This window comes from Methylorubrum subtropicum (assembly GCF_038442325.1).
GTDB classification, from domain to species: Bacteria; Pseudomonadota; Alphaproteobacteria; order Rhizobiales; family Beijerinckiaceae; genus Methylobacterium; species Methylobacterium subtropicum.
Genome location: NZ_JBBXMW010000023.1, coordinates 1 through 56463, shown reverse-complemented (window position 1 = coordinate 56463; position 56463 = coordinate 1). Strand labels below are relative to the sequence as shown.

Annotated in this window: 48 protein-coding genes (1 of these 48 only partly in view); 22 read left to right on the top strand and 26 right to left on the bottom strand. The window is 71.1% G+C overall.

The window, feature by feature from the left end:
- From hemA to bchF, 14 genes are all read right to left on the bottom strand, one after another.
- Positions 1–953: the 5' portion of a 5-aminolevulinate synthase gene (gene hemA, locus AAHG03_RS23200; RefSeq protein ID WP_342153575.1), read on the bottom strand. Its footprint begins 265 nt before the window's first position; the window shows 953 of its 1218 coding nt (coding positions 1–953); the start codon lies at positions 951–953; its stop codon lies off the left edge, out of view.
- 52 nt (positions 954–1005) lie between these two features.
- The gene (gene puhE, locus AAHG03_RS23195) at positions 1006–1812 is read right to left on the bottom strand and encodes a putative photosynthetic complex assembly protein PuhE (protein ID WP_342153574.1); all 807 of its coding nucleotides are present in this window, start codon (positions 1810–1812) and stop codon (positions 1006–1008) included.
- Position 1813: 1 nt separating this feature from the next.
- The gene (acsF, locus tag AAHG03_RS23190) at positions 1814–2902 is read right to left on the bottom strand and encodes a magnesium-protoporphyrin IX monomethyl ester (oxidative) cyclase (protein ID WP_342153573.1); all 1089 of its coding nucleotides are present in this window, start codon (positions 2900–2902) and stop codon (positions 1814–1816) included.
- Complete coding sequence (locus AAHG03_RS23185; RefSeq protein WP_342153572.1) at positions 2899–3195, bottom strand: hypothetical protein; 297 nt, start codon at positions 3193–3195, stop codon at positions 2899–2901. The genes acsF and AAHG03_RS23185 overlap by 4 nt, the downstream gene beginning before the upstream one ends.
- 13 nt (positions 3196–3208) lie before the next feature.
- Positions 3209–3694, bottom strand: a complete 486-nt coding sequence (gene puhC / locus AAHG03_RS23180; RefSeq protein WP_342153571.1) for a photosynthetic complex assembly protein PuhC — start codon at positions 3692–3694, stop codon at positions 3209–3211.
- 76 nt (positions 3695–3770) lie between these two features.
- Positions 3771–4439 carry a photosynthetic complex putative assembly protein PuhB gene (gene puhB, locus AAHG03_RS23175; RefSeq protein ID WP_342153570.1) on the bottom strand — a complete coding sequence of 223 codons (669 nt, stop codon included), beginning with the start codon at positions 4437–4439 and terminating at the stop codon, positions 3771–3773.
- Positions 4436–5209 (bottom strand): photosynthetic reaction center subunit H, encoded by a 774-nt coding sequence (puhA, locus tag AAHG03_RS23170; protein WP_342153569.1) that lies wholly within the window; start codon positions 5207–5209, stop codon positions 4436–4438. The genes puhB and puhA overlap by 4 nt, the downstream gene beginning before the upstream one ends.
- 13 nt (positions 5210–5222) lie before the next feature.
- A complete protein-coding gene (locus AAHG03_RS23165; protein ID WP_342153568.1) occupies positions 5223–6668 on the bottom strand; it encodes a BCD family MFS transporter in 1446 nt (481 codons plus the stop codon).
- Entirely contained in the window at positions 6665–7531 is an 867-nt protein-coding gene (bchM, locus tag AAHG03_RS23160) for a magnesium protoporphyrin IX methyltransferase (protein ID WP_342153567.1), read from the bottom strand. Before bchM ends, AAHG03_RS23165 begins: the two co-directional genes overlap by 4 nt.
- A gap of 11 nt (positions 7532–7542) precedes the next feature.
- Positions 7543–8436 (bottom strand): ferredoxin:protochlorophyllide reductase (ATP-dependent) iron-sulfur ATP-binding protein, encoded by an 894-nt coding sequence (bchL, locus tag AAHG03_RS23155; protein ID WP_342153566.1) that lies wholly within the window; start codon positions 8434–8436, stop codon positions 7543–7545.
- On the bottom strand, positions 8433–12149 hold the full coding sequence (locus tag AAHG03_RS23150; protein WP_342153565.1) for a magnesium chelatase subunit H: 3717 nt from the start codon (positions 12147–12149) through the stop codon (positions 8433–8435). The genes bchL and AAHG03_RS23150 overlap by 4 nt, the downstream gene beginning before the upstream one ends.
- Positions 12124–13716, bottom strand: a complete 1593-nt coding sequence (gene bchB / locus AAHG03_RS23145; RefSeq protein WP_342153564.1) for a ferredoxin:protochlorophyllide reductase (ATP-dependent) subunit B — start codon at positions 13714–13716, stop codon at positions 12124–12126. Before bchB ends, AAHG03_RS23150 begins: the two co-directional genes overlap by 26 nt.
- 2 nt (positions 13717–13718) lie before the next feature.
- Positions 13719–14999 carry a ferredoxin:protochlorophyllide reductase (ATP-dependent) subunit N gene (locus tag AAHG03_RS23140; RefSeq protein WP_342153563.1) on the bottom strand — a complete coding sequence of 427 codons (1281 nt, stop codon included), beginning with the start codon at positions 14997–14999 and terminating at the stop codon, positions 13719–13721.
- On the bottom strand, positions 14996–15499 hold the full coding sequence (bchF, locus tag AAHG03_RS23135) for a 2-vinyl bacteriochlorophyllide hydratase (protein ID WP_342153562.1): 504 nt from the start codon (positions 15497–15499) through the stop codon (positions 14996–14998). The genes AAHG03_RS23140 and bchF overlap by 4 nt, the downstream gene beginning before the upstream one ends.
- Positions 15500–15754: 255 nt before the next feature.
- Here bchF and AAHG03_RS23130 point away from each other — a divergent pair, with 255 nt between their 5' ends.
- From AAHG03_RS23130 to AAHG03_RS23095, 8 genes are all read left to right on the top strand, one after another.
- The gene (locus AAHG03_RS23130) at positions 15755–16642 is read left to right on the top strand and encodes a cobalamin B12-binding domain-containing protein (protein ID WP_342153561.1); all 888 of its coding nucleotides are present in this window, start codon (positions 15755–15757) and stop codon (positions 16640–16642) included.
- A 27-nt stretch (positions 16643–16669) separates the two neighbouring features.
- Positions 16670–18136: a transcriptional regulator PpsR gene (ppsR, locus tag AAHG03_RS23125; RefSeq protein ID WP_342153560.1), complete on the top strand. Its 1467-nt coding sequence runs from the start codon at positions 16670–16672 to the stop codon at positions 18134–18136.
- A 115-nt stretch (positions 18137–18251) separates the two neighbouring features.
- The gene (gene chlG / locus AAHG03_RS23120; protein WP_342153558.1) at positions 18252–19142 is read left to right on the top strand and encodes a chlorophyll synthase ChlG; all 891 of its coding nucleotides are present in this window, start codon (positions 18252–18254) and stop codon (positions 19140–19142) included.
- Positions 19139–20494, top strand: coding sequence for a BCD family MFS transporter (locus AAHG03_RS23115; protein WP_342153556.1), 1356 nt, complete (start codon positions 19139–19141; stop codon positions 20492–20494). The genes chlG and AAHG03_RS23115 overlap by 4 nt, the downstream gene beginning before the upstream one ends.
- A 4-nt stretch (positions 20495–20498) precedes the next feature.
- Complete coding sequence (locus tag AAHG03_RS23110) at positions 20499–21692, top strand: geranylgeranyl diphosphate reductase (RefSeq protein ID WP_342153554.1); 1194 nt, start codon at positions 20499–20501, stop codon at positions 21690–21692.
- Positions 21689–22186, top strand: a complete 498-nt coding sequence (locus AAHG03_RS23105; RefSeq protein WP_342153552.1) for a TspO/MBR family protein — start codon at positions 21689–21691, stop codon at positions 22184–22186. The genes AAHG03_RS23110 and AAHG03_RS23105 overlap by 4 nt, the downstream gene beginning before the upstream one ends.
- Position 22187: 1 nt before the next feature.
- Complete coding sequence (locus AAHG03_RS23100; protein ID WP_342153550.1) at positions 22188–22451, top strand: hypothetical protein; 264 nt, start codon at positions 22188–22190, stop codon at positions 22449–22451.
- Between the two features lie 136 nt (positions 22452–22587).
- On the top strand, positions 22588–24186 hold the full coding sequence (locus tag AAHG03_RS23095) for a c-type cytochrome (RefSeq protein ID WP_342153548.1): 1599 nt from the start codon (positions 22588–22590) through the stop codon (positions 24184–24186).
- Positions 24187–24404: 218 nt separating this feature from the next.
- Here the strand turns inward: AAHG03_RS23095 and nfi are convergent, their stop codons facing one another.
- The 4 genes from nfi to AAHG03_RS23075 all read right to left on the bottom strand — a co-directional run bounded on the left by nfi (position 24405) and on the right by AAHG03_RS23075 (position 27692).
- Positions 24405–25067, bottom strand: coding sequence for a deoxyribonuclease V (gene nfi, locus AAHG03_RS23090; RefSeq protein ID WP_342153547.1), 663 nt, complete (start codon positions 25065–25067; stop codon positions 24405–24407).
- A gap of 7 nt (positions 25068–25074) precedes the next feature.
- Entirely contained in the window at positions 25075–26172 is a 1098-nt protein-coding gene (gene ychF, locus AAHG03_RS23085) for a redox-regulated ATPase YchF (protein WP_342153545.1), read from the bottom strand.
- A 79-nt stretch (positions 26173–26251) separates the two neighbouring features.
- Complete coding sequence (gene pth / locus AAHG03_RS23080) at positions 26252–26896, bottom strand: aminoacyl-tRNA hydrolase (RefSeq protein ID WP_342153544.1); 645 nt, start codon at positions 26894–26896, stop codon at positions 26252–26254.
- A gap of 91 nt (positions 26897–26987) precedes the next feature.
- The gene (locus AAHG03_RS23075) at positions 26988–27692 is read right to left on the bottom strand and encodes a 50S ribosomal protein L25/general stress protein Ctc (protein WP_342153542.1); all 705 of its coding nucleotides are present in this window, start codon (positions 27690–27692) and stop codon (positions 26988–26990) included.
- A 315-nt stretch (positions 27693–28007) separates the two neighbouring features.
- Between AAHG03_RS23075 and AAHG03_RS23070 the strand changes: the two genes are divergently transcribed.
- Positions 28008–28259 (top strand): hypothetical protein, encoded by a 252-nt coding sequence (locus AAHG03_RS23070; protein ID WP_342153540.1) that lies wholly within the window; start codon positions 28008–28010, stop codon positions 28257–28259.
- A gap of 242 nt (positions 28260–28501) precedes the next feature.
- Complete coding sequence (locus tag AAHG03_RS23065) at positions 28502–29512, top strand: SDR family oxidoreductase (protein ID WP_342153538.1); 1011 nt, start codon at positions 28502–28504, stop codon at positions 29510–29512.
- Between the two features lie 122 nt (positions 29513–29634).
- Here AAHG03_RS23065 and AAHG03_RS23060 read toward each other — a convergent pair whose 3' ends face one another.
- Entirely contained in the window at positions 29635–30024 is a 390-nt protein-coding gene (locus tag AAHG03_RS23060; protein ID WP_342153536.1) for a response regulator, read from the bottom strand.
- A 211-nt stretch (positions 30025–30235) separates the two neighbouring features.
- Between AAHG03_RS23060 and AAHG03_RS23055 the strand changes: the two genes are divergently transcribed.
- From AAHG03_RS23055 to AAHG03_RS23045, 3 genes are read left to right on the top strand one after another with little or no spacing between them, the layout of a single operon-like run.
- Entirely contained in the window at positions 30236–31213 is a 978-nt protein-coding gene (locus AAHG03_RS23055; protein WP_412759788.1) for a glycine betaine ABC transporter substrate-binding protein, read from the top strand.
- A complete protein-coding gene (locus tag AAHG03_RS23050) occupies positions 31183–32370 on the top strand; it encodes an ABC transporter permease subunit (RefSeq protein ID WP_342153532.1) in 1188 nt (395 codons plus the stop codon). The genes AAHG03_RS23055 and AAHG03_RS23050 overlap by 31 nt, the downstream gene beginning before the upstream one ends.
- Positions 32367–33074 carry an ABC transporter permease subunit gene (locus AAHG03_RS23045; protein ID WP_342153531.1) on the top strand — a complete coding sequence of 236 codons (708 nt, stop codon included), beginning with the start codon at positions 32367–32369 and terminating at the stop codon, positions 33072–33074. Before AAHG03_RS23050 ends, AAHG03_RS23045 begins: the two co-directional genes overlap by 4 nt.
- A gap of 263 nt (positions 33075–33337) precedes the next feature.
- On the opposite strand, the gene AAHG03_RS23040 is transcribed toward AAHG03_RS23045, so the two are convergent.
- A complete protein-coding gene (locus AAHG03_RS23040; RefSeq protein ID WP_342153530.1) occupies positions 33338–34432 on the bottom strand; it encodes a L,D-transpeptidase family protein in 1095 nt (364 codons plus the stop codon).
- Between the two features lie 81 nt (positions 34433–34513).
- Positions 34514–35404 carry an extensin-like domain-containing protein gene (locus AAHG03_RS23035; protein ID WP_342153529.1) on the bottom strand — a complete coding sequence of 297 codons (891 nt, stop codon included), beginning with the start codon at positions 35402–35404 and terminating at the stop codon, positions 34514–34516.
- A 200-nt stretch (positions 35405–35604) separates the two neighbouring features.
- On the opposite strand from AAHG03_RS23035, the gene AAHG03_RS23030 reads away from it, so the two are divergent.
- A complete protein-coding gene (locus AAHG03_RS23030) occupies positions 35605–37686 on the top strand; it encodes a M3 family metallopeptidase (RefSeq protein WP_342153528.1) in 2082 nt (693 codons plus the stop codon).
- A 19-nt stretch (positions 37687–37705) separates the two neighbouring features.
- Here AAHG03_RS23030 and AAHG03_RS23025 read toward each other — a convergent pair whose 3' ends face one another.
- Complete coding sequence (locus AAHG03_RS23025) at positions 37706–37963, bottom strand: hypothetical protein (protein ID WP_342153527.1); 258 nt, start codon at positions 37961–37963, stop codon at positions 37706–37708.
- 598 nt (positions 37964–38561) lie between these two features.
- Between AAHG03_RS23025 and AAHG03_RS23020 the strand changes: the two genes are divergently transcribed.
- The 4 genes from AAHG03_RS23020 to AAHG03_RS23005 are packed head-to-tail and all read left to right on the top strand — an operon-like array spanning position 38562 to position 43403.
- Entirely contained in the window at positions 38562–39656 is a 1095-nt protein-coding gene (locus tag AAHG03_RS23020) for a molybdopterin-binding protein (protein ID WP_342153526.1), read from the top strand.
- Positions 39653–41623, top strand: a complete 1971-nt coding sequence (locus AAHG03_RS23015) for a molybdopterin biosynthesis protein (RefSeq protein WP_412759787.1) — start codon at positions 39653–39655, stop codon at positions 41621–41623. Before AAHG03_RS23020 ends, AAHG03_RS23015 begins: the two co-directional genes overlap by 4 nt.
- A complete protein-coding gene (mobB, locus tag AAHG03_RS23010; protein WP_342153523.1) occupies positions 41620–42156 on the top strand; it encodes a molybdopterin-guanine dinucleotide biosynthesis protein B in 537 nt (178 codons plus the stop codon). The genes AAHG03_RS23015 and mobB overlap by 4 nt, the downstream gene beginning before the upstream one ends.
- Positions 42156–43403: a molybdopterin molybdotransferase MoeA gene (locus AAHG03_RS23005; protein ID WP_342153521.1), complete on the top strand. Its 1248-nt coding sequence runs from the start codon at positions 42156–42158 to the stop codon at positions 43401–43403. Before mobB ends, AAHG03_RS23005 begins: the two co-directional genes overlap by 1 nt.
- Here the strand turns inward: AAHG03_RS23005 and AAHG03_RS23000 are convergent.
- Positions 43379–44389 carry a substrate-binding domain-containing protein gene (locus AAHG03_RS23000; protein ID WP_342153520.1) on the bottom strand — a complete coding sequence of 337 codons (1011 nt, stop codon included), beginning with the start codon at positions 44387–44389 and terminating at the stop codon, positions 43379–43381. The two genes, AAHG03_RS23005 and AAHG03_RS23000, sit on opposite strands and share 25 nt — an antisense overlap.
- An 84-nt stretch (positions 44390–44473) precedes the next feature.
- Between AAHG03_RS23000 and AAHG03_RS22995 the strand changes: the two genes are divergently transcribed.
- From AAHG03_RS22995 to AAHG03_RS22985, 3 genes are read left to right on the top strand one after another with little or no spacing between them, the layout of a single operon-like run.
- Positions 44474–45169 carry an ABC transporter permease gene (locus AAHG03_RS22995; RefSeq protein WP_342153519.1) on the top strand — a complete coding sequence of 232 codons (696 nt, stop codon included), beginning with the start codon at positions 44474–44476 and terminating at the stop codon, positions 45167–45169.
- Positions 45166–45882: an ATP-binding cassette domain-containing protein gene (locus AAHG03_RS22990; protein ID WP_342153518.1), complete on the top strand. Its 717-nt coding sequence runs from the start codon at positions 45166–45168 to the stop codon at positions 45880–45882. Before AAHG03_RS22995 ends, AAHG03_RS22990 begins: the two co-directional genes overlap by 4 nt.
- Positions 45855–46688: an ABC transporter substrate-binding protein gene (locus tag AAHG03_RS22985; RefSeq protein ID WP_342153516.1), complete on the top strand. Its 834-nt coding sequence runs from the start codon at positions 45855–45857 to the stop codon at positions 46686–46688. The genes AAHG03_RS22990 and AAHG03_RS22985 overlap by 28 nt, the downstream gene beginning before the upstream one ends.
- A 53-nt stretch (positions 46689–46741) precedes the next feature.
- On the opposite strand, the gene AAHG03_RS22980 is transcribed toward AAHG03_RS22985, so the two are convergent.
- Positions 46742–53983 carry a hypothetical protein gene (locus AAHG03_RS22980; RefSeq protein ID WP_342153515.1) on the bottom strand — a complete coding sequence of 2414 codons (7242 nt, stop codon included), beginning with the start codon at positions 53981–53983 and terminating at the stop codon, positions 46742–46744.
- Positions 53984–54028: 45 nt separating this feature from the next.
- A complete protein-coding gene (locus AAHG03_RS22975; RefSeq protein WP_342153514.1) occupies positions 54029–54208 on the bottom strand; it encodes a hypothetical protein in 180 nt (59 codons plus the stop codon).
- Between the two features lie 111 nt (positions 54209–54319).
- On the opposite strand from AAHG03_RS22975, the gene AAHG03_RS22970 reads away from it, so the two are divergent.
- On the top strand, positions 54320–55384 hold the full coding sequence (locus tag AAHG03_RS22970; RefSeq protein WP_342153513.1) for a hypothetical protein: 1065 nt from the start codon (positions 54320–54322) through the stop codon (positions 55382–55384).
- Positions 55385–55388: 4 nt separating this feature from the next.
- On the opposite strand, the gene rlmB is transcribed toward AAHG03_RS22970, so the two are convergent.
- Positions 55389–56219: a 23S rRNA (guanosine(2251)-2'-O)-methyltransferase RlmB gene (gene rlmB / locus AAHG03_RS22965; protein WP_342153511.1), complete on the bottom strand. Its 831-nt coding sequence runs from the start codon at positions 56217–56219 to the stop codon at positions 55389–55391.
- Between the last annotated feature and the right edge of the window lie 244 nt (positions 56220–56463).

Here is a 56463-nt window from a genome sequence, read left to right as displayed (position 1 = left end):
GCGGCGTCCAGCGCCTGGCGCACCCGCGCGACCCGCTCCTGATGCCGGGCGCGCTCGACGCTGCTGCCCTTGAGGTGGCGGATGCTCGCCGCCGCGCCCGCCGCGACCGCGGGCGGCAGCGAGGTGGTGAAGATGAAGCCCGAGGCGAAGCTGCGCACGAAGTCGCACAGGCGCGACGAGCCGGTGATGTAGCCGCCATGGACCGCGAACGCCTTGCCGAGCGTACCCTCGATCACGTCGAGCCGGTGGGCGAGCCCCATCCGCTCGGAGATGCCGCCGCCGCGCGCCCCGTAGAGGCCGACGGCGTGGACCTCGTCGAGATAGGTGAGCGCGCCGTGCGCCTCGGCCACGTCGCAGATCTCGTCGATCGGGGCGATGTCGCCGTCCATCGAATAGACCGACTCGAAGGCGACGAGCTTGGCCCGGCCGGGCTCGATCAGAGACAGCTTGCGGTTCAGGTCCTCGGGATCGTTGTGGCGGAAGATCTGGCGCTCGGCGCGCGAGGAACGGATGCCCTCGATCATCGAGGCATGGTTGCCCTCGTCGGAGAAGATCACGCAGCCGGGCAGCTTCGCGCCGAGCGTGCCGAGCGCCGCCCAGTTCGAGACGTAGCCGGAGGAGAAGATCAGCGCCGCTTCCTTGCCGTGGAGGTCGGCCAGCTCCTGCTCCAGCAGCACGTGGTAGTGGTTGGTGCCGGAGATGTTGCGGGTGCCGCCCGCGCCCGCGCCGCAGCGCTCGATCGCCTCGTGCATGGCGCCGACCACGGCCGGGTGCTGGCCCATGCCGAGATAGTCGTTGGAGCACCACACCGTTACCTCGCGCTCGCCCGCGGGGCTGTGATGGGTGGCGTAGGGGAAGCGCCCGGCCTGCCGCTCCAGATCGGTGAAGACCCGGTAGCGGCCCTCCCGGTGCAGACCGGAGATCTCGCTGTCGAAGAAGGCTTCGTAGTCCATGGCCGTCCTCCCGTGCCCGCGGCTCTCGCGGCCGCCTGAAAACAAGACAAACTCAATCGCGGGGCGTGGCGCCGCCCTCCGGCGCGTCGGCGGCGGGCGCGGCCCGCCCCGGCAGGCTCCAGTTCCACAGGGCCGCCGAGGGCAGCGGCAGCATCAGGAACCAGTGCTCCAGGGTGGCGAGCGCCGCGAGCGTCGCCAGCAGGGTGAGGCCGGTGGCGGCGCCGGCGGCACTATCGGGCGCGAGCGCGCCCTGGATCAGCAGGGCGGTGATCGCGGTGCCGAGGGTCACGGAAACCGGGAACAGCGGGTTCATCGGCCGCCGCGACAGGTAGCAGGCGAGGTAGCCGAGATGGGCCGGCAGGAACTCGGCATGCAGGTTGCGCACGCCGAGGAACAGGTTGAGCCGCGCTGAGGCGTTCATCAGCGTCAGCAGCGCGTAGGTCCACAGCGCGATGCGGTTCTCCTGCCCCCAGGTGAGGCAGAGGATCGCCAAGCCCCCGGCAACAATCGCGAATTCGTGCCACAGGCTGGTGGCGAGCGCCGCGAAGAACCGGTCGAGTCCCCGCACCGAGGGGGCGCAGGCCACCGGGCGCGGGCCGGAGACGAAGCCCATATAATAGCTCATCTCCTGCCAGCCCCAGACGGCGATCGCCGCGCTGAAGCCGAGATAGGCGCCGGTCTCCGAGGGGTCGCCCGCGCTCGCCCGGATCGCCCAGAACGCGCCCGCCAGCCCGACGCTCGCCGCCAGCATCAGCCGGGCATGGTGCGGCCGCGGCCGGTGCTGGAGCACCAGCACCAGACCGGTGGCGGCCCACCACAGCAGGACGGCGAAGAGCGCCGGGGCGGCGAGGTCGCCCATGCTACCAGACCGGCTGGAGGCGGATGTCGGCGGGCATCGCGTGCTCCTTGACCGGCAGCAGGTAGAGCCGGGCGAAGATGCCGGCCGCCCGCAGGGACTGGACGCCGTGCTTCAACTTGCCCGCGACGCCGCCTTGCGCCTTCGCCTCCGAGATCTTCCGGGCGCAGTCGAGCAGCCGGTCGAGCCCGGCCTTGAAGCGCGGATCGTCGATGTCGAGGGTGATCGGGAAGGTCTGCTTCGAGATCTCCGAGGTGATGCGGAAGACCTTGAAGTCGTACTCGCTCGGATCGACGCCGAGCGCCTTGTGGAAGGCCGGGCGGCAATGGTCGCGCACGTACATCGTCGCGTAGACGGCGAGCAGGAAGAAGCGGATCCAGTAGCGGTTGACGCCCGAAGTCAGCTTCGGGTTGGCCCGCATGAGGAGCGCGAAGGCCTCGCCGTGGCGGAACTCGTCGTTGCACCACTTCTCGAACCATTTGAAGATCGGATGGATGCGCCGGTCGGGATTGCGCTCCAGCTCGCGGTAGATGGTGATGTAGCGTGCGTAGCCGATCTTTTCGGAGAGGTAGGTGGCGTAGAAGATGAACTTCGGTTTGAAGAAGGTGTACTTCTTGGCCTTCGTCAGGAATCCCAAGTCCACGCCGATGCCGAAGTCCTTGAGCGTGTCGTTGATGAAGCCGGCGTGGCGCGCCTCGTCGCGGCTCATGAAGCCGAACAGCTCCTTGATGTCCTTGTTCTTGGCGCGCTTCCGCATCTCGGCATAGAGCACGCAGCCCGAGAACTCGGCGGTGATCGAGGAGACGAGGAAGTCCAGGAACTCTTTCCGCAATTCGGGATCGAGATGCGACAGGTCGCAATCGAACTCCTCGTTGCGCGTGAAGTGGCGCTTGTTCGGGTCGGAGCGCAGCTCCTCGATCAGGATGTCCCACTCCTTGCGCACCGGCTCGACGTCGGTGCGGTCGAGTTCGACGAAATCCGTCGTGTAGAAGCGCGGGCTGAGGAAGGTGGTCTCCTGGGCGGCCTTGGTCGATTCGTTGACCGGGTGGCGCGGGACCGGGGTGCCCGCCGGGGGCTGGACGTTGGCGTTCACAGCGACCTCCGTTCGGAAAAGCTCACCTCGTAGAGCTCGGTCAGCTCGAGATGGGCGATCAGCTTGGTCCAGGCGCGCTCCAGGCGGCCGGCGCGGGTGACGGTGGCGGTGCGGCGCACGACGAGGCGCTCGCCGTAGGGCACCTCGGTGGGTGCGTCGTGGACCTGCACCTCGTCGCCGGGCTCGATGTCGAAGCCGGCATCCAGCGTGACGTGGGCGTGCAGGCTCTCGGGCGTCTGCTCGATCTCGACGGTGCAGGGCACCTCGACGATCCGTTTGCCGATCCATGTCATGGACGGCCCTCCCCTATTTCGTTTCATAGCCGGGCAGGAGGCGGGCGAAGGCGGCGGCGTTGGTGGCGCCGAAAGCCTCCAGCGCGACATGGCGCCCGGTGGCCGCATCCTCCAACGCCAGGGTGCCGTTGTCGAATCGTGTGAGCGTGAACGGCTGCTCCGGCCCCAGCCCCTCGCGCTGCCGGGCTTGCGCGAGGCCTCGCAATGTCCCGCGCATAAAACCGCCCTCGCCGGGATTGATGCGGGCGACGAGGCGGTTGTCCTCGGCGCCCATCAGCTCGACCGCGCCGTCCGGCCGGTCCTCGGCCCGGAAGCCGAGGCTCGCGACCGGGCGGCCGGGGGGCAGCTCAGTGAGGCCGACGCCCTCACGCCGCCCGACGAACACCGCGAGCAGCACGATCCCGAGCAGCACGCCCATGCCGATCACGGCGAGCGACTGGGGCGAGCGGCGCGGGGGCGGCGGGCTCGCGGGGCGGCGGACGGGGAGTTCGACCGGCATCGCTCACACTCCTCTAAGCTTCTGTGCCGCATCGGCTTTTTTCCGAAAGCCGGTTCCCACCTTTCGGGCCGATGCTCTAGCCGGCGGCGGCGAGGCGGCCCGGCCGGGATGCCGGGCGCGGACGCTCGGTCGGCGCGGCGGAAATACCTTCCGCGACGCGCGGCCCCTGGGCGGCCAGCGCCCCGGCCAGGATTTCGGCGACCGCGCGGGCGTCCGGCACCGATCGCATCATCGGCTCGGGACGGCTCACGCGCCAGGGCCGGGCATGCGGCCAAAGGTGCAGGTAGGCGATCCGCTCGCCCGGCGGCAGTTGCAGCGGGATGTCGCCGCTGCCGTCGGAGAACAGGTGCAGGCCCGCGCCCTCGGTGCGGGCGTGGGGGAGGTTGAGCGTGATCGGCAGGGCGATGCCGACATGCATGACCACGCGCCGGTCAGTGATGGTGTAGACGGTGGTGCGGTGGACGAGCCAGGCCAGCACGGTCAGCAGGGCGATGCCGCCCGCGCCGATCAGCAGCGTCGGCGCGACCACCGTGAGCGCGCTCACCATGCCGCCCTGCGCCGCGGCGGCGATGCCGAACAGCGTCGCGGTGCCGGCAAACCACGCCACGACGGGTCGGACGTGGAAGACCTGAGCCAGCACGCCGCGCCAGGTCGGGGCGCCGCGCCACAGGATGCGCTCGCCTTTGGGGAGCGGGCCGGGCATCCCGCGCAGGGTGCCCTCGGGGAGGAAATCCGACTCGCTCACAGCAGCGGCTCCGCGCGGGCCGGCGTGGCGTAGAGGGTGCCGGCGCCGAAATAGGCCATGATCCGCTCCTCTTCGAGCAGGGTCACCGAATCCGGGTCCTTGTGGCCGGGGATGTCGGCGAATTGCGCCGCCAGCAGCGCCTCGGTCGTGACCGTCTTGGTGAACAGGCTGGTCGAGCAGAAGGTCGAGGGCATCAGCACCCGGCGCCCGCCCGCGCCGAGTTCGACCTCGTAGTAGCGCACGAACGACTCGCCGCGATCGACCCAGAGGTCGGTGACGGTGCCGGCGACGTTGCGGTCGGCGCCCAGCACCGACATGCCGATCGGATTCGGGCCGGCCTCGTGCACGACGAAGGTGTCGGCGACGCGCAAGGGGACGATGCGGTAATGGCCCTCCCAGGTGCGGTCGTGCTCGTCGTGGCGCGGGGTCCACGAGCCGGGCCCGACCCCGGCCTGGAGCGACCGGTCGGTGCGGACATACGGGGCGCCGGGCCAGGGCTCGAGCTTGGCCGCCGGGATGCCGGTCTCGTAGGCGACGTTGGTCTGCGGCGCGTACTGGGTGTGGCCGCTCGACAGGTGGAACGCCTTCGGCGTCGGGATCAGCACCGGATCGTAGGCCTTGAGGCGGCCGGCGGCCTCGTTCTCGAGGGGATAGCCCTCGCGGCGATCCTCGCGGCGCAGGTAGAACACCAACCCAGCGAAGAAGAGGAAGAACGCGTAGAGCGTGACCTGCGCCACGTCGATGTAACCGGTGATCTCGCCTCTGGGCATGACGCGCCTCCGATCAGGTGGGACGGTTGACGAGGGGGTCGAAGGTGCGCGCGCGTCCCTCGTCAGGGCGCGCGGCCTCAGCCGAATCGAAGCGGACCAGCGGGCCGATCGCCACCAGGGTGGCGAAGAGCAGCGCGATCTCGACGTGGTAGACGATGAGGTAGCCGATGGCCGGCTCGTTCATGCCCTCGCCGAGCACGCCCGATTGCGCCACCGCGGCGCCGACATCGCGCAGGATGCCGCTCGCGGCGATGGCGAGGCCGGCCGCGGTCGCCTGCACGGCGCCCCAGGCGCCGAGCGCGAGGCCGGTGTCGTCCGGGCCGGCCTTGGCCATGGAGGCGGTGAGCGTGCCGTGGGCGAACAGGCCGCCGCCGATGCCGATCAGCGTCACGCCCGCGGCGAACAGCCGGGCGGATGCCAGGGGTGCTGCGAAGACCACCGCCGAGAAGGCGAGGATGCCGATGACCGAGCCCACCGCCGCGACGCGGTAGGGATCGCCGCCGCGGGCGAGCCAGCGCGCCGCCGCGACGAGCCCGAGCCCGCCGCCCGCCGCGAGCATCGCGGTGAGCGCCGTGGTCTGGCCGACGCTGAGGTTCAGGATCTGGCCGCCATAGGGTTCGAGCAGGATGTCCTGCATCGAGAAGCCCGCCGTGCCGAGCCCGATGGCGACGAGGCGCCGCCGCGCGGTCGGCTCGCCGGCATAGCCTTGCCAGGATTCGGCGAAGGTGGGGCGGGGGGCGTCGCGGGCGGTGCGGGCCGCGTTGCGCGGCTCCTGCTTCCACAGGGCGATGCCGTTGAGGACGATGGTGACGAGCGCCGCGCCCTGGATCACCTGGATCAGCCGGATGGCGGAGAAGTTGGCGAGCGCCAACCCGAACAGCAGCGCGCTGCCCATCATGCCCACCAGCAGCATGGCGCAGAGCAGCGCCACCACCTTCGGGCGGGCGTGCGCCGGGGCGAGATCCGTGGCGAGCGCGAGGCCGACGGTCTGCGTGGTGTGGAGGCCCGCACCCACGAGCAGGAAGGCCAGCGCGGCAGCGACATGCCCGACCCAGGCCGGGCCGGTGGTGTCACCCGACAGGATCAGCAGGGCGAACGGCATGATCGCCAGCCCGCCGAACTGCAGCAGCGTGCCGAACCAGATATAGGGCACGCGCCGCCAGCCCAGCACCGAGCGGTGCGTGTCGGAGCGGAAGCCCACGAGCGCGCGTAAGGGCGCGAACAGCAGCGGCAGAGACAGCATCACCGCCACGATCCAGGCCGGAACCTGCAGCTCGACGATCATGACGCGGTTGAGCGTGCCGATCAGCAGCACGGCGGCCATGCCGACCGTGACCTGAAACAGCGACAGCCGCATCAGCCGCCCGAGCGGCAGCTCCTTCGTCGCGGCATCGGCGAAGGGGAGGATCGCCGGGCCGAGCCGCAGGAGGGCCTGGGTGAGGGTGAGGCCGGTTTTCACGGTTTGAGCCCTCCCCCCTCTGCGGGGGAGGGTGGCCCCCGAAGGGGGTCGGGAGAGGGGAACGACGCTTCCGAGGATTTCGCGTCGGTGGCGGCCAAGCGGAAGCGTTGCTCCCCTCTCCCGCCCGCTCCGCGGGCACCCTCCCCCGCGGAGGGGGGAGGGTTTTGGGGGGCGCGCCTCAGCTCGATCGCGTTGGAGAGATAGAAGCCGCTGTTGATCCGCCGCGTCCGTCCGACCTTGAACCGCTCAAGCGCCGGCTCGCGACCGATCCGGCGACGCAGGCCAGATTCGGTGATCGGGACGATGGCGGGCGCCCGGTCGGCTTTCGGAAAGAACTTTCCGGCGGCGTGCATCAGCGTCAGCAGCGCGGTGCGGGGCGCCACGGTGAAGACGACGCTGCCGTCGGTGCGGGCGGAGAGTTCGGCCAAGGCGCGGACGATGTCGGCGGCTTGGTAGTGGATCAGCGAATCCATCGCGACGACGTGGTCGAAGCGGCCGAGGCGCGCGTCGAGCATGTCGCCGACCCGGAAATCGATGGAGCCGGGGCCGGCGATCTCCGGCAGGCGCTCGCGGGCGAGCCCGATGAGCGTCGGCGAGACGTCGATGGCCGTCACCGTGGCGCCGCGGCGGGCAGCTTCGACGGCGAGCGCGCCGGTGCCGCAGCCGGCGTCGAGCAGGCGAAGCCCCCTCATGTCGGCGGGAAGCCAATCGAGCAGGGTCGAGCGCATGGCGTCGCGCCCGGCCCGCACCGTGGCGCGAATCTTCGAGACCGGCGCGTCGGAGGTGAGGCGCGACCACGCCTCGACCGCAGTGCGATCGAAATAGGTCTCGAGCTGGGATCGGCGGGTGGCGTAGCTGCTCATCGCGGGACCGATCAATCGAAGCCGAGGAATTCGAACAGGTCGCGGTCCTTCATCGGCAACGCCTCGCAGGGGTCGGCGCCGGACCACAGCGTCTCGGCGAGCCGCATGTACTCGTCGGTGACGGCCCGCAGCTCCGGCGAGTCCTCCATCTCGAACAGCGTCGACTTCTTCAGGCGCGAGCGGCGCACCACGTCGAGATCGGGGAAGTGGGCGAGGCGGCGCAGGCCCACCGCATCGTTGAAGCGGTCGATCTCGTCGGTCTTGGCCGAGCGGTTGGCGATGACGCCCCCGAGGCGCACGCCGTAGTTCTTCGACTTCGCGTGGATCGCCGCGACGATGCGGTTCATCGCGAAGATCGAATCGAAGTCGTTGGCGGTGACGATCAGCGCGCGGTCGGCGTGCTGGAGCGGCGAGGCGAAGCCGCCGCAGACCACGTCGCCGAGCACGTCGAACACGACGACGTCGGTGTCCTCCAGCAGGTGGTGCTCCTTCAGGAGCTTCACCGTCTGGCCGACGACGTAGCCGCCGCAGCCGGTGCCGGCCGGCGGACCGCCGGCCTCGACGCACATCACGCCGTTGTAGCCCTCGACCACGTAATCCTCGGGCCGCAGTTCCTCGGAGTGGAAGTTCACCGATTCGAGCGCGTCGATGACGGTCGGCGCGAGGCGCTTCGTCAGGGTGAAGGTCGAATCGTGCTTCGGATCGCAGCCGATCTGCAGGACGCGCTTGCCCAGCTTCGAGAAGGCGACCGAGAGGTTCGACGAGGTCGTGGACTTGCCGATGCCGCCCTTGCCGTAGACGGCGAAGACCTTCGCGGTCTCGATCTTGTCGGTCGGGTCGAGGGCGACCTGGACGCTGCCCTCCTCGCGGCGCAGCGGCACAGGGTTCCGGATGGCGATGTTCATGCCGCGACTCCTGCGGTGATTCCGGGTGTCACGCCCTCGAGCCGGTCTTCCAGCTCCTCCTCGGCGCGGTCGAGCGCGTCGCGGGTGGCGGCGTCGGGGGTCCAGAAGCCCCGGCGATGGGCTTCGATCAGGCGGCTCGCGACCTTGGCGCAGGCCGTGGGATTCAGGGCCGCCATGCGCTCGCGCATGGCCGGGTCGAGCACGTAGGTCTCGGTGATGCGCTCGTAGATCCAGGGCTGGACCGCGCCGGCGGTGGCCGACCAGCCGACCGTGTTGGTCAGGGTCGCCTCGATCTGGCGCACGCCCTCGTAGCCGTGGCCGAGCAGGCCCTCGTACCATTTCGGGTTGAGCATGCGGGTGCGCGTTTCCAGCGCCACCTGCTCGTCGAGGGAGCGCACCCGGCCCTCGCCCCGCGTCTGGTCGCTAATATAGACCGGCACCGCCGTGCCGCGGGCGCGGGCCACCGCACGGCTGACGCCGCCGAGACCGTCGAAGTAGTGATCGACGCTCGTCACGCCGAGTTCGACCGAATCGAGGTTCTGGTAGGCGAGATCGACCTTGGCGAGGACCGCGCGCATCAGCTCGCGCTGCGGCGCCGGGCGGCCGTTGCGGCCGTAGGCGAAGGATTTGCGCTTCGAGAAGGTCTCGCACAGCTCGTCCGCATCGTCCCAGCGGCCCGACTCGACGAGGTGATTGACGTTGGCGCCGTAAGCGCCCTCGGCATTTGAGAACACGCGGAGCGCCGCCGTCTCCATGTCGCAGCCCTGCTCGGCCTGGATCGCCAGGGCGTGCTTGCGCACGAAGTTTTTGTCTTCCGGCTCGTCGGCCGTCGCCGCGAGATAGCTGGCCTCCGCGAGCAGCTTGGTCTGGAGCGGCAGCAGATCGCGAAAAATGCCGGACAGCGTCACCACCGCGTCGATGCGGGGGCGGCCGAGCGTTTCGAGCGGGATCAGCTCGGCACCGGCGAGCCGCCCGTAGCCGTCGAAGCGCGGGGCGGCACCGACCAGCGCGAGCGCCTGGGCGATCGGGCCGCCCTCGCTCTTGAGGTTGTCGGTACCCCACAGGACGATGGCGACGCTCTCCGGCAGGGGCTGCCCCTCGGAGGTGTAGCGCTCCAGCACGCGGGCGACCTGCCGGGCGCCGTCCGTCACCGCGAAGGCGGAGGGCAGGCGGTAGGGGTCGAAGCCGTGCAGGTTGCGCCCCGTCGGCAGGATCGCCGGGTTGCGCAGCAGGTCGCCGCCCGCCACCGGGGGCACGAAGCGGCCGTCGAGCGCGCGCAGCAGCGCCGGAATCTCGTGGTCGCGCGACAGCTCGCGGTCGATGCGGGCGAGGTCGGCGAAGGCGGAGCGGCCGGTCTCGTCGAGCGGCAGGCCGGCGGCGGTGAGCGCCTCGTTGAAGGCCGCGCCCGCGATCAGCCGCTCGATGCCGACGCGTGCGGGCTTGAGGCCGTGCGAGGCTTCCGCCAGGGCGGTAAGAAGATCGACGCGCTCTTGCGCCGGCATCGCCTCGCCGACGACGTGAAGGCCGTGCGGGATCAGGGTCTGTTCGAGTTCCGCGAGCGCGGCGGCGAGCGTCGCCACGCGGGCCGAAACGTCGCCGTGCCACGCCGGCTCGGCCGCGGTGAGGTCGAGGGCGGCGCCCTGCGACTGGATCACCTCGGCGAGCGTCGCCCGCTCGGCGACGGCCTCGGGCTCCAGGGCGCGCCAGCGCTCGACCGAGGCCTTGAGGTCGATCAGCCCGCGATAGAGGCCCGCGGCGGCGAGACTCGGTGTGAGGTAGCTCACCAGCGTCGCGGCGGAGCGGCGCTTGGCCAGCGTGCCCTCGGACGGGTTGTTGGCGGCGTAAAGGTAGACGTTCGGCATGGCGCCGATCAGCCGCTCGGGCCAGCAACGCTCGGACAGGCCGGTCTGCTTGCCGGGCATGAATTCGAGCGCGCCGTGGGTGCCGAAATGCAGCACCGCGTCGGCGCAAAAATCCTCGCGCAGGTAGCGGTAGAAGGCGCTGAAGGCATGCGTCGGGGCGAAGCCGTGCTCGAACAGCAGCCGCATCGGGTCGCCCTCGTAGCCGAAGGCGGGCTGCACCCCGACGAAGACGTTTCCGAGTTGGACGCCGAGCACGAGGATATCGGCGCCGTTGCTCTGGTGCCGGCCCGGCGCCGGGCCCCATTGGGCCTCGATCTCGGCCAGATGCGGCTCACGGCGAACGTGGTCCTCGGCCGGGATGCGGGCGTGGACGTTGGCCTGCGTGCCGAAGCGGGCGGCGTTGCCGCCGAGAATCTTCTCGCGCAGCGCATCGACGCTATCGGGCACCTCGACGTCGTAGCCGTCGGCGGCCAGGCCCCGCAGGGTGTTGAGGAGCGAGGCGTAGACTGAGAGGAAGGCGGCGGTGCCGGTGGCACCCGCGTTCGGCGGGAAGTTGAACAGCACGATGGCGAGCCGCCGCTCGGCTTTTGCCCTGCGCCGCAACGCCACCATGCGCTCGACCCGCTCGGCCAGACGCGCGGCGCGCTCCGGGTGGACGCGCATGTCGCGGGCGTTGTCGGGGCCCGAAGCCGAGGAGCGGCCGCCGAACACCATCGGCGCGGTGGCGCCGTCGAGTTCGGGGATCGCGACCATCATGGTCGCCTCGACCGGCGAGAGGCCGCGGTCGCCCTCCTGCCACTGCTCGATGGTCTGGAATTCGAGCGCCTGCGCCGCGAGGTAGGGTACGTCGAGCCGGGCCAGCAGGGCTTGGGCGGCCGCCGCGTCGTTGTAGGCAGGGCCGCCGACCAGCGAGAAGCCGGTAAGCGAGACCAGCGCGTCGATGGCGGGCGATCCGTCGCGCATGAAGAAGGCTTCGACCGCCGGGCGGTTGTCGAGGCCGGCGGCAAAAGCCGGCACCACCGAGAGACCGCGGGCTTCGAGCGCGGCAATGACGCCGTCGTAATGCGCGGTGTTCCCGGCCAGCACGTAGGAGCGCATCAACAGCAGGCCGACGCGGCCCTTTGCGCCGGGCACCGTCGGCAGGCGCGAAACCTCCTCGCCGAACCGGCCGGCCATGCGCGGGTGATACAGCCCGGTCTCGGGATAGTGCTGCGGCGCGGGCGCGGCGGCGATCTCGCGCCAGACTGCGCGGGGGCCGGCGGCGTAGCGCTGCACGAGGAAGCGCACGAGGCCCGCCACGTTCTCGTCGGAGCCGGCGAGCCAGTATTGCAGCGTCAGAAAATAGGCCCGCACGTCCTGGGCCGAGCCGGGGATGAAGCGCAGGATCTGCGGGAGCTTGCGCACCAGCGCCATCTGGCGGGCGGCATTGCCCTCGGCCCCCGGCTTGCCGCGCAGTTTCTTCAGGAAATCCAGCGCCGAGCGCTTGGCGCCGCTCATGTCGAAGCGGTTGAGGCGCGTGGTGCGCACCACCTCGGCGGCGGAGAGGCAGCCGACCATGGCGTCGCAATGCGGGCGGCGCGCCAGCAAAGCGGGCAGGATCGCGCGGACGTGGTCGTCGAGGAACAGCATCGCCGAGACGACGATGTCGGCGCGCGCGATCTCCTCGCGGCAGGCGGCCAGCGCGGCCGGATCGGTCTCCCACTCCGCGGCGGCGTGGAAGCTGAGGGTCAGCCCCGGCATGTCCTGCGCGAGGCGCAGGCGTGCCCGCTCCACCGCGCTCGCCAAGTGATTGTCGAGCGTGACGATGGCGATGCGGATGTCGGGCCTAGCGGCCGAAATGCGCTTTGGCATCGTACAGGGTCTCGAGGGTGATGAGCGGAAGCTGCCGCTCGCGGGCGAAACGCTCGGTGTTGGCGCGGGCCTTTCCGCGCACGAAGAACGGGATCTTCTTCAGTTCCTTCTCGGCGTCCGGACTCCAGGGCGCCGTGGTGGGGATGGGCGTGAGCGTGACCTGCGCGGCCTCGACCACGATCGGAGCGGGCGGCGGGGGAGCCTCCGGCATCCGCCCCGCGGCGGCCGGCCCGGCCTGCGTGCGACCGAGATGCGAGGGGGCGGCGCCGTCGTGGAACTCGGGGTCCTCGCGGAACATCCCGAGCAGGTGCTCCTCCAGGCCCATCATCAGCGGATGGACCAGGGTGTCGAACAGGACGTTGGCGCCCTCGAACCCCATCTGCGGCGAGTGGCGGGCCGGGAAGTCCTGCACGTGGACCGGCGCCGAGATCACCGCGCAGGGGATGCCGAGCCGCTTGGCGACGTGGCGCTCCATCTGCGTGCCGAGCACGAGTTCGGGCTGCGCCGCCTGGATCGCGGCCTCCACGTCGAGATAGTCGTCGGCGATGATCGCCTCGATGCCGAGGCTGGCCGCCTCGGCGCGGACCTCGCGGGCGAATTCGCGGCTGTAGGTGCCGAGCCCGACGACGCGGAAACCCAGTTCCTTGGCCGCGACCCGGGCGATGCCGAGCGCGTGGGTGGCGTCGCCGAAGATGAAGACGCGCTTGTCGGTGAGGTAGGTCGAATCGACCGAGCGCGAATACCAGGGCAGCCGCGAGGGCACGCCCGCCAGCACCGGGCCCGGATCGACGCCGGCCATCGCGGCGACCGCCTCGACGAAGCGGGTGGTGGCGCCGACGCCGATGGGCACGATGTCGACGAAGGGCTGGCGAAACGTCTTCTCGAGGTGCTGCGCCGCCGCTCGGGCGATCTCAGGGTAGAGCACGACGTTGAAGTCGGCCTCCCGCAGCCGCCCGAGATCGGCGGGGCTGGCGCCGAGCGGCGCCACCACGTTCACGTCGATCCCGAGCGCTTCGAGAATCTTCCGGATCTCGATCAGGTCGTCGCGGTGGCGGAAGCCGAGCGCGGTCGGACCCAGGATGTTGCAGAGCGGGCGCCGGCCCTCGCGCGGGGCGCGCTCGACGGGCTGGCCCGAGAGCGCGCGCACCAACCGATAAAAGGTCTCGGAGGCGCCCCAGTTCTCCTTCTTCTGGTAAGCCGGCAGCTCCAGCGGGATCACCGGGATCGGCAGGGCCAGCGCCTTGGCGAGCCCGCCCGGATCGTCCTGGATCAGCTCCGCCGTGCAGGAGGCGCCGACGATCATCGCCTGCGGCTGGAAGCGGGCATGCGCCTGCGCCACCGCATCCTTGAACAGCAGGGCGGTGTCGCCGCCGAGGTCGCGCGCCTGGAAGGTGGTGTAGGTGACCGGCGGGCGCTTCTCGCGCCGCTCGATCATGGTGAAGAGCAGGTCGGCATAGGTGTCGCCCTGAGGCGCGTGCAGCACATAGTGCAGCCCCTCCATCGCGGTGGCGACGCGCATGGCGCCGATATGCGGCGGTCCCTCGTAGGTCCAGACGGTGAGTTGCATCGCTACACCTCGAGCTTCGCGCGGCGGTGGAGCGGGCGGGCGAACAGCTCGGCGAGGTCGCCGGCCTGATCGTAGCCCTGGATCGGGGTGAAGAGCAGCTCGATCGACCACTTGGTCGAGAGCCCCTCCGATTCGAGCGGGTTGGCGAGGCCGAGCCCGCAGACGGTGAGGTCGGGCCGCGCCTGACGGCAGCGGTCGAGCCCGTCGTCGAGGCTCTGGCCCTCGACGACGGCCGTGCCGGCGGGCAGGAGTTCGAGTTCGGCAGCGAGATGCGCGCGGTGCAGGTAGGGCGTGCCGACCTCGACGAGATCGGCGCCGACCTCGCGGGCGAGGAAGCGCGCCAGCGGCACTTCGAGCTGCGAATCGGGGAAGAAGAACACCCGCTTGCCCGAAAGCCGCTCGCGGTAGCGCTCCAGTGCCCGGTCGGCGCGGGCACGGCCGGGTGCCGTCACCGCTTCGAAGCGAGCCGGATCGACACCGAAGGCGTCGGCGGCGGCCCTGAGCCAGAGGGTGGTGCCCTCCGCGCCCAGCGGAAATGGAGCCGGGATGCGCCTCGCGCCGCGCTCGTCCAGCGCGCGGGCGGTGGCCGTCAGGAACGGCTGCGCCAGCAGGTAGGGCGTACCGCGGGCGACCGCCGGCATCTCGCCCGAGCGCCGCGCCGGCAGGAAGCGGGCCCGGATGCCGAGTTCCGAGAACAGCCGAGCGAACTGATCCTCGACCACGTCGGCGAGCGCGCCGACGACCAAAAGTTCGTCGCCGACCGATTCGGCCCGCGGCAGGCCGGGCACAAGGGCGTCGAGGCAGGCGTCCTCGCCCTCGGTGAAGGTGGTCTCGATGCCGGATCCCGAATAGTTGAGCACGCGCACGCCGGGCGAGAGCCGCTGCGACAGCCGCAGCGCCGCCCGCGACAGGTCGAGCTTGATCACCTCGGACGGGCAGGAGCCGACGAGGAACAGGAGCTTGATGTCCGGGCGCCGCTCGATCAGCCGGGTGACGACCCGGTCGAGTTCCTCGTTCATGTCGGCGAGGCCGGCCAGATCGCGCTCGTCGATGATCGCGGTGGCGAAGCGCGGCTCGGCGAAGATCATCACGCCGGCCGCCGACTGGATCAGGTGCGCGCAGGTGCGCGAGCCGACGACGAGGAAGAACGCGTCCTGAATCTTGCGGTGCAGCCAGACGATGCCGGTGAGCCCGCAGAAGACGGCGCGCTGGCCGCGCTCGACCCGGATGTCGGGGCCGCAATCGGCGGGAATCGGCAAGTTAATCGGCACTTGGGCGTTCATCGGGCGCCCTCCCCGGCGAGCGCCATCGAGGTCGGCGCTTCGAGGCGGGCCGCGCGCAGCTTCAGCAGGAACTGCCCGGCATTGATCAGGTAGGTGGCGTAGGCCGCGAGCGCGAGGACGAGCAGGCCGTGCGTGTCGAGGACGCCGAAGGTCAGCGCCGCGAGGTAGGCCGTGTGCAGCGCCAGCACCAGCATGCTGAACACGTCCTCCCAGTAGAAGGCCGGGGCGAACAGGTAGCGGCCGAACACGGCCTTCTCCCAGATCGAGCCCGTGATCATGATGGCGTAGAGCGTCAGCGTCTTGATCACGATCGAGGCGTGGGCGGACTCGGCGCCTGCGCCGGTCGCGAGCGTCCGCACCACCAGGGCGAGGCTCACGAGGAAAACCAGGAATTGCAGCGGAGCGAGCAGACCCTGGACCAGGGTCCATGGGGAGGCGTCGCGCCGCCGGCGCTCTTCGCTCGTGTAGAGCGGTCTCTGCTGGCCCTGGCGTTGCCGCATGGCGTCCGCCTCCGCTCTGCCTCGGACCCCGTCTGCGCAAGGCCTCTTCCCGAACGAAACCTAGGCCCAGCCCCGCAGAAGTGTCAATCCAGCTTGACGCTCGCCCTCGCTGACATTTGTTGGCGTTGTATTCATATGAGGGCATTGCCAACGCACGGAAGAGGCGTATCGTGAAGATGAACACGCCTGACGAAGGGGCGCGACAGGGCATCCTGCACTAACCTGCTTGATCCGCTGTAGCCTGGGGAGAAGCCCATGGGAGGCTGGAGGCATTACGGCGAACGCCTGGAGCTTCCTGTGCCCGCGCGGGAGTGCAGCCTCGGCGGCGAGACCCTGGCGGCCTCCGCCTTCGACGTGCAGCCGGATGCCGAGCGCATGCGCCGCCGCCTCGCGGGCGTGGTCGAGGCCGAGATCCTGCCCCGGCTGATGCTGGTCCACCGTGCCCGCACCAAGCCGGCGCCCTCGGCCCAGGACCGTCAGCCGAGCCCCGCGGACATCGAGCGGCTGTGCGATCTGCTCCTGTCGCGCACCGAGGGCGACCTTACCCTCCATCTGCTGCGCTTCCTCGACGAGGGGCTGAGCCTGGAGAGCGTGCTGGTCGAGCTGCTGACGCCCGCCGCGCGCCATATCGGCCGGCTGTGGGAGGAGGACACCTGCGACTTCATCGAGGTCACGGTGGCGCTCGGGCGGCTCCAGGCGGTCGCGCGTGATCTCTGCGCGCGCTACGGCGGCGACGACGTGGAGCCGCGCGGGCGCAGCATCCTGCTGCTGCCCTGCCCCGGCGAGACCCACGTGTTCTGCCTCGCCGTGCTGGCCGGCATTTTTCGCGAATCGGGTTGGGACGTGACGACCGCCGGGCAGGATGCCGGGGTCGATCCCGTCGATCTCGTGGCGGGGGAATGGTTCGACGTGGTCGGGCTGACGCTGTCCTGCGACGTGCTCGTCCCCAGGCTTTCGCAGACCATCGCGGCGATGCGTCAGGCATCGAACAATCCGTCCCTGAAGATCCTCGTCGGCGGACCGTATTTCGTGCGCCATCCCGACCAAGTGAGCGTCGTCGGTGCCGATGCGACCGCAGAGGATGGGCGCCTCGCCCCCTTGATTTCCGAAAGCTTGCTTGAAATGCGGTCCCGAGCCTGTTGAAAGGACCTCCTTTCGCGCCATCACGAAGTGGTGATCTTGAGCAGCTTGGCGAGCCATCCCCCGCAGCGGCCCTCTCCGGCCCTGCAACAGGCGGCCGGCCTCCTCGACAGCGAGGCGGCCGGGCTCCTGCTTGCCGCCACCAGCGATATTTCGCTGATCGTCGGCGAGGACGGCGTGATTCAGGAGACGGCCTCGGGCGCGTTCGATTTCGAATCGGAGGACATCGCCTCCTGGCGCGGGCGGCCGTGGATCGACACCGTCACCGTCGAGAGCCGGCCGAAGATCGACGCGCTGCTGCGTGACGCCGCCGCCGGGACGATGACCCGCTGGCGGCAGGTGAACCACCCCTCCCGCAACGGCCCGGACGTGCCGATCCGCTACGCGGGCCTGCGCCCGCGCAAGGGCGGGCCGATCATCGTCGTCGGCCAGGATCTGCGGACGCTGGCTGGGCTGCAGCGGCGGCTCGCCGACACGCAGCAGGCGCTGGAGCGCGACTACGACCGGCTGCGCTCCGCCGAGACCCGCTACAAGCTGCTGTTCCAGCTCTCGGGCGAGCCGGTGCTGGTCGCCGACGCCGGCACGCGCCGCGTCACCGAGGCGAACCCGGCCGCCGCGCGCCTGCTCGGGCGACCGGCGAAGCGCATCCTGGGCCAGGACGTCGCCGACCTGTTCGAGGTCTCGACCACCCGCGACATCGCCGTGCTGTTCGCCGGGCTCCGCAGCTCGGGGCAGGCCGCCGACCTCGTCGCGCGTCTCAGCGGCGGGCGGGGCGAGGCCCGGCTCTCGGCCTCGCTGTTTCGCGGCGAGGGCTCGACCGCGATCCTGCTGCGCCTCTCCCCGCTCGCCTCGGCGCAGGCCGGGCAGCCCGGCGACGGGAGCGCCCTCGACGTGATTCGGCGGATGCCGGAGGCCTTCGTCGTCACCGATCCGGGACGGCGCATCCTCACCGCCAACACCGCCTTCCTCGACCTCGTGCAGCTCGCCACCGAAGAGCAGGTGCGCGGCCAGACCCTCGACCGCTGGCTCGGGCGCGAGGAAACCGAGGCGCTCGCCCTGTTCGCGACGCTCCGCGAGCACGGCTCGGTGCGCCACTTCTCCACGGTGATGCGCGGTCAGTACGGCTCGGTCGAGGATGTCGAGGTCGCCGCCGTCTCCGCGCCCGCGGCCGAGCAGCCGTGCCTCGGCTTCACGATCCGGGCGACGCCGCGCCGGGCCGCGCCGGTCCACACGGTCGGGCACGATCTGCCCCGCTCCGTCGAGCAGATGACCGAACTCGTCGGTCGCGTCTCGATGAAGGCGCTGGTGCGCGAGACCACCGACCTGATCGAGAAGCTGTGCATCGAGGCGGCCCTGCGCATCACCCGCGACAACCGCGCCTCGGCCGCGGAAATGCTGGGCCTGAGCCGCCAGGGGCTCTATGCCAAGATGCGCCGCTACGGCATCGGCGACCTCGATGCGGGCGAGGCCGAGCCGGCCCCCGACGGCGAGGCGTGACGCGGTTGCATGAATTATCATGCATGCCGGCAAAATAACGCTCTGTCACCCGAACGTGTCGTTGCAAGTGTAAAGTCCGCTTGACAGGCGCAGGGGCCGGTCACAAGCTCCGGGCATGGCCAGCACGCCCGCCCCCAGCGCTGTCGTCGAGCTTCTCAAGCCGATCACGTGGTTCGCGCCGATGTGGGCCTTCGCCTGCGGGGTCGTGTCCTCGGGCCAAGCCCCCTCGGGGCAGTGGCCGGTGATCGCCGCGGGGGTTGTGCTCGCGGGGCCGCTCGTCTGCGCCACCAGTCAGGCGGCCAACGACTGGTTCGACCGCCACGTCGATGCCATCAACGAGCCGGACCGGCCGATTCCCTCCGGGCGCATCCCCGGCCGCTGGGGGTTGTATCTCGCCGCCGGCTGGACGGTGCTGTCGCTCCTCGTCGCCGCGATGCTCGGGCCGTGGATCCTGGGCGCGGCCCTGTTCGGCCTCGTGCTGGCCTGGATCTATTCCGCGCCGCCGATCCGGTTGAAGCGCAACGGCTGGTGGGGCAACGCCGCCTGCGGCCTCTGCTACGAGGGCCTGCCCTGGTTCACCGGGGCCGCCGTGATGGCCACCGCGATGCCGGACAGCCGCGTCGTCGCCGTCGCGCTGCTCTACGCCATCGGCGCCCACGGCATCATGACGCTGAACGACTTCAAGTCGATCGAGGGCGACCGGGCGCTTGGCCTGCGCTCGATTCCGGTGCAGATGGGCCCGCGCTACGCCGCCCTGTTCGCCTGCCTCGTGATGGCGCTGCCGCAGACCGTGGTGGTCTCGCTGCTGCTCAGCTGGGACCGGCCCTGGCACGCTGGAAGCGTCGCCCTGCTGCTCGCCGGCCAGCTCGCCCTGATGGCGCGCTTCCTGAAAGAGCCCCGCGCCCGCGCCGCCTGGTACAACGGCACCGGCACGACGCTCTACGTGATCGGCATGCTGGTCGCGGCTTTCGCCCTGCGGCCCCTCGTGCAAGGGGTCGGGCCATGAGCACGACCACTGCCGCCTCGTTCTCCTGGCTCCAGATCGTCCGGCTCGGCCTCGTCCAGACGGCGCTCGGCGCCGTCGTCGTGCTGATGACCTCGACCATCAACCGCGTGATGGTGGTGGAACTGGCGCTGCCCGCGATGGTGCCGGGCGCGCTGGTGGCGCTCCACTACGCCGCGCAGGTGCTGCGCCCGCGCTGGGGCTACGGCTCGGATGTCGGCGGGCGGCGCACCACGTGGATCGTCGGCGGCATGGCCGCCCTGTGCCTCGGCGGCTTCGGCGCCGCGGTCGCCACGGCTCTCGCCGAGACCGCGCTGACGGCGGGGCTCGCGCTCGCGGTCGCCTCGTTCCTCCTCGTCGGCATGGGCGCGGGCGCGGCGGGCACCAACCTCCTCGTCCTGCTCGCCACCGGCGTCGAATCGAGCCGGCGGGGAGCTGCGGCGACCATCGTCTGGGTAATGATGATCGCGGGCTTCGCGGTCACCGCCCCGCTCGCCGGCCACTTCCTCGATCCGTTCTCGGGGCTGCGGCTCGTCTCGGTCTCCGGCACCGTGTCGGCCATCGCCTTCGCGGTGGCGGCGATGGCCGTGATGGGGCTCGAACAACGCCGGGAGCCGTCTGGCGCGACCCAAACTCCCAAAAAGCCGTTCCGCGCGGTGCTGGCGCAGGTGCTGGCGGAGCCGGCGGCGCGGCGCTTCACGCTGTTCGTCTTCGTGTCGATGCTGGCCTACAGCGCGCAGGAACTGATCCTCGAGCCTTATGCCGGCCTCGTCTTCGCGATGACGCCCGGCGCCACCACCAAGCTCGCCGGGTTGCAGCACGGCGGCGTACTGGCCGGGATGCTGTTTGTCGCCGGCATCACCGTCTTCATCGGCGGGCCGGTGCTCGGCTCGCTCAAGGTCTGGACCGCGGTCGGCTGCGGGCTCTCGGCGCTGGCGCTCGCGGCGATTGCCGTCGGCGGTCCGATCGGGCCGGATTTCCCGCTGCGCGCCGCGGTCGGCGCGCTCGGCTTCGGCAACGGCGTCTACGCGGTCGCCGCCATCGGCTCGATGATGGCGCTCGCCGGTCGCGGCGGCGAAGCCGAGCGCGGCACCCGCATGGGCGTGTGGGGCGCGGCCCAAGGCATCGCCTTCGGCACGGGCGGCTTCTCGGGGACGCTCGCGGTCGATCTGGCTCGTCTCGTCGCGTCCGAGCCCGTCTACGCCTACGCCGCGGTCTTCGCCTGCGAAGCGGTTCTGTTCGTCGTCGCCCTGCTGATCGCTCTACGGGTCGAGCACGCCTCCGTCGGGCGGCGCGCCAACCCGTTGACGCAGGCGGCCTCCTTCCAGCTCAATCCCGGATTCGACGCGAGGTAGCCCCATGACCCACCACGGCGCTCCCGAGACCTTCGACGTCGTGGTGGTGGGCGGCGGCCCCGCGGGCGCGACCGCGGCGACCGATCTGGCGCGGGCCGGCCGCAAGGTGCTGCTCCTCGACCGGGCGGGCCGGATCAAGCCCTGCGGCGGCGCGATCCCGCCGCGCCTGATCCGCGACTTCGCCATCCCCGACGACCTGCTGCTCGCCCGCATCCGCAGCGCCCGGATGATCGCGCCGAGCGCGCGCCACGTCGACATGCCGGTCGGCGACGGCTTCGTCGGCATGGTCGATCGCGCCCAGTTCGATCCCTGGCTGCGTGATCGCGCCCGGCTCGCCGGGGCGGAGTGCCGTGACGGCCTGTTCGAGCGCATCTCCCGCGATGAGCCCGACGCGACCACGGTGCACTACCGTGCGGGCAAGGACGGGCCGGAGACGCAGGTCAGGACCCGCCTCGTCATCGGCGCCGACGGCGCCGGCTCGCCCGTGGGCCGGGCCGAGATTCCGGGCCACGCCAAGATGCGGCAGGTCTTCGCCTATCACGAGATAGTCCGCAGCCCGCCGAGCGAGACCCACGACGGCACCCGCTGCGACGTCTACTACCAGGGCCGCCTCTCGCCGGACTTCTACGCCTGGATCTTCCCCCACGGCGACACGATGAGCATCGGCACCGGCAGCATGCGCAAAGGCTTCTCCCTGCGCTCGGCGATCCGCGACCTGCGGGCGTCGACCGGCCTCGATTCCTGCGAGACGGTGCGCCGCGAGGGCGCGCCGATCCCGTTGAAGCCGCTGAAGCGCTGGGACAACGGCCGCGACGTGCTGCTCGCGGGCGACGCGGCCGGCGTCGTCGCCCCGGCCTCGGGCGAGGGCATCTACTACGCCATGCTCGGCGGGCGGCTCTCGGCGGAAGCCGCCGAATCCTTCCTCGCCACCGGCGACGCCAAGGTGCTGACCACCGCGCGCAAGAAATTCATGCGGTTGCACGGGCGCGTGTTCTGGATCCTCGGGATGATGCAGTGGGTCTGGTACCGCAGCGATGGCCTGCGCGAGCGCTTCGTCTCGATCTGCAAGGACAAGGACGTCCAGCAGCTCACCTGGGACGCCTACATGAACAAGGAACTGGTGCGCGCCAAACCCGCTGCGCACGCAAAGATCTTCTTCAAGGATCTGGCGCACCTGTTCCGCTGGGTCTCGCCGTGACGGCATGGCTCGCGGGCGATTGGGGCCCGGTTCTCGTCACCGCCTTCGCGGCGGTCATCGTCGCGGTCGCCGGCGGGATGGCGACGCGCACCGACGCTTGGTACTTCGCGCTGCGCGTCCCCGCCTGGAAGCCGCCGGACTGGGCGTTCGGGCCGATCTGGACAGTCATCATCGTTCTGACGGCGGCCTCCGCGGTCATCGCCTGGAACGCCGACCCGGACCCCGCCGCCCGCGCCCGGCTGGTCGCGGCGTTCACGGTCAACAGCGTCCTCAACATCGCCTGGAGCTGGATCTTCTTCCGCCTGCGCCGGCCGGACTGGGCGCTCGCCGAGGTCGGCCTGCTGTGGCTCTCCATCGTCGCGCTGGCGCCCACCGCGGGCCACGCCTCGCTGCTCGCGGGGCTCCTGAACCTGCCCTACCTCGCCTGGGTCGGCGTCGCGGCCTGCCTCAACCTCACCATCGTGCGGCTCAACCGGCCGCCGCGGGAGGCGTGAGATGGCCGAGTGGTTCGCAAGCGGTCGCATCGTCGATGTCATCGTGGCGCTGGTGGCGCTCGAAGCCCTGCTGCTGGTCGGCCTGCGGTGGCGGTTCGGCCGCGGGCCGCGGCCCGCCGCGCTGCTGTCGAACCTCGCCTCGGGCGCGGCTTTGATGCTGGCGGTGCGGGCCGCGCTGACGGGCGCGGACTGGCCTGTCGTGGCGGCGTGGCTCCTTGCCGCGCTTTTCGCCCATCTCACGGAAATGATGATCAGATTTCGGTGAGTCCCTGGGCCGGAATCGGGTGCCTGTGACTGTTTGAACTGGAACAACCGGGACTGTCTCGCGTTGCGAGCCCGTTCCACTACTGACAACGAGACCAACCGAGGCCGGGGTCGTCACCTTTCGGGAGACCGGGTTCATGACACGACGTACCGCACGCGGCTCCGCCTGGCTCGCCCTGGCCGCCCTGTTCACGGCCGGGCCGGCTTTGGCCCAAGGTGCCGATGCGGATCTGATCAAACGCGGCGAGTACCTCGTTACCGCAGGTGATTGCGTCGCCTGCCACACCGCGCCGGGCGGCAAGCCGTTTGCCGGCAATTACGGCCTCAACACCCCGATCGGCCTCATCATGACGCCGAACCTCACGCCCGACAACGAGACGGGCATCGGCAAGTGGAACTACGAGACCTTCGAGAAGGCGTTCCGCCACGGCATCGGCGACGAAGGCGAATATCTGTATCCGGCCTTCCCGTTCGCTTGGTACACCAAGGTCAGCGACGAGGACACCAAGGCGATCTTCGCCTACCTCAAGTCGCTCGAACCGGTGAGCGAGAAGCGGAAGGAGAGCCAGATCCCCTTCCCGTTCAACATCCGCACCGCGCTGATCACGTGGCGCACCGCGTTCTTCACCGAAGCCCGCTTCAAGCCCGATCCGAACGTGAGCGAGGAGGTCAACCGCGGCGCCTACCTCGTCGAGGGGCTGGGTCACTGCGGCATGTGCCACAACGAGCGCAAGATCGTCGGCAATTCGAGCCTCGCGGGCAAGCTCGGCGGCGGCGTCATCGACGGCTGGTACGCCCCCAACATCACGCCGGACGGCCACCAGGGCATCGGCGCATGGAAGGACGAGGAGGTCGTCACCTACCTCAAGACCGGCACGGCGCCGGGCAACCGCCCCGGCGTCGCCGCGGGCCCGATGCGCCAGACCATTGAGGAATCGCTCTCGAAGATGACCGATTCCGACCTCAAGGCGATGGTCGCTTATTTGCGTACGGTGCCGGCCAAGCAGACCTACAAGGAGAAGGATCTCCAGGCCTTCAACCAGCCCGGCGCGCCGGGGGCAGATGTCTATCTCAGCTACTGCTCGTCCTGCCACCGGCCCGACGGCACGGGCGTGCCGGGCGCGATTCCGGCGCTGGCCGGCAACACTTCGGTCCAGTCGGCCGGTCCCGAGACGGTGCTGCGGGTGATCTACGGCGGCCTCGCGGCGCAGAGCGGCTACGCCCCGATGCCGGCGATCGGCCAGGACATGACCGAGCAGCAGGTCAAGGACGTGACCGACTACATCCGCAATTCCTGGGGCAACAAGGCTCCGGTGATGAACTCGGGCAGCGCCGTCTCCGAGGCCAAGGCCGCGACGCAGACGATGCTGTCGGGCACCGCGCCCTGCGCCCAGATCGAGCAGGAGAACGTCAAGAAGGCGATCGACGACAACGGCGTCGTCGCCGAGCTGAAGGGCCTGACCCCGAACGACTTCATCCCCAAGCTCGTCACCATCGTGCCGAAGGTGAAGGCGGCCGCCCAGGGCGCCAAGGACGACGACATCGTCAACGGCCTCACCACCGCCTATTGCCACGCCGCCCGCGACGAGCCCGGCGACGGCAAGCTGAGCTGGCCGGCCCGGATCGGCTCCTTCGCCAACCTCGCCTACAGCCAGATCAAGCACCCGGAGCGGCAGGCCAGCACCACCCCGGGCCAACCGCCGGCCAGCGGCGCCAGCCCGATGAAGCAGCAATAGGCTCTGTCGGCAGACGGCTCGGATCGCGGAGGGGGCGGAGGCGCAGGTGCCGGCGCCCTTCTTCGTGTTTGCGAGAGGACGCCGAAGCCGCGCAGGGCGCGACCTGTCCGGAGGGAGCGCAGTCCGGAAAACGATCAGCTCGGAAGCGGCGGCGCGCCGGATCGCCTTACCCTGAAGACACGCTTCACGCGGTCGGCATCGCGCACCGGGCGACCGGCTCAGAAGTCTCCCGCGGCCTTGTGCGCCAGCCGGATCGGCTCCGGCAGCCGGTACTTCGGGGTGCAGGCCAGCACCAGGGCGACCGCGCTCGGGATGTCGGCCAAGTGTCCCGGCGAGACGAACAGCGGGAGTGTGCCCGTCCGCGTGCGGACCACCGCACCGATGGTCTCGCCCCGGTCGATCAGCGGGACATGCGCGCCCTTCTCCTCCGGGAGCGGCGCGTGGGTGCCCACGAGCCGCGTCTTGCCGACGCCGACGGTCGGGCGCTCCAACCACAGGCCCATGTGACTCGCGATGCCGATGCGGCGCGGGTGCGCCGTGCCCATGCCGTCGAACAGGAAGGCGTCGGGCTCGGCCTTGAGCCGCCCGAACGCCTCCTCCAGCACCGGCCCCTCGCGAAAGCTGAGGAGGCCGGGCACGTAGGGGAACGGCGTCGGCCGCTCGGCGGTGGCGATCTCGACCACGAGGAAGCCGGGCAGCGTCACGACCACCACCGCGGCGCGGGAGCGCTCGCGCTTCACGCTGACATCGACGCCCGCCACGAGGCGCACGCCCGACAGGTCTATGGCGCGGTCCGCCACCACTGCGCCGCGCAGGCGCTTCTGAAGCGCCACCGCCTCGGACGGCGTCAGGTCCCAGGCGTGGCGCGGGTGGAGTTGCAACGCGCGTTCAGTTGGCGAAGCGGAAGTGCAGCACGTCGCCGTCCTGCACGATGTACTCCTTGCCCTCCAGCCGCAGCTTGCCGGCGTCGCGCGCGCCCGACTCGCCGTTGAGCGCGGTGTAGTCCTTGTACGCGATGGTTTCGGCGCGGATGAAACCCTTCTCGAAGTCGGTGTGGATCACGCCCGCCGCCGCCGGGGCGCGGGTGCCCTTGGTGATCGTCCAGGCGCGGGCCTCCTTCGGGCCGACCGTGAAGTAGGTGACGAGGCCGAGCAGGTCGTAGCCCGCGCGGATCACCCGGTTGAGGCCGGGCTCGGTCAGGCCGACCGCTTCCAAAAACTCGCCCTGGTCGGCGACCGGCATCACCGCGATCTCGCTCTCGATCTTGGCCGAGACCACCACCGCCACGGCACCCTCGGCCTTGGCCCGGTCGAACACCGCCTGCGAGTGGGCGTTGCCCTCGTCGGCATCGCCCTCGTCCACGTTACAGACGTAGAGGACGGGCTTGGCCGTCATCAGGCCGAGCTGCTGGAACAGCCGCTCCTCGTCGGCCTTTCGCTCGACGAGGCGGGCGGGCTTGCCGTCGCGCAGGAGCGGCAGGGCGCGGTTGACGAGGTCCAGAAATTCCTTGGCCTCCTTGTCGGAGCCCTTGGCGCGCTTCTCCAGCGCCACGACGCGCTTTTCCAGGCTGTCGAGGTCGGCCAGCATCAGCTCGGTCTCGATGGTCTCGATGTCGGCGATCGGATCGACCTTGCCCTCGACATGGGTCACGTCGCCGTCCTCGAAACAGCGCACCACGTGGGCGATGGCATCGACCTCGCGGATGTTGGCCAGGAACTGGTTGCCGAGCCCCTCGCCCTTCGAGGCGCCGCGCACGAGGCCAGCGATGTCCACGAAGGTCAGCCGCGTCGGGATGATTTCTTTCGACGAGGCGATCTTCGCCAAGGCATCCAGGCGCGGATCGGGCACCGCCACCTCACCGACGTTGGGCTCGATGGTGCAGAACGGATAATTGGCGGCCTGCGCCGCCGCCGTCTGGGTCAGCGCGTTGAAGAGGGTCGACTTGCCGACGTTCGGCAGGCCGACGATGCCGCATTTGAAGCCCATGGCTGGTCCTAAAGGTCTTGTTGGATCGGTCGGGAGCCGCGCCCGGTTACGGGCTCCATCGGATTCCGGCGTCGCCGTGTCAATTCGCGTCTTTGGACGCGTCGCGCGCTTTCGCCTTCCCGGCCTCCGCCGGGGTCTTCACCGTGTCCCAGCCGCGGCCGGCCATGGCGAGGTGGACCTTGTTCTGGAAGCTCGCATCCTCGCCCGCGGCCATCACGGCGGCGTGGTCGGCGATGGCCCGGCACAGGTCCTCGACCCACGGCTCCTCCGACTTGGCGAAGTCGTTCAGCACGTAGGCGTGCACCAAGGCCTTGTCGCCGGGGTGGCCGATGCCGAGCCGGACCCGGCGGTATTCGTTGCCGCATTGGGCGGTGATCGAGCGCAGGCCGTTATGGCCGGCATTCCCGCCGCCGAGCTTCACCCGGAGCTTGGCCGGCGCCAGATCGAGTTCGTCGTGCAGCACGATCACGTCGGCGAGGGCGATCTTGAAGAAGCGCTGCGCCTCGCCGACCGAGCGGCCGGACTCGTTCATGAAGGTCTGCGGCTTCAGGAGGATGGCGCGCTCGGTGCCGAGCACGACCTCCGTGGCCTCGCCCTGGAAGCGGCGGCGGAAGGGGGCGGCGCGGTGGACGCGGGCGATCTCGTCCACGGCCAGGAAGCCGATGTTGTGGCGGTTTCGCGCGTAGCGCGGGCCGGGATTCCCCAAGCCGACGATGAGCCGCATCGCGTGCCCCTTTCCACATGAAAATGCCCCGGCCGGGCGGCCGGGGCATCGTTCTCGAATGACCGGGCGCGGACAACGCGCCCGGACCGGATCACTCCTTGTCCGAACCCTCGGACTTCTCGTCGGACTCGCCCTCGGCCTCCTCGGCCTCGGCTTCGGCCTTCTCCTCGGCAGCCTCGGCGGACTGCGCCTCGGCGATCGCGGCCTCCTCGGCCTCGACCTCGGCGCCGAGCACCGTCGGCGGGACGATGTTGGCGACCGGATCGGTCGACTCGCCGGTATAGGTGCCGGCCGGGATCTTGAGGTCGGCGACCGTGATGACGTCGCCGATGGCGTGGCCGGTGAGGTCGCCCTCGACCGCCTCGGGGATCTGGTCGGGCGCGACTTCGAGCTCGATCGTGAACGCCGTCACGTTGAGCGTGCCGCCCTCCTTCTTGATGCCGGGGGCCTCGTCCTCGTTCACGAAGTGGACCGGGACATCGACCGTGACGGTCTGGCCGGCGACGACGCGCAGGAAGTCGACATGCAGCGGCACGCCGGAGACCGGGTCGAGCTGGTAGTCGCGCGGGATCGCGCGGACCTTCTTGCCGCCGACCTTGATGTCGAACAGCGTGGTCTTGAAGCCGCCGGCGTAGATCAGCGTGCGGGTGCGGATGAGTTCGATGGCGATGGCCTGCGGAGCCTGGTTGCCGCCGTAGATGACGGCGGGAATCTGGCCCTGGCGACGAACGGCCCGGGCGGCCCCCTTGCCGACCCGGTCGCGTGCCACGGCCTCAAGCGACTTCGATGCGCTCATGGCGTGATCCTTCGATAGAAAAATGGAGCTGAGACAAACGACAAAGGCCGCCCGAAGCGGACGGCCCGACCGATCCCCAGCGCGCCCGTGCCTCCAAGGGTGTCTCAAGGGCGCGAGGCGCGCATACACGGGAATGCCGACGCTGGCAACGCCGCGCAGCGGATATTGCAACGCGGCATGATGTTGTCAGGCTTATGAAGTCACCGGCCCTTCGCGTGCGTTGCATCAACTCGTTTATGGAAGAATTGAAACGCCGATTCGGGAACGGCCCGTGATCGCGTCGCGTTCTCAACCGACAACAAATCGGAGGAAACCATGACCCGCCTCTCGCTCGCCCTCCTCGCCACGCTCGCGCTGGGCGGCACGGCGCTCGCCACCGAGCAGCCCGGCGCCTCCGGCAACGCCCCCGGGCACGAGATGAAGCAGGGCGACGGCAAGAAGATGCAGGGCTCGCCCAACGCCGCGGGCTTCGACAAGAGCAAGTCGGACACGACCGGCTCCACCGCGCCGGGCCAGGGCTCGGGCGCCGCCAGCGCCACCAGCAGCGACAGCAAGGCGAAGCAGTAACGAACGCCGCCGTCGGCATCTCCCACCCAATCCCCTCATCCTGAGGTGCCCCTTGCCCCGGCAAGGGGCCTCGAAGGAGGGCTCCAGTAGACGCGCGATCCCTGGAGCCCTCCTTCGAGGCTGCTTCGCAGCACCTCAGGATGAGGGCGTGAATGGGAAAGGCCGCGCGCAAACCTGCGACAGCGCGCCCCGCAACGACGGCCCGCGCCCGCAGTTCCTCCGGCTCCGACAGAGGAGCCGCCATGGCCACCGACGACACCCCGCGCAATCCGCTCTCCCGCCGTCAGCTGGTGGGAGGCGTCGGCAGCCTCGCCCTGGCGGCAACCGGCTCGGTTGCCGCCGGCACGGCGTCGGCGCAGGAAGCCACCGCGCCGCCGCTGACCGACCCGATCAGCAAATACCCCAAGCCGCCGTTCAAGCGGCAGTCGCAGCCCTGGCCGGGGCTCGCCAGCCGCATGGAGCCGAGGCCCGATCACGGCGAGACGAGCTATCGCGGTTCGGGCCGGCTTGCCGGGCGCAAGGCGCTGATCACCGGCGGCGATTCCGGCATGGGCCGGGCGGCGGCCATCGCGTTCGCCCGCGAGGGCGCGGATGTCGCGATCAACTACCACCCCGATGAGGAGCCCGACGCCCGCGAGGTCATCGAGATCATCCAGGCGGCGGGCCGGAAGGGCGTCGCGATCCCCGGCGACCTGCGCGACGAGGGCTTCTGCCGCGATCTGGTCGAGCGGGCGGTGCGGGACCTCGGCGGGCTCGACATCCTCGTGAGCAACGCGGCGCGCCAGCAGGCGCACGATTCGATCCTCGACCTCTCCAGCGAGCAGTTCGACTGGACGATGAAGACGAACATCTACGCGCCGTTCTGGATCATCAAGGCGGCGCTGCCGCACCTGAAGCCGGGCTCGGCGATCATCGCCACCACCTCGGAACAGGCGACCGACCCGACGCCCGATCTCTACGACTACGCGCAGACCAAGGCGGCGACGACGAACTTCGTGCGCTCGCTGGGCAAACAGCTCGCGAAGAAGGGCATCCGGGTCAACGGCGTGGCGCCGGGGCCGATCTGGACGCCGCTGCAGGTCTCGGGCGGCGCCTCGATGGAGAAGCTCGAAAAATTCGGCGCGATGACGCCGTTCGGCCGCCCCGGCCAGCCGGTCGAACTCGCCGGCATCTACGTGCAGTTGGCCTCGTCGGACGGCAGCTACGCCACCGGACAGGTCTACGGTGCCGCGGGCGGCAACGGGCTTCCCTGAAGAGAGAAGTCGGCGCCGGAGCATCGGCCCGAAAGGTGGGAACCGGCTTTCGGCAACAGCCGATGCGGCACAAGAAATGGAGAAGCGTCCTGGATCGTAGATCCGGGACGCTTCGAGGGTTCTTAGCCCTGCGCGCCGACGATGGCGGCGATCAGCGTGCGCTTGAGATCGGCCTGGCTGAACGGCTTCTGCACCACCGGGCGATCCCGGAACGGCTCGCGGATGCCCGCGCCGCCGTAGCCCGTGGAGAACACGATCGGCAGGTTGCGCTCGGCGATGGCCTCGGCGACCGGGTAGATCGGCTCGCCCGCCACGTTCACGTCGAGGATGGCGACGGTGAAGTCCTCCGCGCGCGCCATCTCCAGGGCGGTGGCGAGCCGCGCGGCCGGGCCGACGATCTCGCAGCCGAAATCGAGGAGCATGTCCTCGAGCAGCATCGAGATGGCGGCCTCGTCCTCCACCACGAGCACGCGGGCGCCCGTCAGACGATCCTCGTTCGAATCCACACTCACGCCGGGTCGTCTTCCCTCAGATCCGTTGTCGTGACGGAGAGCCTCGGCCGCTCCGGCTCGCATCCCGAGGCGATTCGCACGGGGCGACACCGGCCGCCGCACGGCCCGCGCCCCCGTCCGGCTCCCGCCCCGGCTCAGGGCAGGCGTCGCTTGGAAAGACAGGCGTGTCAAGCACCGCGGGCGGGGCCGGCATGCTATCGTGAACGCCGCGATGTTAGTCCGAGATACATTTCCCGCCCCCTGTGGCCCGAAGGCCGTCCCCGGCCCCAGCCGCCGCGCCGTGATCGCGGGGGTCGGCGCCGCCGCGTTCGCCGCGGGGCGGTCCGGCCGGGCGGAGGCAGCGGCGCCGCGCCCGCTCGTGATCGGCTCGAAGAGCGACACCGAGGGGGCGCTGCTCGGCAACCTGATCGCGGGCGCCCTCGAAGGGGCGGGCCTGTTCGTGGAGCGGCGCCTCGGCCTCGGGCCGACGCTGATCGTGCGCTCTGCGCTGCTTTCGGGCGAACTCGACCTCTACCCGGAATATACCGGCAACGTCGCCTTCTTCTCGGGCACCGAGACCGATCCGGCCTGGAAGGCGGCCGAGACGGCCTACGCCGCCGCCAAGCGTCTCGATCGCGTACGCGGCCTCATTTGGCTGAGGCCGGCGCCCGCCGACAACACGTGGTGCATCGCCGTCAACGGCGCGTTGGCACGCGCGGAAAATCTCGTCGGCATGGCGGATTTCGCCCGGATGGTCGGCGCCGACCGCATCCGGCTCGCCGCCTCGACCGAGTTCGTGGAGAGCCCCGCCGCGCTTCCCGCGTTCGAGGCGGCCTACGGCTTCCACCTGCCGACGAACCGCATCGTCAGCCTGCCCGGCGGCGACACCGCGGTGACGGCGCGGGCGGCGGCTGAGGGGATCAGCGGCATCAATGCCGGCATGGTCTACGGCACTGACGGGGCGCTGTCGGCCCTCGACCTCGTCGTGATGGGCGATCCGCGGCGGGCCCAGATCGTCTACGAGCCGGCCCCGGTGATCCGGGCGCAGACGCTGGAGCGGCACCCGAACATTCCGGCCGCCCTCGATCCGCTCTTCGCCGCCCTTGACGCCGCGACCCTGCGCCGCCTCAACGCCGCGGTCGCGGTCGAGGGGCGCACGGCGGAAGCGGTCGCCGCCGAATGGCTCGGGCAGCGGGCAGCGTCCCGATGACGGCGGCCGTCTCGGGCGCGCGGGGCGCCCTCCTGCCGCTCGCGGCGGCCCTCGCCCTGCCGCTGGTGCTCGTGAGCCTGCCGCTGCTGCACCTCGCGCCGAACCGCCTCGTCACCGGCGCGCCGATCGCCGCCGCGACGGTTTTGGGATTCCGGCTCTGGCCGCTGCTGGCGCTGGCCGCGATCGGTCCCGCGCTGGTCGTGTCAGGCCGGGGGCGAGCCGGCACGTGGCTCGGCCTGTTTGCCTGTACCGGCGGGCTCGCCCTGCTGCTGACCGGCCTCGGCGCGGGCGCGGCGGAGCATCTCGCCGGGCAGCCGCCCGCCGCGCGGGCCCGGCTCGCCGCGGGCGCGTGGCTCGCCGGGCTCGGCCTCTGCGCCGGAATTCTTTGGGGGATGCGCGCGAGCCGCCTCCCCGCCGCCGGCTGGCTCTCGGCCCTCGCGATCCTCGCCCTGATCGCCGGCCTCGGCGCGGCGGGGGCGCTCGACGCCCTCTCCTTCACCGTCGAGTTCCGCGCCCGGCGCGACGGCCTCGCGCGGGCGGTCCTCGAACATCTCGCCCTGTCGGGCGGCGCGCTGGTCCTGGCCGGCCTCGTCACCGCCGCACTCGGTACGTGGCGGCGCGGGCGCGGGGCCGTCGATCTCCTCGTGGGCGGGGTGCAGGTGGTGCCGGCCGTCGCCCTGCTCGGCGGGCTGGTGGCCGCGGCTTCCGCCGGGCTCGCGCTGGTGCCGTCGCTGCGCGCCTACGGCATCTCGGCGCTCGGCGCCGGGCCGGCGCTCGTCGGCATCGCCGGTTACCTGCTGCTGCCGCTCTGGCGCGGGCTGCAAGGGGCGCTTCGCGCGCCCGATCCGGCGGCGCTCGACGCCGCCCGCGCCCTCGGCCTGACCCCGCGCCAGATCCTCACGACCCTGCGCCTGCCGCTGGGCGCCGGCCTGCTGATCGGGGGCCTGCGGGTCGCCGCGGTGCAGGCGCTCGGCCTCGCGACGCTGGCGCCGCTCGTCGGTGCGGGCGGGCTCGGGCGCCTCGTCTTCGACGGGATGGCGCAGTTCGCCCCCGACCTGATCCTGCTCGGCGCCCTGCCGGTGATCGCCCTCTCGCTCGCCGCGGAATCCGCGCTCGGCACCGTGGAGGCGGCGGCGCGCCGCCGCTGGCCGTCGTGAGGGCGCCGCTCGCGCCGCTGCTGCTGGGCCTCGCGCTGTCGGTCGCGAGCCATCCGGCCGTCGCCGGCCGGCTCGCGGGCGGGGCCGGCTCGCGCCCGCTTCCCCTCGACCGCCTCGCGGAGCTGGCAGCGAACCATCTGGCGCTCGCCGGCCTCGGTTTCCTCATCGTCGCCGGGCTCGGGCTCGCGCTGGGCATCGTGGCGACGCGCCCCGGCTTCGCGACTTTGCGCGGCGGTATCGACGCGCTGGCCGCCTTCGCCCAGAGCCTGCCGCCGGTCGTCGTGGTGGCGCTCGCCCTGCCGGTGCTCGGCTTCGGCGGCCCGCCGACCCTGCTGGCGCTGCTCGCCTACGGCCTGATGCCGACGCTGCGCGGCACCGTCGGCGCCCTCGATTCCGTCTCGCCCGAGGCTCGCGCCGCGGCCGAAGCCATCGGCCTCACCCGCCGCCAGATCCTGACAGGGGTCGAGCTGCCGCTCGCCGCCCCCGGCCTGATCGAGACGCTGCGCACCGCGCTGATCCTGTCGATCTCGGTCGCCGCGGTCGGCGCGCTCGCCGGCGCCTCGACGCTCGGCACCCCGATCGTCGCCGGCCTCCAGAACCAGAATTTTGCGGGGCTGCTCCAGGGGACGGCAGCGACCGCTGCGCTGGCGTTCCTGGGGGATGCGGTGCTGCTGGCGGTGGGTGGGTTTTGGCGCCGGGATTGAGAACGACAGTCGGCGATCAGCACGCGAGAATTCAGGTTGTAGCGCCCCCGTCATTGCGAGGCGGAGCCGAAGCAATCCAGGGCTCCGCAGTCTACTGATAGATCACAAAAGGATGCCGACGGGCGTTCAGCCGTATTTCACAGTCGAGTTCGCCCCTTCTCGCGCCGTCGCGCTCTGGATTGCTTCGGCTCCGCCTCGCAATGACGGCGCGGGCCACACCCGCCGCCGTTCGCGATGAAGAAACCGAACCCAAGTCACAAAAACTACTTGTCCAGGAACTCGACCTTCGCCCCCTTCACCGTGTGGCTCGCCAGATCGCGCGCATCCCAGTTGGTCAACCGGATGCAGCCGTGCGATTCCGTCTTGCCGACTTTCTCCGGATCCGGCGTGCCGTGGATGCCGTAGGACTTGATCGAGAGGTCGATCCAGACGAGGCCGACCGGGTTGTTGGGGCCCGGATGGATCGAGAACTTTCGGTTCGTCTTCACGCCCTTGAACTTGTATTTCGGGTTGTACGTGTACCACGGGTCGAAGGCGACGGCCTTCACCTTCGCGGTGCCGTCCGGCGCGGGCTTCTCGCTGCTGCCGATGGAGGCGGGGTAGTCGGCGGTGAGCGTGCCGTCCTCGGTGAAAGCGCGCACCCGCTTCGTCGTCTTGTCGACCTCGATGCGGGAGACCTTCGGCGCCAGCGGCGCGCCCTCGACCTTGCCGTCGCCGGTCGGCGGCACCGCCGCGACGATCAGGGTGCCGCCGGCCTTGTCGAGCGGCACGCCGGGATTGAGCGCCGAGAGCAGGTCGCGCTGCATGTGGAAGCGCTCGGCCAGCATCTCGCGGGTGTTGGTGTAGCGCATCGGCCCGACATCGGCCTGCTCCTCCATCTTCGGCGGCATCTTCTCGACGAAGGGGCCTTTCACGTCGGCGTCCGTGATCGCGTAGTCGGTCACCACCGGGTCCGGGCTCGTGGCCTGGAGCTTTTCGTACACGTCGCGGGTCAGCTTGCCCTCGGCGGGCAGCCCTTGCGCCGCAGCAAAGGCCTTCAGCGCGCCGCGCAGGTTCTCGCCGTCGCGCCCGTCGATGGCGCCAGGGGAGAATCGGGCGCGGTCGAGCAGCACCTGCACCTTGATGAGCAGCGGATCGGGCCGCTTCGTCTCCGCTTTCTTCTCGGGGCGCTTGGACTTGCCCTTCGGCTTCCCCTCCTCGGACTCCGGCTCGCGGAAGGTGGCGCCGTTGATCGCCTCCTTGGTCAGGGCCGGCGCGGCGGCCTCCTGCTTGGCCGGTTCGGGCGCGGCGTGTGCGGAAAGGCCCGCGCCGAGCAGGGGCAGCCCGACGAGGGCGCCCCGCATCCATGACCGCACCATCGCCCAATCGTCTCCGCTGCCGATGGCGGGACAAATGGCGGACAAGCGCCGCCGTTCCCGCGGCGAAGCGGCCGTCCCCCACTATTGGCAGAGGCGGTGGCCGGCGTTGCGCTCGCGCTCGTCGAGATGAAGGTGGTTGCCGTGGGCCGCGTCGCTCCCCGGCCCCAGCACCGTGCGGAAGAAGGTGCAGGCGCTCGTGCGCACCGCGGCGAGGAAGGCCGCCTCCGGCGTGCCCTGCGTGGCCGCCGTCACCTTGATCGCCGGGCGCTTGGAAAAGCCGTAGCCCATCACGTCGATGGCGTTGGCGAAGCTGTGCTCGCTGAGCTTGGCGTCGGTGTCGTGGTTCTGGCCGCGGCAGACATACGTTCCGCCGAGCGACAGGCTTTTGAGCGAATCGTCCAATTCGCGACGGGCGGAGGCCTGCACCTCGGTGGCCCAGCGGGCGAGCGCCTCGGCCGTGCGGCAGGTGAGGGTCGCGGCGGGCTCCAGCGCGACGCCGTCGGCGAGCGCGGTGACGCTCAAGGGGCGCGGCGCGCTGCACTGGCCGTTGCCGAGCGGCGGCAGGGCCTCGAACCGGGCGCCGAGCCGTTCCAGCCGCCGCAGGCAGGCGGCATCGTCGGGCGCCGCGACCTTGAGGGCCAGCGCCGCCTCCCCCGACAGCTCCGGCGGACGCACGGGCGGCAGCGGCGCCTCGGGCAGCGTTTCCTTCGCCCCTTCCCCGGTCGGCTTCGTCTCCGGTTCCTTCTTGTCCGGTTCCTTGGCGGTGGTGAGTTCCGGCGGGCGCTCCGGTGGCAGCGGCGTCACCTGCGGGGCCGGGGGCACGAGGTCGGCCGGCCGCGCGGGCGGCTCCGGCGGCGGCAGCGGGACGGTGGCGGGGGGCGGCGCCTTCGCCGATTCCTTGCCCGGCTCGGCCCGGGCCGGGCCGACGAGAAGGCCGGCGGCGAGCAGGCACGTGATCGCGACAGGCCTCATGCCCCGAACTCCCGAACGCCCCCGAACCCGGCGGCTGGACCCGACCCGTGATCCGCCGCGGACGCAAGCACGGCAAGGACGCGGCGGCCACGCCCGCCGGCAATCGTGACGCGGCACCCATGCCCCCCGCCCTTTTGCTTGCGACGGCCCGGCCGCCTATCCTGCCCCTCGGCCGAGCGCCGCCGCCGAAGGGTTTTTGAATGACCGCCGACACCGCCGTACGCGATCCGAACGTCACCGCTAGCGCGAACCCGTTCGATGCGGCGGAGTGGCCCACCTTCTTCGGCCTGCCGCCCTTCGAGGCGATCCGGCCCGAGCACTACGTCCCGGCCTTCGCCGACGCCCTGAAGGCGCACGAGGCGGAGATCGCGCGGATCACGGCGAACCCCGAGGCGCCGAGCTTCGACAACACGGTGGCGGCGCTCGAACGCTCCGGCCATGCGCTGGAGCGGGTGGCGAGCGTGTTCTTCAACCTGTCGGGCAGCACGACGAGCCCGGAATTGCAGGCGATCGAGCGGGCGGTGGCGCCCCAGCTCGCCCGGCATTCGAGCGCGATCTCGCTGAACTCGCAGCTGTGGGCGCGCCTCTCGGCGATCGATCCGATCGCGGAAGGGCTCGATGCCGAGCAGGCCCGCGTCCTCGACCGCACCCGCACCCGCTTCCGCCGGGCGGGTGCCGACCTCGCGCCGGAGGCCAAGGCCCGTATCGCCGAGATCGCCACGCGGCTGGCCGAACTCGGCACGCAGTTCGGCCAGAACCTGCTGGCGGATGAGAATTCCTTCGTTCTGCCGCTCGACGGCGAGGACGATCTCTCCGGCCTGCCGCCCTTCCTGCGCGACGCCACCGCCGCCGCGGCAGCCGAGCGCGGCGGTAACCACAGCCACGTCGTCACCCTGTCGCGTTCGCTGATCGAGCCGTTCCTCGTCTTCTCGACCCGGCGCGACCTGCGGGCGCGGGCCTATGCGGCCTGGACCCGCCGCGGCGAGAACGGCGGCGAGACCGACAACCGCGGCCTCATCGCCGAGATCGTGCGTTTACGCGCCGAGCGGGCGCGGCTGCTCGGCTTCGAGAGCTACGCCCATTTCCGCCTCGACGACACCATGGCGGCCTCGCCCGACGCCGCGATGGCGCTCCTGCGCGACGTCTGGACCCCGGCTTTGCGCCGGGCCGGGGAGGAACGCGAGCGGCTTCAGGCGCTGGTGCGCGCCGAGGGCCACGATTTCGCCCTCGAAGCTCACGACTGGCGCCACTACGCCGAGAAGCTGCGGCAGGCTGAGCACGATCTGGACGAGGCCGAGATCAAGCCGTACCTGCCGCTGGAAGGCGTGATCCAGGCGGCCTTCGACACTGCCACGCGGCTGTTCGGGCTGCGCTTCGAGGAGGTCGCCGACCTGCCGCGCTACCACCCCGACGTGCGGGCGTGGCTCGTGCGCGACGCCGACGGTGCCGAGATCGGGCTGTTCCTGGGCGATTACTTCGCCCGCTCCTCCAAGCGCTCGGGCGCCTGGATGAGCGCCTTCCGCTCGCAGGAGCGTCTCTCGGGCGACATCAAGCCGATCATTGTCAACGTGATGAACTTCGCCCGCGCGCCCCGCGGCGAGCCGACGCTGCTGTCCTTCGACGACGCCCGCACCCTGTTCCACGAGTTCGGCCACGGCCTGCACGGCTTGCTATCCGATGTGACCTACCCGCTGCTCTCCGGCACCGCCGTCTCGCGCGACTTCGTGGAACTGCCCTCGCAGCTCTACGAGCACTGGCTGGAGCAGCCGGAGGTGCTGCGCGCGCATGCCCGCCACTACCGCACCGGCGAGCCGATGCCGGACGCGCTCCTGAACCGGCTGCTCGCCGCCCGCAGCTTCAACCAGGGCTTCTCCACCGTCGAGTACACCGCCTCGGCCATCGTCGACATGACGCTCCATCTCTCGGCGGCGGGCGAGGACGGGCTCGACGTGCTGGCCTTCGAGGCCGACGCGCTCAAGCGCATCGCCATGCCGGCGGAAATCGCCATGCGGCACCGCTCGCCGCATTTCGCGCACATCTTCTCCGGCGACGGGTATGCGGCCGGCTATTACAGCTACCTCTGGTCGGAGGTGCTCGACGCCGACGCCTTCGACGCCTTCCGCGAGGCCGGCGACATCTTCGATCTCGAGACCGCGGGCCGCCTGCGCCGCTACGTCTACGGCGCGGGCAACCTGCGCGACGCCCGCGAGGCCTACACAGCCTTCCGCGGTCGCCTGCCGAGCATCGATCCGCTGCTGAAGAAGCGGGGGCTCGCCGCCTGAGCGGCCCCCACTGACAAGATCAGGCGGCTTCGCGCACGCCGCCGCGCAACGACAGGTCGATCGGGCCCTCCAGCACCGGCAGGGGCTTGGCTTCGCGGTTGGTCTTGTCGCCGTAATGGGCCCGCAGCAGCTTGCTGCGGTCGAGGAGATGCGCCTCGACCCGCTCGTTGATCCGGCCGACCGGCCCGGTCAGGGCATCGAAGCCCGCGGTGAGGACGCGGGCGACCGCGCCGGTGCCCTTGGCGATGACATCGCCGATTTTTTGCCAGATGCTCATCGTGATCCGCTTGGAATGGGAATTTGAGCGGAGAGGTAGGGCGACGCGGTCTGCGTTGAACGCGGCCGATCGCTGCATCGCAGCGATGGAACTCAGTGCAGGTGTTCGTTTTATACGTTGTTGCTCCGACACCGCTTTCGCCTGATCTGCGCCGCAGATGCCCTGATCTCGGCACGATTGCCTAAATGAGATCATCTCATGTGCCGGAATTTTGATCTAAGCCGGGCGACGTCAACGGACCGAGGCGATTCCAGCACTTGAACCGGACGTGATCGGCGCTCGCAGCGGAACGCCTCCAGCCTATCCCCGCAAGCCGGCTCAGGCGCTCTCCTCCCCCTTGCGGGGAGGAGGGAGGAGGTGGGGGTGGTTCAGGATGAGGCTCGGCGGTGCCTTCTGCACCACCCCCACCCCTGCCCCTCCCCGCAAGGGGGAGGGGAAACGCGCTCGAAGCGCCCCGATCAATTTGCTCCGGGATTCGAATCCGAGCGGTCCCGACCGATTGCGTCCGAAATCTTGAACATCGCGAGGCGATGGCGCATCGCTCCGACATGACACAGCCGATGCATCGACGGTGGATCGCGCCGCGCCGGATGCCCGCATGAAGCGGGCCGCCTCCGCGGCGCTGATGCCGCTCGACGCGGCGCGCGCGCTCCTGCTCGGGCTCGCCCACCCGGTGGCGGCGCGGTCGGTGCCGCTCGCCGAGGCCCTGGGGTGCATCGCGGCCGGGCCGGTGCTCGCGCCCGGTGATCGCCCCGCAGCCCCAATAGCCCTGCGCGACGGCTACGCGGTCGAGGCCGCGTTGCTCGGCGGCGCCTCGTCCTACGCCCCCGTCCGCCTGCCCGGCGCGCCCGTCTGGGTCGAGGCCGGAGACGCACTGCCCGTCGGCACCGACGCTGTGCTGCCGCCGGAAGGGCTGGAGGGGCGCGACGCCGTGGCGGAGGTGTTCGTGCGCGAGGGCGTGCGCGAGCCCGGCGGCGACGGGCGCACGGGCGAGACCCTTCTCGCCGCGGGCGAGCGGATCGCGCCGCGCCATCTCCTGGCGCTCGCGGCCTGCGGCCTGTCGGCCATCGCGATCCGGCGCCCGCACGTGGCGCTGATCGTCACCGGCGCGCCGGAGCCGGACGCGCTGTCGCCGTTCCTGGCGGCGCTGATCGTCCGGCAGGGCGGCACCAGCGCGACCGTCGCCGTGCCGGACGCGCCCGAGGCCATCGCCGACGCGATCCTCACCGCGACGGCCGATGCCGTGCTGGTGCTCGGCGGGACCGGGTTCGGGCGAAGCGACCACAGCGCCGCCGGCCTCGCCCGCGCCGGCCAAGTCCTCGCCCACGGCCTCGCCCTGCGGCCGGGCGAGACCGCCGGGCTCGGCGAGGCGGCGGGGCGCCCCGTTCTGCTGCTGCCCGGCGCGCCCGAGGCGACTCCGGCGGTGTTCCTCACCCTCGGCCGGCCGCTGCTGGCGGCCCTCTCCGGCGCGGCCCCACCGGAGGGCCGTCCGGCCGTGCTCTCCAAAAAAATCGCGTCCGGCATCGGCCTGAGCGAGATCGTCTATCTGCGCCGCTCGACGAATGGGGTCGTGCCCCTCGGCGGGGTCGATCTGCCGCTGCGGCGGCTGGTGGAGGCGGATGCGGCGGTGCTGGTGCCGCCGGAGCGCGAGGGCTATCCCGAGGGGACCGAGGTCGAGGTTTGGGATTGGTGAACGACACCGAGGATTTCGTCCGCCGCCTCGCGGCCGCGGCGCGCCAGGAGCAATTCCTGACGGTGGCGAGCCGCGAGGACGCGCTCGCCACCTTCCGGGCCGCCGTGCCGCACCGCGCGCTTCCGCCCGAGACCGTGCCCCTCGCGGAATCGCTCGGCCGGGTGCTGGCAGCCGACATCGCCTCGCCCATCGACGTGCCGCCCTTCGACCGGGCGCTGGTCGACGGCTTTGCGCTGCGCGCCGCCGACACCGAAGGCGCCGGCCCGTCGCAGCCGCGGCGGCTCGCGCTCAACCGCGAGATCCTGGCCTGCGGGGTCGCCCCCGCGCTCGCGGTCGCGCCCGGCACCGCGACTCCGATCGCCACCGGCGGCGTGATCCCGCGCGGGGCCGACGCGGTGGTGATGGTGGAGCAGACCGAGTTCGACGAACCCGGCCTCGCCATCGACGTGTCGGCTCCGGTCCGCCCCGGCCAGTTCGTCGGCTATGCCGGCGCCGACATGGCGCTCGGCGAGACGGTTCTGCGCAAGGGGCTCACCATCACGGCCCGCGAGATCGGCATGCTCGCGGCCTGCGGGCTCGCCACGGTCCCGGTGGTGCGCCGCCCGCGCGTCGCCATTCTCTCGACCGGCGACGAGCTGACCGCGCCCGGCCAAGAACTCGCCCCCGGCGCGATCTACGACTCGAACGGGGCCATCGTCGCGGCTTCCGTCACCGAGAACGGCGGCACGCCGGTGGCGCTCGGCATCGTGCGCGACGACGAGGCGGCGCTCGCCGACGCGCTGCGCGGCGCGCTCGACGGCCACGAACTCGTGGTGCTGTCGGGCGGCACCTCGAAGGGCGCGGGCGACGTCTCCCACCGCATCCTCGACCGACTCGGCGAGCCCGGCATCCTCGTCCACGGCGTCGCGCTGAAACCCGGCAAGCCGCTCTGCCTCGCGGTGGCCGATGGGACGCCAGTGGTGGTGCTGCCGGGCTTTCCGACCTCGGCGATGTTCACCTTCCACGAGTTCGTCGTGCCGCTGGTGCGCGCGCTGGCCGGCCTGCCGCCGCGGGAGGAGCAGGCGATGGCGGCCAGCGTGCCGCAGCGGGTGCCATCCGAACTCGGCCGCACCGAATTCGTGATGGCCTCCCTCGGTCGCGGGCCCGAGGGGCCGGTGGCCCTGCCGCTGCCGAAGGGCTCCGGGTCCGTCACCGCGTTCAGCCAAGCCGACTGCTTCTTCGCCATCCCCGCCGCCCGCTCCGGGCTGGAGGCGGGCGAGGCGGTCTCCGTCGTGCGCCTCGGCGCGGGCGTGCGTGCGCCCGATCTCACGATCGTCGGCAGCCACTGCATCGGGCTCGACCGGCTGGTCGGGCTGCTGGCCGAGCGGGGGTTCACCGCCCGCACCGTCTGGGTCGGCTCGGCCGGGGGACTCGCGGCGCTGAGGCGCGGCGAGTGCGATCTCGCCGCCATGCACCTGCTCGACCCCGAGACCGGCCGCTACAACGCGCCGCTGCTCGACGCGAGCATGCGCCTTGCCCCCGGCTGGCGCCGCCTGCAGGGCGTGGTGTTCCGGCCCGGCGACGCGCGGTTCGAGGGCCGCAGCGCAGAGGCCGGCGTGGCTGCGGCGCTCGCCGATGCGGAGGCCGTGATGGTCAACCGCAACGCCGGCTCCGGCACGCGCCTCCTCGTCGATGGCCTGCTGAAGGGCGCGCGGCCCGCGGGCTTCTGGAACCAGCCGCGCTCGCACAACGCCGTCGCGGCCGCGGTCGCGCAAGGCAGGGCCGATTGGGGCGTGGCCATCGCCAGCGTCGCGTCCGCCTACGGCCTCGGCTTCCTGCCGCTGACGGAGGAGCATTACGACTTCGCCTACGCGGGCGGCACGGAAGACCGCCCGGCCCTCGCCGCCTTCCTGGCCCTGCTCGGCGCGCCGGAGACCGCCGCGGCGCTCGAAACGCTCGGCTTCACGCGAGCGGGAGACGCATCATGAGCGGCCTCAAGGTGATCGGCCTCGCCGGCTGGAGCGGGGCAGGCAAGACCACGTTGCTGTCCCGGCTGATCCCGCTGCTGGTGGCCCGCGGGGTGCGCGTCGCGACGCTCAAGCACGCCCATCACGGCTTCGACGTGGACCATCCGGGCAAGGATTCGCACGTCCACAGGCAAGCGGGCGCGAGCGAGGTGATCGTCTCCTCGTCCCGGCGCTGGGCGCAGATTCGCGAGGTCGCGGAGGGTGACGAGGCCCGCCTGCCCGTCCTGCTGCGGCGCCTCGCGCCGGAGGGCCTCGCCCTGGTCGAGGGCTTCAAGCGCGAGGGTCATGCGAAGCTCGAAGTGTTCCGGCAAGCCAATAACCGCCCGCCGATCCACCCGGACGATCCGCGCATCGTCGGCATCGCCAGCGATGTCCCCTTCCCCGAGGCCAGCGTGCCGGTGGTCGGGCTCGACGACATCGCTGGGATTGCCGATCTGGTGCTGGCCCGCGCCGAGCCGCTCGACGCCGTGCTGGCCCGGCTGGAGAGCGTGTGATGGCGCAGCTCACCGACGATTGCTTCGCCTTCGGCGGCAAGCTCATGGCGATCGAGGAGGCGGTTGCGCGGATCGCCGAGCGCTTCCCCGTCATCGCCGGCACCGAATCCGTGCCGCTCTCGGAAGCGGACGGGCGCATCGCCGCGGAGGACGTGTTCGCCGCGCACGCGCTGCCGCCTTTCGCCAACTCGGCGGTGGACGGCTACGCCGTGCGCCATGCCGACCTCACGGCCGGCGCCGAGACCGTGCTGCCCGTCACCGGCCGCCTGCCCGCGGGTGCCGCCGCCGAGGGCGCGTGGCCAGGCGGGGCGATCCGCATCTTCACCGGCGCGCCGATGCCGGCGGGCGCCGACACCGTCTTCATGCAGGAGGACGTGACCCGCCAGCGCGATCACGTCGCCCTGCCGCCGGGGCTGAAGCCCGGCGCCAACGCCCGGCCCGCGGGCGAGGATCTGGAGCGCGGCGCCCTCGCGATTCCCGCCGGGCAGCGGCTGCGCCCGCAGGATCTCGCGCTCGCCGCCGCCACCGGCCACGCGCGGCTGACCGTGCGGCGGCGGCTGCGGGTGGCGCTGTTTTCCACCGGCGACGAGCTGGTCGAGCCCGGCGCGACGCTTCGGCCGGGCGCGATCCACGATTCGAACCGCGTGCTGCTGGCATGCCTGCTGACGCGGCTCGGCTGCACGGTGTCCGATCTCGGCATTCTGCGCGACGAGGCCGCGACCCTGCCGGGCCATCTCGCGCGGGCGGCGGAAGGGCACGACCTGATCCTCACCTCCGGCGGCGTCTCCACCGGCGAGGAGGACCACGTGAAGGCCGCGGTCGAGGCGACGGGGCGGCTCGTGCTGTGGCGCCTCGCGGTCAAGCCCGGCCGGCCGGTGGCGGCGGGGCTGATCGCCGGCACGCCCTTCGTCGGCCTGCCGGGCAACCCGGTCGCGGTCTACGTCACCCTGCTGTTCGTGGTGCGCCCGCTGCTCGCCGCCCTCAGCGGTGCCCGCCACGTGCCGCCGCAGGCTTTCTCCGTGCGCTCGGATTTCTCGTACAAGAAGAAGCAGGGCCGGCGCGAGTTCGTGCGCGTCTCCCTGGTCCGAGGCCCGGACGGCCTGATCGCCAAAAAATTTCCGCGCGACGGGGCCGGGGTGCTGACCTCGCTCACCGGCAGCGACGGCCTCGTGGAACTGCCCGACGACGCGCTCGGCGTCGCGCCGGGCGACAGCCTCGCCTTCTACCCGCACGCCGCGCTCTGGTGATCTTTCGGCGCGGCGTAGCCCGAGACCGCGCCGGCGCGGCCATGGATCAATTCGCGCAACGGCATCAGCCGCTCCGGCGGCAGCGAGGCGCGGGCGGCGAGGTAGTAGGTCTCCCAGCCGAGCGGCCGGTAATCGAGGGCGAAGCGCTCGGCCACCGCGCGGGTGCCCATGCCGACATCCGCCGCCCCTGTGGCGATCAGCGCCGCCACCGCCTGATGCGTGAACTCTTCGGTGTGATGGCCGACGATGGACTCGAGCGGCACGCCCGCCTCCCGGCACAGCCGCTCGAACCAGATGCGGGTGCCGGCGCCGCGCTGCCGGTTCACGAACCGCGCTTTTCGCGCGGCGATGTCGGCGACGCCGGTCAGCCGCAGCGGGTTGCCGGGGGCGAACATCAGCCCCTGCTCCCGGCGAAACAGCGGCGCCACGGCGAGGTCGGCGTCGCGAAACAGCCCGTCGAAGGGCGGCGGGGGCTCGCCGTCGCTGCCGTAGTGAAAGCCCGCCGCTTCGACCGCGCCCTCGCGCAGCCGCGCCAGCGCGTCGAGGCTGCCCGCCACCATCAGGTCGATCTCGGGCCGCGCCTCCACCGCCTCCAGAAGCAGCGGATCGTGGCTCGCGGCCAGCCGGATGCGGGCGACGTCCGGCTCCAGCAGGCGGCGCAGGCCCTCGGCGAGCGCCGTCTCCTCGGCGGCGAGCGCCGACCCGAGCCGCACCTGCGAGGCCTTGAGCAGGCCGAGCAGCCCGGCCCCGAGCGGCGTCAGCGCGCTGCCGTGGCCCTTGGTCTTCACCGCCGCCGGGCGACCGAGCGCGTGTTCGAGCGCGGCGAGCTGCCCCCAGGCCGAGCGATAGGACACGCCGAGTTCCTCGGCCACGCCCTGGAGCGAGCCGGTGCGGTCGAGCGCCTCCAGCAGCGCCATCGTCGGCCCCAGCGGAATGTCGGCCCGGCCGCCCCCGGCCCGGCCGTCGATGCGCAGGCTCACCCTCATATGCAAGCCCTTTCCTATTGATCTTCCCATACCGGCCGTAGCATCCGGCGGTTCGAGGCGCATCCCCCGGCGCCGATTGCGCTGATGACAGACACATTCCACGAGACGTTCGCCCGCCTGTGGACGCTCGACCGCGACGTGATCGCGATCGCGTGGCTGTCCCTGCGCGTCAGCCTCACGGCCGTCGGCATCGGCCTTTTCCTGGGGATTCCGCTGGGCGCGCTGGTCGCGGTAGCGCGCTTTCCCGGCCGCGATGCGCTGGTCGCTCTGCTCAATGCCTTCATGGGCCTGCCGCCGGTCATCGTCGGGCTGGTGCTGTACCTGATTTTGTCCCGCTCCGGCCCGCTCGGGGGCTTCGGCCTGCTGTTCACGCCGGGCGCGATGGTGGCGGCGCAGGCCGTGTTGGCGACGCCGCTGGTGGCCGCCCTCGCACGGCAGGTGGTGGCGGACGCCGAGGCGCATCTCGGCGAGCAGTTGCGCTCGCTGCGCCTCTCGGCCCCGCGCCGGGCGCTCGTGCTGATCTACGACGCGCGCTTCTCGCTGGTGACGGCGGCGCTCGCCGCCTTCGGCCGGGCGATCTCGGAGATCGGCGCCGTCCTCGTCGTCGGCGGCAACATCGACGGCCACACCCGCACCATGACGACGGCGATTTCCCTGGAGACGCAGAAGGGCGACCTCAGCCTCGCTTTGGCGCTGGGCGTGGTGCTGATGGGCCTCGTCCTCACGGTCAACGCCGCCGCCGCCCTGCTGCGGGGCCACGCGGCGAGGGCCTACGGGTGAGCGCGGCCCCCGCCATCCGCCTCGACGGCGTGAGCCTCGGCTTAGGCGGTCGCCCGATCCTCGACCGGCTCACCTTCGACGTGCCGGCGCGCGGCGTGACGGCCCTGATCGGCCCGAACGGCGCGGGCAAGAGCGTGACCTTGCGCGTCATCGACGGCCTGCTCCGGCCCGATTCCGGCACCGTCCATGTCGGCCCCGGCCGCACGGCCTTCGTCTTCCAGCGCACCGCCCTGGTGCGGGCGAGTGCGGCGGCCAACGTCGCCCTGGCGCTCGGGCCGCTCGGGCTGTCGCGGGGCGAGCGGCGGGAGCGCGTCGCCGCCGCGCTCGCCCGCGTCGGCCTGTCCGAGCGGGCGGGCGACGCCGCCACCCGCTTCTCCGGCGGCGAGCAGCAGCGGCTGGCGCTCGCCCGCGCCTGGGCCCTGCGCCCCGCTCTGCTCCTCCTCGACGAGCCGACCGCGAGCCTCGATCCGGGTGCCACCGCCATCGTCGAGGATCTGATTACCGAGATGGCGCGGGACGGGACCGCCGTGCTGCTCGTCTCGCACAATCTCGGACAGGTCGCGCGGCTCGCCGAAATTTCGGTCGTGCTCGCTTCCGGCCGCGCCGTCGAGCACGGCCCGACCCGCACCACCCTCTACTCACCCCGAACGCCCGAAGCCCGGGCTTACCTCACCGGAGAACTGCCTTGGACTTCCTTCGCCGCGGCTTCCTGACCCTTGCCCTCGCGGCCGGCCTCGCCGCCGCCGTGCCGGCGCACGCGGACCCGCAATCCATCGTCGTCGCCTCGACGACCTCGACCGAGCAATCGGGCCTGTTCAAGCACATCCTGCCGCTGTTCAAGGACAAGACCGGCATCGAGGTGAAGGTCGTGGCGCTGGGCACCGGACAGGCCCTCGACGCCGCCCGCCGGGGCGACGCCGACGTGGTGCTGGTCCACGACCGCGCGGCGGAGGACAAGTTCGTCGCCGAGGGGTTCTCCAAGGCGCGCCGGGACGTGATGTACAACGACTTCGTCGTGATCGGCCCCAAATCCGACCCGGCCGGCATCAAGGGCGCGGGGCTTCAGGACGCCTTCAAGCGGCTCGCCGAAACCAAGGCGCCGTTCGTCTCCCGCGGCGACCGCTCCGGCACCCACAGCGCCGAGCTGCGGGCCTGGAAGGAGGCCGGCGTCGATCTGGCGGCGCAGAAGGGCGACTGGTACCGCGACGTCGGCCAGGGCATGGGCCCGGCCCTCAACACGGCCTCGGCCCTCAACGCCTACATCCTGGCCGACCGCGGCACGTGGCTCTCGTTCAAGAACCGCGGCGATCTCGCCGTTCTGGTCGAGGGCGACCCGAAGCTGTTCAACCCCTACGGCGTCATGCTGGTGAACCCGGACAAGCACCCGACCGTGAAGGTGAAGGAGGGCCAGGCCTTCATCGACTGGCTGGTCTCGCCCGAGGGCCAGGGCGCCATCGCCAGCTACAAGATCGGCGGCGAGCAGTTGTTCTTCCCGAGCGCGGACAAGGCCGGGAAGTAGGACGCACGGCATGAAAAAGCCCCCGGACCGCAAGGTTCGGGGGCTTTCTTGTTTCAGAGCACGAAGTCGGCCGCGGTCAGCGTGTAGAGGCCCTTCAGCTCGATCTGGAAGTCGGCGATCTTGTTGCCGTCCATGTCGGCCTGGATGATCGTGCGGTCGTTGGCGGTGCCGGTCGGGTTCTCGATCGAGAAGGTGAGCTGGCCCGCCTTGCCGGTGAAGGCCGAGCCGGCCTTGATCAGGAACGTGAACGCGTCGCCGGCCAGCGCCCCGTTGGCGTCGATGGTCGAGAGGTCGATGCGGTCCTCGCCCTGCTTGAAGTCGAGGATCACGTCGCGGGTCGTCGCGGTGGTGCCGCTGTCGGTCTTGATGTTGAAGTCGAAGGTGTCGCGGCCGAGCCCGCCGGTGAGCCGGTCGGCCCCGGCGCCGCCGGTCAGGATGTTGATGCCGGCATTGCCGGTGAGGGCTTGCGCGAACTCGTTGCCGGTGAGGTTGATGGCACCCGTGCCCGCGGCGTTCGTCGTGGTCAGGATCTCGATCTCCTGGCCGGCCGCGAGGGTGTAGCTCGCGCTCGCCAGCACCGTGTCGGTGCCGCCGCCCCTGGCCTCGACCACCCGGTCGCCCGCGTTGTCGACGAGGTAGGTGTCGTGGCCGGCAAGGCCCGTGAGGGTGTCGATGCCCCGGCCGCCGTCGAGGACGTTGGCGAGGCCGTCGCCGGTGAGCTTATCGGCCGCCGCGCCGCCGGTGAGGTTCTCGATGTTGGCGATGCGGTCCTCGGCCACGCCGCCGACCTTCACGCTCACCGCGTTGGCGCCGTTGAGCGCCACCTCCACCGCGGCGGTCTTGTCGCCGTAATCGGCGGTGTCGAGGCCGCCGAGGCCGTTGAGGGTGTCGGCCCCGCCGCCGCCGCGCAGCACGTTGGCGCCGGCATTGCCGTCGATCGTCTGGCCGAACTCGTTGCCGGTGAGGTTGATCGCACCCGTCCCCGCGGCGTTGGTCGTGGTCAGGATCTCGATCTCCTGGCCGGCGGCGAGGATGTAGCCCAGGGCCGCCCGCACCGTATCGCTGCCGCCGCCCTTGGCCTCGATCACCCGGTCGCCCGCGTTGTCGACGAGATAGGTGTCGTTGCCGGCCAAGCCGGTCATCGTGTCGGCGCCGGCCCCGCCGTTCAGGGTGTTGATGCCGGCATTGCCGGTGAGGGTCTGGCCGAACTCGTTGCCGGTGAGGTCGATCTTACCCGTACCCGCGGCGTTCGTCGTGGCCAGGGCCTCGATCTCCTGGCCGGCCGCGAGGGTGTAGGTCACGCTCGCCCGCACCGTGTCGCTGCCGCCGCCCTTGGCCTCGATCACCCGGTCGCCCGCGTTGTCCACGACGTAGCTGTCGTTTCCGGCCAAGCCCGTGAGGGTGTCGGCGCCGAGGCCGCCGTCGAGGACGTTGGCGCCGCCGTCGCCCGTCAGCCGATCGGCCGCGGAGCCGCCGATGAGGTTCTCGATGTTGACGATCCGGTCCTCGGCCACGCCGCCGACCGTCACGCTCACGAGCGTCCCGCCGTTGAGCGCCACCTCCACCGCGGCGGTCTTGTCGCCGTAATCGGCGGTGTCGAGGCCGCCGAGGCCGTTCAGGGTGTCCGCCCCTCCGCCGCCGCGCAGCACGTTGGCGCCGGCATTGCCGGTGAGGGTCTGGCCGAACTCGTTGCCGGTCAGGTTCAGCGCGCCGGTGCCCGCCGCGTCGGCGGCGATCAGGCTTTCGATCTCCTGGGCCCCGAGCAGGCTGTAGCGGCCCGCGCTCGCCGCCACCTTGACGGTGTCGGTGCCGCCCTTGAAGGCGTCGTAGACGAGGTCGTTCACGTCGTTGACGAGGTAGGTGTCGTTGCCGCCCAAGCCCGTCATCGTGTCGGCGCCGAGGCCGCCGTCGAGGGTGTTGGCGCCGGCATTGCCCCGCAGGTTGTTCGCCCACAGGCTGCCGGTGAGGTCGATCGCGGCGGTGCCGGCGTCGTTCGTCGTGGTGAGGAACTCGACCTCCTGGCTGATGTCGAGGACGTAGCTGACGCTCGCCCGCACCGTGTCGGTGCCGCTCTTGGCGTTCTCGAAGACGCGGTCCCCCGCGCTGTCGACGATGTAGGTGTCGTTGCCGCCCTTGCCGCTGAGCTGGTCGTCGCCGCCCCGGCCGTCGAGGATGTCGCTGCCGTCGCCGGTGACGATCACGTCGGTGAAGTTCGTGAGCGTCAGCTCGAAGTTCTCGACGCCGGTGAAATCGACCCGGTAGCCGTCGTAGCGCGTCGAGAACGCGCCGGCATGGCCCGCCGCCAGCGTGCCGGAGGCGACGCCCTGGCCTGCGTCGTAGGTGCCGACGCCGTAGCCGTTGGTGGCCGACGACCAGTCGAGCACCAGCGTGTCGATGTCCGCGCCCATCTGCACCGTGTCGCGCCCGCCCGCGACCTTGACCCGGTCGGTGCCGGCGCCGGTGACGACCGCGTCGTTGAGATCGGCCGCGAGCGTGGTGATGACGTCGGCGCCCGCGCCCGTGGCGAGGCTGACCCGCTCGATGCCCTCGACGAGGCCGCTGCCGAGATAGCTCGCCTGCCGCCCGGTGCTGGTGAGGTCGAGCCGCATGTCCTGGCCGGCCACCATCGCCGACTTGTCGGCGATCCAGAGGTCGGCCGCGCCGTCGCCGCCCTGGACGATGTCGATGCCCTTGCCGGTGCTGAGGCTGTCGTCGCCGCCGTTGCCGCGTACGGTGTCGTTGCCGTCGCCGGTGACGATCTCGTCGGTCCAGGCGGTGAGCGTCAGGTCGAAATGCTCGACCCCGGTGAAGTCGACCCGGAAGCCGTCGTAGCGGGTCGAGAACGCGCCGCCGTAACCGGCCGCGAGGCTGCCGGAGGTCGCGCCCTCGCCGGTATCGAACGTGCCGACGCCGTAGCCGTTGCTGGCGGACGACCAGTCCACCACCAGCGTGTCGGTGCCGGCGCCGAGCGCGACGTTGTCCTGGCCGCCCGCGACCTTGACGAGGTCGTTGCCGGCGCCCGTGCCGATGAAGTCGTCGTAATCCTCACCGCGGGTGACGATGCGGTCGTTGCCCGAGCCCGACAGGAAACGCTTCGTCGTCGTCGCGTCGGGCGCGTCGGCCAGCCCCAGCACCTCGATGTCCCGGACCGCGACGGTGCGGGCGACGCCCTTCTCGTCGTTGATCGTGTAGCTCGACGCGAGGCCGGTCAGGTCGAGCGTCATGCCGGCGGTCGCCGCCGACTTGTCGGCGCTCCACGTGTCCACGCCGCGCGAGCCGTCGGCCTCGCTGCCGCCGTCGATGACGTCGACGCCCTTGCCGGTCCGGAGGATGTCGGCGCCGGCCTTGGCCACGACGCTGTCGTTGCCGTCGCCGGTGACGATCTCGTCGGCGAAGTTGGTCAGCGTGAGCTGGAAGTGCTCGACCGCGAAGAAGGTCGCCTTGTAGCCGTCGTAGCGCGTGCCGAAGCCGCCGTCGTAACCGGTGAGGCTGCCGCCGGTGACGCCCTTGCCCGCGTCGTAGGTGCCGACGCCGTAGCCGTTGGTGGCGCTCGACCAATCGAGCACCAGCGTATCGGTGCCGCCGCCCATGTGGACGATGTCGCGCCCGCCCGCGACCTTGACCCAGTCGCCGCCGGCCCCGGTCGCGATCGCGTCGTCGAGGTCGGCCGCGAGCGTGGTGATCTCGTCCACGCCTGCGCCCGTGGCGAGGCTGATCCGCTCGATGCCCTCGACGAGGCCGCCGCCGGCATAGTTGGCCTGACGCTCCCCTTTCGTCAGGTCGAGCCGCATGTCCTGGCCGACGCCCAGGAAAGACTTGTCGGCGATCCAGTGGTCGGCGGTGCCCGCCCCGCCGTAGATCCTGTCGATGCCCCGTCCGGTGTTGAGGGTGTCGTCGCCGCCGTTGCCGCGCACCGTGTCGTTGCCGTCGCCGGTGACGATCTCGTCGGCGAAGTTCGTCAGCGTCAGGTCGAAATGCTCGACGCCCTTGAAGTCGGCGCGGTAGCCGTTGTAGCGCGTGCCGAAGCCGCCGTCGTAGCCGTCCGCGAGCGTGCCCGTGGCGAGGCCCTCTCCGGCGTCGTAGGTGCCGACGCCGTAGCCGTTGGTGGCGCTCGACCAGTCGAGCACCAGCGTGTCGGTGCCCGCGCCCATGTGGACGACGTCCCGGCCGCCCGCGACCTTGACCCGGTCGGTGCCGTCGCCCGTCACGACCGTATCGTCGAGGTCGGACGCACCCGTGGTGATGATGTCGGCGCCCGCGCCCGTCGTCAGCGTGATCCGCTCGATGCCCTCGACGAGGCCGGTGCCGAGATAGTCGGCCTGCCGCCCGGTGCTCGTGAGATCGAGCACCATGGCCTGGGATGCGTTCATCGCCGACTTGTCGGCGAGCCAGTGATCGGTCGTGCCCTCGCCGCCGTAGACCGCGTCGATGCCCTTGCCGGTGTTGAGGGTGTCGTTGCCGCGGTTGCCGCGGACCGTGTCGTCGCCGTCGCCCGTGACGATCTCGTCGTCGTAGTGCGTCAGCGTCAGCTCGAAGCGCTCGAAGCCGCTGAACTCGACGCGCTTGCCGTCGTAGCGCGTGGAGAACAGGCCGTCGTACCCGGCCGCGAGGGTGCCCGAGGCGATGCCCTCGCCGGCCTCGTAGGTGCCGACGCCGTAACCGTTGGTCACGTCCGACCAGTTCAGCACCAGCGTGTCGGTGCCGGTGCTGGCGTAGAGCTTGTCCAGGCCGGCCGTGCCGCCGTTCATGCGGTCGTCGCGGTCGCCGCCGTAGAGCGTGTCGCTGCCGAGGCCGCCGGTGAGGTCGAAGCGCTCGACGCCGGTGAAGCCGACCTTGAAGTAGAGGTTGGTGGCGCTGCCGTTGACCGTGACGGTCTTCCAGAACGTCTGGTAGCTGCCGCCGTAGCTCTCGTTGTAGCGGACGACGTCCCGCGTGGCCGCGGACCAGTCCATGATCAGCAGATCGCCGGTGCCCGTGCCGCCGTCGAAGAACGCCTCGCGCGAGGTGGCGAGGTCGATCGCGAGCGTGTCGTCGCCGCCGAAGCCCTCGAAGCGCGTGCCGGTGGTCGGGTAGTTGCCGTTGTCGCTCGTGAGGTTCGACGGGTTGGCGACCGTGTCGCGCACGTCGAGGAAGTCGTCGCCGTCGCCGGTCTTGAGCTGGATCGCCTCGATCGAGGTGAGCTTCGTGCCGTCCGAGAGCGTGAGGCTGCCGCCGTTCTTGAGCGCCTTGAGGTCGATGGTGTTTTTACCGTTGCCCGACAGGGTGAGGATCGCGGTGTCGAAGCCCTCGCCGCCGTCGAGTTCGTCCGGGCCGCCGCCGCCGACCAGGATGTCGTTGCCGCCGTTGCCGATGAGGACGTCCTTCAGCGCGCCGCCGACCAGCCGGTCGCCCTGGGTGCCGCCGCTGAGGACGAAGCGCTCGACCTCGTTGAACAGAAGCTGCTGCTTGCGCTCGCCCGGTACGTCCGAGTCGCGCTCGTAGCCCCAGGCTTGGCCGATCTGCGGCGCGATGTTCGGGGTGCCGTTGTTGACGAGGTCGAGATAGCGGATCGCGGTGGTCGAGCCGGACCAGTCCATGACGAGGAGGTCGGTGCCGGAGCCGCCCGCGAACTGGTCGGTGCCGGGGCCGATGTCGGAAAAGATCACCGCGTCGTCGCCGCCATGGCCGTAGACGGTGTCCGAGCCGGTGCCGGGCAGGAAGTTGTCGTTGCCGTCGCGGGCCGGATCGAGGGCGTTGGCCTCCGGATTCGTGCCGCCCGCGTCGCGGTACATGCGGACGTTGTCGAGCAGCGTGCCGTGGGCGTCGCCGCCGCCGATCTCGCGGAAGGTCAGCCGGTTCCTGTCGGCGCCCGAGCCGACGCCGCCGAAGACGCCGATGTAGTAGGTGGTGACGTCGGTGCCGGGCACGATCTCCTTGGCGCCGGCCGAGGTCAGATCGACCTTGGTACCGCCCCAGTAGACCTCGAACTTGGCGTCCGCCCCCGCAACCTTCCGGACATCGAAGGCGAGGCGGTAGAGCTGCCCGTTCAGGACGCCGTCCACCACCTGCGAGATCGCGACGTTGGTGTTGAGTTGGTTTCCTTCGAGATCGACGCCGAAAGTCCCGTCCGAGGGCGCGCCCGCCGTGCTGCCGGCCTTGAACAGTTCGAGCCGCCCGCCGGTGACCGTCCAGCCGTCGATCGGATCGTTGTAGCCGTAGCCATTGGCGTCGAAGGCCGGTTCGAAGAAGGTCTCGAAGCTGCCGTTGCGGATGAAGTTGCTGTCGGCGCCGTAGAGCGTGTCGTTGCCGGCCTCGCCGTTGAGCGAATCGGCGCCGAGGCCGCCGCGCAGGGTGTCGAAGCCGTCGCCACCCTCCAGCACGTCGTCGCCATCGGTGCCAGCGCGCGGCTTGAAGCTCGTCGCCGTGAACTGACGGCCCATCATCATCGACATCGCGTTGCCGGCGAAGGTCGAGCCGTCCATGCCGATCAGGCCGGCGCTGTCGCGGGAGATGATGGAGCCGTTGCTGATCGCGAAGGACGACGACAGGATCGAGGCGGCGCCACCGTTGAGGTTGAGCAGCGAGCCGCCATCCTGGCCGATCAGCGAGCCCCCGTCCTGGCCGATGAGCGAGGCCACGGAGCGGGCCGCGAGCGAGCCGCCGTCCTGTCCGATCAGCGATGCCCCGTCCTGACCGATGAGGCCGGCGCCGTCGCGGGAGATGATGCTGGCGCCGTCGGTGCCGATGAGCTTGACCAGATCGAGGTTGATCAGGCCGTTGAGGAAGCCGGTGCCGCTCACCTTGAGCGGGCTGTCGAGCGCGGCGCTCGTGAGCGTCAGAGTCGAGGCGCCGTTGACGAGACTGCCTTCGAGCTTCAGCGGCGTGCCGGTATTCGACGGCGTCGGAATCTCTTCGAGCGTGTAGCTCTTGAGGTTGCCGTTCTCGAACGACTTGGTGATGTGGTACTTCGTGCCGTCCGGCCGGACTTCGAGTGTCTCGCTCGTGCTGAGCCGGCCGTGGGTGTAGGAATTGTTCGGCCCGAAGGTCTGCCGCGTCTGGGCGGTGGCCGGATCGAAGGTCGTCACCGTCAATCCGCCGTCCTTGGTGAAGCTGGTGTACCGGGCCAGACCACCGTCGGCGTAGAGCCGAAACGACACCGCATCGTCGGCCGGCGGATAGCTTCCGGCCGGAGCGGCTTTACCGTCGGGGCGAATATAGATGAACTTCGACGAAGCCGTGACCCATTCGATCTTCATCCGGATTTGGCCGGCAGCGTTCAGATACACGTAGGTCGTGTCGTTCGCGAGCGCTGCCATGGTAATCCCCATCCCCCCCGAAGACGGATCTCGCACGGTGTCTGACTACGCGCGCGGACCGATTTGATCACACTTTTTGCACAAATTTTCAGCGCCAGCCACCGAAATAAAAACTGCCGATCCCGGCTCAGCATTCATTTCCCGAGAGAGTGTCCCGTCCGCTTCACTGCGAACAACAATTTCGCGATGCGGCCGGTGCAGATTTAAGCCGATGGTATCTTTCATGGGCACGAGCCCCGGCTTACCCTGTCGCTGAAAAGGCGGGCACCCTCACTTCTGAGGGGGGCAACGCGAATCGGCCGTTCGGGCCGTCGATCGGGGGGCGGCGTGGCGAGAATGTCGCGGGACGAGGTCATCGCCACGATCTACGCGGCGGCGGCCGAGCCGGACGCGCTGAGCCGGATCGCCTACGCGCTGCGGGGCTATCTCGACGTCGACAGCACCGGCCTGTGGTTCGTGGAGCGCGGCGGCATCGGCGAGATCGTCCAGACCGCCGACATCACCGAATCGGTCCCGCCCTATCTCGAATACTACCGGACGCTCGATCCCTGGACCGCCTCGCGCAAGGCACCGAACCGCGTCTATCTCGGCTCCGATTCGGTCGATGAGGCCGAACTTCTGCGCAGCGAGTTCTACAACGACTTCGCCCGGCACTTCGGGATGGTGCGGCCGATGGGCCTCGTGATGCCGCTCGAATCCGGGAATCTCGCCACCATCGCCCTCAACCGCAGCGAGACGCGGCGCTTCCTCGGCGAGGACGAGCGGGCGGTGCTGCAGGATCTCGCGATCCACCTCAAGGCGGCGCTGTCCTTACGCGGGCGCTTCCGGGCCGAGCGCGACGCGGTCTCGGCCCGCGACGCCGCGCTCGACGCGCTGCGCTTCGCCGTCCTCATCTGCGACGGCGAGGCGCGGGTGCGGGGTATGAACACGGCGGCCGGCGAACTCGCGGAAGCCGGCCTCCTCGGCCTCGGGTCCCGCGGCGGCGGGCTCACGGTCGGCACCCCGGCGGAGGGGCGCAGCCTCCAGGCGCTGGTGCGCGCCGCACTCCAGGGCCAGCCCGGCGCGATGCGCGTGCGCAGTCCCGACGGCACCGGCCTGTCGCTCCTCGTCACGCCAACCCGGCACGAGGAGCGCGCCCACGCGCTCGTCTGCGTCACGCGGGACGACGCGCCGCCCGGCCTCGACGCCGCGACGCTGGTGCGCCTCTTCGGCGTCAGCCCGGCCCAGGCCGAGCTGTGCCTGCTGCTGCTCGCCGGCCGCACCTTCGAGGAGGCCGCAAGCGAGCGCGGCATCGCCACCTCGACGGCGCGCTCCTACTTCACCCTCATCCTCGCCCGCACCGGCGCCCGCAACCTGCGCGACCTGCTGCGCCTGCTCACCGCCCTGCCGCAGGTGCGGTGAGGTTTCAGGCGACCGGGCGGGTCAGCGCATAGAGGGTGATCGCCGCCGCGTTCGAGACGTTGAGGCTGCGGATCGCCCCGGTGGCGTCGATGCGCACCAGCACGTCGCAGCATTCGCGGGTGCGCTGGCGCAGGCCCTTGCCCTCGGCCCCGAGCACCAGCACCGCCGGGCGGCGCGGCCCGACGCTGTCGAGGGGGGCGTCGGCATCCGAATCGAGGCCGATCCGGGTGAAGCCGCGTTCCCCCAGTTCGATCAGCGCCTCGGCGAGGTTGCGCACGACGACGAGCGGCACGTGCTCCAGACCGCCCGACGCCGATTTCGCCATGACACCGGTGGCGTTCGGCGAGTGACGGGCGGTCGTCACGATGGCGGTGACGCCGAAGGCCGCGGCCGTGCGCACGATCGCGCCGACATTGTGCGGATCGGTGATCTGGTCGAAGGCGAGCAGCAGCGCGTCGTCCGGCATGGCGTCGAGGGCGGGCGCCTCCAGCGGCTCGGCCTCGGCGTAGAGTCCCTGATGCACCGCATCCGGCCCGAGCAGGCGGTCGATCGCGCCGGGGCGGACGATCTCCGGCTCGATCGGCAGCGCGGGGAGCGTCTCCTTCAGGCGCAGCAGCGCGTTCTCGGTGGCGAGCAGGCGATGGAACCGGCGCCCGGCATTGGCGAGCGCCTGCGAGACCGGATGCCAGCCGTACAGCACAACATGGTCCATCCCCTCGCGCTGGGTATGGCTCGGCGGCCGGGGCGGGCCGGGCCGGCGCGGCCGAAAGCCTTGCTTGAAATCCGGCCTCTTCGATCCCGGCGGCTTGGCCGAACCGTCACGGGGCGGCGTCATGGCGAATGTCTTTCGAGGGTTGGTGAAAACGGAAAGCTGCGCTCCGGACAAAGCCTCGCCCCACTCCGCCGTCAAGGGATGGAGCCGCTTTTCAGCCTCAGCGGTGGTGAAGGTCCTGCCCACCCCTCCCCCGCTCCGGACAGGGCACCCCGTCATTGCGAGGCGAAGCCGAAGCAATCCAGGGCTCCGCATTTTTCGGAGAAGCCGCGCCGCCGATGACGGGACGCCCGAACGGCAAAAGGCC

What these genes read in the sequence shown, in the direction of transcription:
- puhE (WP_342153574.1), bottom strand. Translation starts at nt 1,812, where the DNA reads ATGGGCGACCTCGCCGCCCCGGCGCTCTTCGCCGTCCTGCTGTGGTGG.
- AAHG03_RS23185 (WP_342153572.1), bottom strand. Translation starts at nt 3,195, where the DNA reads ATGACATGGATCGGCAAACGGATCGTCGAGGTGCCCTGCACCGTCGAG.
- puhC (WP_342153571.1), bottom strand. Translation starts at nt 3,694, where the DNA reads ATGCCGGTCGAACTCCCCGTCCGCCGCCCCGCGAGCCCGCCGCCCCCG.
- puhA (WP_342153569.1), bottom strand. Translation starts at nt 5,209, where the DNA reads ATGCCCAGAGGCGAGATCACCGGTTACATCGACGTGGCGCAGGTCACG.
- bchM (WP_342153567.1), bottom strand. Translation starts at nt 7,531, where the DNA reads ATGAGCAGCTACGCCACCCGCCGATCCCAGCTCGAGACCTATTTCGAT.
- bchL (WP_342153566.1), bottom strand. Translation starts at nt 8,436, where the DNA reads ATGAACATCGCCATCCGGAACCCTGTGCCGCTGCGCCGCGAGGAGGGC.
- AAHG03_RS23150 (WP_342153565.1), bottom strand. Translation starts at nt 12,149, where the DNA reads ATGCCAAAGCGCATTTCGGCCGCTAGGCCCGACATCCGCATCGCCATC.
- bchB (WP_342153564.1), bottom strand. Translation starts at nt 13,716, where the DNA reads ATGCAACTCACCGTCTGGACCTACGAGGGACCGCCGCATATCGGCGCC.
- AAHG03_RS23140 (WP_342153563.1), bottom strand. Translation starts at nt 14,999, where the DNA reads ATGAACGCCCAAGTGCCGATTAACTTGCCGATTCCCGCCGATTGCGGC.
- bchF (WP_342153562.1), bottom strand. Translation starts at nt 15,499, where the DNA reads ATGCGGCAACGCCAGGGCCAGCAGAGACCGCTCTACACGAGCGAAGAG.
- AAHG03_RS23130 (WP_342153561.1), top strand. Translation starts at nt 15,755, where the DNA reads ATGGGAGGCTGGAGGCATTACGGCGAACGCCTGGAGCTTCCTGTGCCC.
- chlG (WP_342153558.1), top strand. Translation starts at nt 18,252, where the DNA reads ATGGCCAGCACGCCCGCCCCCAGCGCTGTCGTCGAGCTTCTCAAGCCG.
- AAHG03_RS23115 (WP_342153556.1), top strand. Translation starts at nt 19,139, where the DNA reads ATGAGCACGACCACTGCCGCCTCGTTCTCCTGGCTCCAGATCGTCCGG.
- AAHG03_RS23110 (WP_342153554.1), top strand. Translation starts at nt 20,499, where the DNA reads ATGACCCACCACGGCGCTCCCGAGACCTTCGACGTCGTGGTGGTGGGC.
- AAHG03_RS23100 (WP_342153550.1), top strand. Translation starts at nt 22,188, where the DNA reads ATGGCCGAGTGGTTCGCAAGCGGTCGCATCGTCGATGTCATCGTGGCG.
- AAHG03_RS23095 (WP_342153548.1), top strand. Translation starts at nt 22,588, where the DNA reads ATGACACGACGTACCGCACGCGGCTCCGCCTGGCTCGCCCTGGCCGCC.
- ychF (WP_342153545.1), bottom strand. Translation starts at nt 26,172, where the DNA reads ATGGGCTTCAAATGCGGCATCGTCGGCCTGCCGAACGTCGGCAAGTCG.
- pth (WP_342153544.1), bottom strand. Translation starts at nt 26,896, where the DNA reads ATGCGGCTCATCGTCGGCTTGGGGAATCCCGGCCCGCGCTACGCGCGA.
- AAHG03_RS23075 (WP_342153542.1), bottom strand. Translation starts at nt 27,692, where the DNA reads ATGAGCGCATCGAAGTCGCTTGAGGCCGTGGCACGCGACCGGGTCGGC.
- AAHG03_RS23070 (WP_342153540.1), top strand. Translation starts at nt 28,008, where the DNA reads ATGACCCGCCTCTCGCTCGCCCTCCTCGCCACGCTCGCGCTGGGCGGC.
- AAHG03_RS23065 (WP_342153538.1), top strand. Translation starts at nt 28,502, where the DNA reads ATGGCCACCGACGACACCCCGCGCAATCCGCTCTCCCGCCGTCAGCTG.
- AAHG03_RS23055 (WP_412759788.1), top strand. Translation starts at nt 30,236, where the DNA reads ATGTTAGTCCGAGATACATTTCCCGCCCCCTGTGGCCCGAAGGCCGTC.
- AAHG03_RS23050 (WP_342153532.1), top strand. Translation starts at nt 31,183, where the DNA reads ATGGCTCGGGCAGCGGGCAGCGTCCCGATGACGGCGGCCGTCTCGGGC.
- AAHG03_RS23040 (WP_342153530.1), bottom strand. Translation starts at nt 34,432, where the DNA reads ATGGTGCGGTCATGGATGCGGGGCGCCCTCGTCGGGCTGCCCCTGCTC.
- AAHG03_RS23035 (WP_342153529.1), bottom strand. Translation starts at nt 35,404, where the DNA reads ATGAGGCCTGTCGCGATCACGTGCCTGCTCGCCGCCGGCCTTCTCGTC.
- AAHG03_RS23030 (WP_342153528.1), top strand. Translation starts at nt 35,605, where the DNA reads ATGACCGCCGACACCGCCGTACGCGATCCGAACGTCACCGCTAGCGCG.
- AAHG03_RS23025 (WP_342153527.1), bottom strand. Translation starts at nt 37,963, where the DNA reads ATGAGCATCTGGCAAAAAATCGGCGATGTCATCGCCAAGGGCACCGGC.
- AAHG03_RS23020 (WP_342153526.1), top strand. Translation starts at nt 38,562, where the DNA reads ATGAAGCGGGCCGCCTCCGCGGCGCTGATGCCGCTCGACGCGGCGCGC.
- mobB (WP_342153523.1), top strand. Translation starts at nt 41,620, where the DNA reads ATGAGCGGCCTCAAGGTGATCGGCCTCGCCGGCTGGAGCGGGGCAGGC.
- AAHG03_RS23005 (WP_342153521.1), top strand. Translation starts at nt 42,156, where the DNA reads ATGGCGCAGCTCACCGACGATTGCTTCGCCTTCGGCGGCAAGCTCATG.
- AAHG03_RS23000 (WP_342153520.1), bottom strand. Translation starts at nt 44,389, where the DNA reads ATGAGGGTGAGCCTGCGCATCGACGGCCGGGCCGGGGGCGGCCGGGCC.
- AAHG03_RS22995 (WP_342153519.1), top strand. Translation starts at nt 44,474, where the DNA reads ATGACAGACACATTCCACGAGACGTTCGCCCGCCTGTGGACGCTCGAC.
- AAHG03_RS22980 (WP_342153515.1), bottom strand. Translation starts at nt 53,983, where the DNA reads ATGGCAGCGCTCGCGAACGACACGACCTACGTGTATCTGAACGCTGCC.
- AAHG03_RS22975 (WP_342153514.1), bottom strand. Translation starts at nt 54,208, where the DNA reads ATGAAAGATACCATCGGCTTAAATCTGCACCGGCCGCATCGCGAAATT.
- AAHG03_RS22970 (WP_342153513.1), top strand. Translation starts at nt 54,320, where the DNA reads ATGTCGCGGGACGAGGTCATCGCCACGATCTACGCGGCGGCGGCCGAG.
- rlmB (WP_342153511.1), bottom strand. Translation starts at nt 56,219, where the DNA reads ATGACGCCGCCCCGTGACGGTTCGGCCAAGCCGCCGGGATCGAAGAGG.